Below are 56,996 nucleotides of genomic sequence, written 5' to 3'. Positions count from 1 at the left end.
TCTGGTCACGCATCAGGGCCAGCAGGGGCGAGACGATCACCGTCGGGCCGGCCCCCTGGGCGCGGCGCAGCGCGGTGGCCACGAAGTAGACGGCCGACTTGCCCCAGCCGGTCCGTTGCACGACCAGCACCCGTCCGCGGTCCTCCACCAGCGCCGTCACGGCGTCGAGCTGTCCGTCGCGGAACCGGGCGTCGTCGCGCCCGACGAGCCGCCGCAGCGCGTCGTGCGCCTGCTCGTGCAGCTGCTCCCGGGACCGCGGAGGGCCCGGGGTCTGGTCCACGTCTGCCTGGGTGGTCGTCATCCCCCGACCGTAGCCGCCCGGGCCGACAGCCCCGACCGACCGTGCACAGCCCCTCCCCCCTCCGCGGCCGTCCCGAGCCGCCGCCCGGGCACGACGCGGCCGGGCGATCCCACCCCCGTCCACGGTCCGTCCCCTACGCTGGGCCGGGTGAACTGGGACACCGTCGACGCCGCCCTCCTCGACCTGGACGGGGTGATCACCCCCACCGCCGAGGTCCACATGCGGGCGTGGGAGGTGATGTTCACCCGTTTCCTCGACGAGCTGCCCGAGGAGCAGGAGCCCTACACCGACGACGACTACTTCGCCCACGTCGACGGGCGGCCCCGCTACGAGGGCGTGGCCACCTTCCTGGCCTCCCGCGGCATCGAGCTGCCCCAGGGCGACCCGTCCGACGACCCGGACGAGCGCACCGTCTGCGGGCTGGGCAACCGCAAGAACGACCTGTTCAACGAGGTCCTCGAGGAGGAGGGCATCGAGCCCTACCCCGGCTCGGTCCGTCTCCTCGACGAGCTCGCCCGCCGGGAGGTGGCCATGGCCGTGGTCTCCTCCTCCAAGAACGCCGTCGAGGTGCTGAGGACCGCCGGCCTGGCCGACCGCTTCGAGGTCGTCGTCGACGGCGTCGTCGCCGCCGAGCAGGGCCTGGCGGGCAAGCCCGAGCCCGACACCTTCCGGTATGCCGCCGAGCGGCTCGGCGTGGACCCCGCCCGGTGCGTGGTCGTCGAGGACGCGGTCTCGGGCGTGGCCGCGGGAGCCGCGGGCGGCTTCGCCCGGGTCGTCGGGGTCGACCGCGGGGTCGGTGCCGCCACCCTGCGCGAGCACGGTGCCGACGAGGTCGTCACCGACCTGGCCGACCTGGTCTAAGCACACCCCCTCCGTCCGGTCACGGCCACCGCCCACCAGCCCCGACGCACCCACCGCATACCTCCCCCCTCCCCGTCCCACCCCCTGGAGCCCGCGTGCAGACCGACTCGACCAACTGGCACCGCCCGCCCGAGCCCGTCGACCCGATGGACCGCACCCGCTGTCCCGTGGACCCCTGGCGCCTGGTCGAGAGCACCTACGACGACTCCGACCTGGGGGTGAGCGAGACCCTGTTCGCCGTGTCCAACGGCTACCTGGGGCTGCGCGGCAACGTCGAGGAGGAGGGGCGCGACACCCACACCCACGGCACCTTCGTCAACGGCTTCCACGAGACCTGGCCGATCCAGCACGCCGAGGAGGCCTACGGGCTGGCGCGCGTGGGGCAGACGATCGTCAACGTGCCCGACCCCAAGACCATCAAGCTCTACGTCGACGACGAGCCCCTGCTGCTGGCCACCGCCGACCTGGAGACGTACGAGCGCGTGCTCGACCTGCGGGCGGGCCTCCTGCGGCGGGAGGTCGTCTGGCGCACGAGCTCGGGCAAGCGGGTGCGGATCAGCAGCACCCGGATGACGAGCGTGGAGGAGCGCCACCTGGCGGTGATGACCTTCGAGGTCGAGATGCTCGACGGGGACGCCTCCCTCGTCATCTCCAGCCAGCTGCTCAACCGGCAGGACGGGTCGGACGAGTACCACGTGCGCTCCGCGGCCATGGGCGAGGGGTTCGACCCCCGCAGGGCCGAGAGCTTCGCCGAGCGGGTCCTCGACCCCCGGCTGCACGAGGAGCGCGACGGGCGGCTGCTGCTGGGCTACCGCACCCACAACTCCCGGATGACGATCGCCACGATGGTCGAGCACCAGCTGGAGACCGAGGACCCGGTCCGTGCGGACGCCGTCGTCGAGGAGGACCTGGCCAAGCACGTCTACCGCATCGAGGCGAGCCGTGGGACGGTGGTCCGGCTGAACAAGCTCGTCGCGGTGCACACCTCCCGGGGGGTGCCGGCGCGCGAGCTGGCCGACCGCTGCGGCCGGACGCTGGACCGCGCCTCCGAGCGCGGCGTGGCCGCGCTCCAGGAGGAGCACGCGCGGACGTGGGAGCGGTTCTGGGCCGAGTCCGACGTCGAGGTCGACGGGCTGCCGGACGTGCAGCAGGCGGTGCGCTGGAACCTCTTCCAGCTCGGGCAGGCCTCCATGCGGGCCGGGGGCCACGGCATCGCCGCCAAGGGCCTGACGGCCTCGGGCTACGGGGGGCACTACTTCTGGGACACCGAGTGCTACGTCCTGCCCTTCCTCACCTACACCCACCCCCAGGCGGCCCGCAACGCGCTGCGCTTCCGGCACGGGATGCTCGACGACGCCCGCCGCAGGGCCGCCGAGATGGCGCAGTACGGCGCGCTCTTCCCCTGGCGCACGATCAACGGTCACGAGGCCTCGGCCTACTTCGCGGCCGGAACCGCGCAGTACCACATCAACGCCGACATCGCCTACGCCCTGATGAAGTACGCCCGGGCCACCGGCGACCGACAGTTCCTCGTCTCCCAGGGTGTGGACCTCCTCGTGGAGACCGCCCGCCTGTGGGCCGACCTGGGCTTCTGGCAGGTCAACGGGGACAAGTCCTTCCACCTGCACGCGGTGACCGGGCCGGACGAGTACAACACCGTGGTCAACGACAACTTCTTCACCAACGCGATGGCGCGCCACAACCTGTGCGCGGCGGTGGAGGTGGTGCGCGACCTGGAGCGCAACGACCCCGACGAGCTGCGCCGGGCGAGTGCCCGGCTGGGCCTGCAGGAGGTCGAGGTGGTCGAGTGGGCCCGCGTCGCCGAGCAGATGCACATCCCCTTCGACGAGGACTTCGGCATCCACCCGCAGGACAGCCAGTTCCTCGACCGCGAGGTCTGGGACCTGGAGGGCACCCCCGCCGACCACGCCCCTCTGCTCCTGCACTACCACCCCCTGGTCATCTACCGCTTCCAGGTGCTCAAGCAGGCCGACGTCGTGCTGGCCCTCTACCTGCTGGGCGACCGCTTCAGCCAGGAGGAGAAGCGGGCCGACTTCGACTACTACGACCCGATCACGACCGGGGACTCCTCGCTGTCGGCCGTCGTGCAGTCGATCATCGCCGCGGAGGTGGGCTACCACGAGCTGGCGCTGCGGTACTTCTACGACGCGCTCTTCGTCGACCTCGCCGACCGGCACCGCAACGCCGCCGACGGCGTCCACGTGGCCTCCACCGGCGGGGTGTGGAGCACCCTCGTCGGCGGGTTCGGCGGCATGCGCGACCACCGGGGCCGGCTCACCTTCGACCCCCGCCTCCCCCAGGAGTGGACCGGCCTGACCTTCCGTATGCGGTGGCACGGCTCGCGCCTGCGGGTGCGGCTCACCCAGGACGCGCTGACCCTCTCCGTCGAGGTCGGCGATCCGGTGGAGGTCGAGGTGCGCGGCGAGACCGTGCGGGTCGGGACCGCCCCGGTGGAGGTGCCGGTGGACGGCCAGGGACCACGGATCGAGGGTGGGCCTGCCCCGCACCAGGGTGGTGAGTCACCCAGCCGACGCGCTCCCGAGCCGGACACCGGCCAGGAGCCCGGGCCGACCACCGACCAGGGTCTGGAGCACTCCCCCGGCGTGGTGCCGCACAGCTGGTCCCACGAGCTCGACGACCCGACCGGGCCGATCCCGGTGCGTCGTCCGGACACGCGCTGACCCGGTGATCCGGGCCCGGTTCCCCTGCGCCGGAGGGTGGTCGGAGCGCCGTCCTGCGGGGGGTCCGAGCGCCCAGGCCGCGGCGTTCTGATTGGGCCGCCCGGTCCCGGTGTGGTCCGATAGAGGGTATGAGCGACCCGACATCGATGCCCTTCCAGGACGACGAGCGCCCGCAGGACAGGGAGTCGCTCTACGAGGGCGAGCGGCCGGCCGCCACCGACCAGGACCCCCTGGACCACGACCCGACGGCGCCCGCGTCGGACGAGGCCGGGCCCGGGGCGGGCCTGCTGCCCCCCGCCGAGACGCAGACCGACCTGCTGGCCGCACGGGTGGAGGGGCCCGACGACCACGAGGGGATGACGGCCCTGTGGCGCGAGACGATGGGCCTGGAGCACTGGTGGTTCATCGCCGTGGGCGAGGAGGGGCAGGAGTCGCCCGCCGCGGCCCAGATCGCCGGCCAGATGATGCTGCTGACCTTCACCAACGCCGAGCGGGCCCGGCACTTCGCGGTGCAGAACGGGATGATCGACGCCGATGAGGACCTGCGGGCGATCGCCCTGCCGCCGCCCGAGGTCGTCCAGTCCGACGACGCCTACGTCCAGGCGGGGATCGCGGGCCTGATGTTCGACCCGCACCTCACCGGCTACTTCATGCCCTCCGAGCAGCTCTCGGTCGTCTGGAACGCCATCCGCTCCAGCTCCTGACCAGCGCGGTCCTGCGCAACGGCCGGGCGGGCTCACGTCGGCAGCCCCAGCTCACGTCGGCAGCCTCAGCTCACGCCGACGGCCTCAGCGGCCGGGGATCACCAGCTCCTGGCCTGCGGCCACGCTGGTGGTGCTCAACCGGTTGGCCCGCTGGATGTCCACGATCGCCTGGCTCAGCGGGACCTCCGGCAGCTGCTCGGCCGCGATCTGGCTCAGGGTCATCCCCGGCTCGACGGTCACGGCCGAGCTCGCGCCCGCCGGGCCGATGGCGTTCAGCAGCGAGGCGAAGGCCAGGACCAGCACCAGGGCGGCCGTGGCGGTCAGCGTCAGGCGACCACGACGGGTCAGCCGCAGGGGGCTCGTGGCCGGGCGCCGCTCGTCGGCGCAGACCAGGCGCAGGTGGCCACCCGGGCGGGCGACCGTCCACGGTGCGACCGTCCCGGACAGGGGGTGCAGCTCGGCGGTGGCAGTGCTCATGGTGGTCCTCCTCGGGATCATCCTGCGACATGCGTTCGATAGGACGTCTGTCCTATTGATAGCACGCGCGTACGACTTTGTCGACACGCCGGTCGAACACATGTTTGCCCCGGGGCCGCTCGATCCGTACGCTGTGTGCATGTCAGGTACTCAAACACCGACCACTGACACACCCTCTGACCTGGCCTGACGGCCAGGCCCTGGCAGCCAGAGGGAGACGGGGACGGAAGGACGCATGGCCACGATCCACGAGATGCCCGACCGGGACGGCGGGGCGCAGCTGACCAACCGGCAGCGACGCGTCCTCGACGTGATCCGGGACTCCGTCGACGCCCGGGGCTACCCCCCGAGCCTGCGCGAGATCGGTGAGGCGGTCGGCCTGACCTCGCCCAGCTCCGTCGCCCACCAGCTGAAGATGCTCGAGCGCAAGGGTTTCCTGCGGCGCGACCCGCACCGCCCGCGCGCGATCGAGGTCGTCGTCCCCGGGAGCGAGAGCGGCTACCGCCGCACCCCTTCCGACGGTTCTGCCGACGCTCGCGGCCCGGTGGCGTCCGACGCCGGCGAGCGCCCCCTCGCCGGTACCTACGACGAGACCGGCATCGGTGACTCCCGTCCCGAGGCGTCCTACGTCCCGGTCGTGGGCCGGATCGCGGCCGGTGGTCCGATCCTGGCCGAGGAGGCCGTCGAGGACGTCTTCCCCCTGCCCCGCCAGATCGTGGGCGACGGAGAGCTGTTCCTGCTCAAGGTGGTCGGGGACTCGATGATCGACGCCGCGATCTGTGACGGGGACTGGGTGGTCGTGCGCCGTCAGCCGACGGCGGTCAACGGCGACATCGTCGCCGCGATGCTGGACAACGAGGCCACGGTCAAGACCTTCAAGCGGGGCAAGGACAAGGTCTGGCTCATGCCCCACAACCCGGCCTACGAGCCGATCGACGGCGACCACGCCGTCGTCCTGGGCAAGGTCACGGCGGTGCTGCGCCGCGTGTGACCCTCGGCGGGACACCTCCATCCACCGTGCCGCTGCCACTGCACGGGTCCCACCGCCACCCACGACGCCGCCCCCTCGACCGGGGCGGCGTCGTGCTGTCCGGGTCCTGTCGAGCTGCGCCGGGTCCCTGCCTCAGGTCGCGGGGGTCTCCCCCACCTCCGGCGCGTAGTAGTCGAACAGGTCCTGCTCGTCGTTCTCGCTGAGGTGGCCGCTGATGTCGATGTCCGGAGCGTCCTTGATCATGGCGCTGGGATAGGGGACACGGATCTGGCCGTCGACCAGCTCGGCCGTCGACAGGGGCACGAAGATCTTCCGGCCGCCGAACCACCCGGTGCGCACGGTGATCCAGGCCGCCTCCCCCGTGCCGTTGTCGACGTAGACCTGGCCGAGGGAGCCCACCTTCTCGCCGTCCTGGTCCACGACCTCGGCGTCGTACAGCGCCTCGAGCTGCTCCTGCGAGATGGTCACGTCAGCCTCCTCCGACCCGCCGTACCCGCCGGCGCGGATGCGCGACGGGTGCCCAGCACCATACCCAGCACCTGCTCCGCGGAGCCGCAGGCGGCCCCGGGACCCGCACCCTCAGGACCGCGGCGGCCTGCCCTCGTGGCGCCGCAGCCTCCCTGGCCGTCCGGGGCCGCTCGTGGGACCGCCGCGAGGCCCCTCGGGGCGGTCCTGCCCGCTGGGGTAGGCGACGTTCTCCGACGCACCGGTCACCGCCTGCTCCGGGGAGAGCTCGGCACCGTCGGCGTGGTCCTCCTCGACCGGCTCCTCGCCGACGGACCGCCCCGACCCGGTCCCCGCGAGGCCGACCGGCCGGGGTCCGTCCGGACCTGCGGTGGACGCCTCGGGCGCGACGGTGCCGTCGCCCAGCACGAGGCCGTAGTGACGGAACAACCGGTCCTGCTCCACCTCGTCCAGGTGGGCGTCGGCGTCGACCGTCGGCGCGTCCTTGATCTCCTGGCGGGTGTGCGCGACGCGGACCGTGTCGCCCTCGACCTGGGCACCGACGAGCGGGACGAGACTCTCCCGCGCACCGAACCACCCGGTGCGCACCGAGACCCACGCCGGCGCGCCGGTCTCGTCGTCCAGGTAGACCTGCCCGACGTCGCCGAGCCGGTCGCCGTCGACGGTCATCACGTCGGCGTCGTAGAGCATGGCGATCGTCTCCTGGCTGCTGTCCATCGCGCCTCCTCGTCCCGGGCCGGCAGGGATCCGGCCCTGAGGCGATATCACCAGGGTTCGGGCCCGTCCGCATCCCGAGGGAGGTCGAGTCCCTCGACGACGTCGTCCAGCAGCCGCGGCAGGACGTCCTGCAGCAGGCTGTCCACCTGCACCGTCGTCTCCGCCCAGCCACGGGTCTCGCCGCGGGTGACGACCGCCACCGGGATGCCCTCGCGGGCGGCGCGGCGCACGAACCGGTAGCCGCTCATGACGCGCAGCGAGGACCCGAGCACGAGGAGGGTGCCCGCCCCGGCGACCATCTCGTACGCCCGGTCGACGAGCTCCCGCTCCACCGAACCGCCGAAGAAGACGACGTCGGGCTTGAGGGCGTCGCCCCCGCAGACCAGGCAGCGGGGCGGCCGGAACCGCGAGACCAGCTCCTCGGACACGACGATGTCACCGTCGGGGCGGACCTCGGCGCCGTCGTGGACGAGCGCGCCGAAGCCGGGGTTGGCCTGGGCCAGCCAGGTGTGCACCTGGTCGCGCTCGTACGGCTCGTCGCAGTCGAGGCAGACCACCCGGGCCAGGCTGCCGTGCAGCTCGAGGACGGACCGGGCACCGGCCTCCTGGTGCAGGCCGTCGACGTTCTGGGTGATGACCCCGGTGACGACGCCCACCTGCTCCAGGGCGGCCACGGCCCGGTGGGCGACGTTGGGACGGGCCGCGGCGAAGCGTTCCCAACCGCTGAACGCCCGCGCCCAGTAGCGACGCCGCGCCTCCGCGGACCCGGTGAACTCCGCGTGCTGCATCGGCTGGACCCGCCGCCGCCCGTCCGGCCCCCGGTAGTCGGGGATGCCCGAGGCCGTGGACATGCCGGCGCCCGTCAGGACCACGACGTCGCCGTCGGCCACCAGGTCGCGCAGCACCGCGTAGCGCTCCTCGTCCACCGGGGTCCGCGGCGGCAGGGTGAGCGCGGTGTCGACAGGGCCGGGGATCAGCGGGGCGCGACCCTCGGAACCGGGAAGCGGCCGGCCGAGGGCGCGCACCCTGGCCCCGTTCTCCATACCTCCATCATCACCGACGCGAGAGGTATGCCGTGCACGCCGTCCCTCGCGCCCGGCGGCGTCGCCGCGGGCGCGCCCATGGCGGGCCCGCGGCGGGCCCGCGGACGCGCCGATGGCGGGCCCGCGGGCCCGCCATCGGCGGTGGAGACTGCTGACGTCCGGACGACGGTGCTCGGACGGTCGGCGTTCAGACGATCATCACCGGGGAGGTGGCCTCCTCGGCCACCGCCGCCGCGGTGGGACCCCGGGCGAGGACGATGAGCTCGGCCTTCGCGTCGTGGGTGAGGACCTCGGCGACCGGGTGCCCGTACCGGCCGGCCCGGACCACCAGGAGCGGGCGCTCGTCGCGCTCCGCCCGCAGCCGGGCGGCCGTGACGACCCTCTCGGCCTCCTGCTCCGTCCCGCTGGCCACCGCCACGACGGGTGCCTGCGGGTCCACCGTGGTGGGTTCCCACCCGGTCGGCACGAGCACCAGGGTGCCGGTGCCGTCGTGGACGAGCCTGCGGGCCGTCGATCCGAGCCGCATCCCCCGGAAACCTCCGGACCCGCGGCGCCCGACGACCGTCGTCGCCCCGGCATCCGGTCCGACGGCGTCGACCGCCCGGCCGATGGTTCCGGCGGGGCAGGGACCCTCGTCCGCGGGAGCCTCCAGGACCAGCTCGGGACGAGCCTGCGGGTCCGACCGGCGGGCGCCGTCCCGGGCCCGTTCGAGCAGTGCCCGTCCGACGGCCCGGCCGGCCCCGCTGTCGTGGACCAGGACGAGCCGGGTCCCCTCCGCGGAGGCCTCCGCGGTCGCCCAGGCGACCGCGGAGGCGGCGGAGGCCGACCCGTCCACGCCCACCAGCACCGGACCCAGGGCCCGGACCGTGGCGCTCACGACCCGACCGCCGATCTCAGCGCAGGAAGCGCGAGGGAGAGACCCGGGCCCACCACTCGCCCAGACCCAGGAAGGACCAGGACGCCGGGACCGTGGCGATCACGACCATGACCAGCACACCGCTCAGGTGGTCATCCAGCACCGGGTTGTTCACCATCGGCAACGCCGCCAGGTACATGAACAGGTACATGAACGCACCCGCCACCGCACCCACCCGGGCACCAGCACCCAGCATCAACGTCACACCGATACCCAGCAGACCCGCCATGAACAGCACGTCCCACACCACACCACCGGCCATCGCGTTGAACACCCCCGCGAACGGACCCTCCACCCCCGAGAGGTACCCCGTCGTCGGCGACCCACCGTTGACCACCGCCCGCTCCGCCGGCGTGGCAAAACCCAGCCCGAACAGCTTGTCCAGGAACGCCCACAAGAACGTGAACCCGAACGCGATCCGCAGCACACCCAACGCATACCCACCCGCCGTGGGCAGGTAGTGCTTCTCACCCACCAGACCATCCAGGTGGGGGTCGACCCTGATCTCGCTACGAGCAGTCATGACAGCCAGCTCCTTCTCTCATCGTGTTCCGCTTGGCTGACACCACCCTCCCAAGAACACGACCCCCCGTAGTAGAGGCACAGGTCCACACCCGGACAGGACCAAGGTCCCCACCCCCACCACCCACACGGACCCCACCCCACCCGCCACACGGTCCCCACTCCCACCGCCGACACGGACCCAACCCCCACCCGCCACACGGCCCCCACCCCTACCAGCCACCCACCCCGCGGAGAGGGTCGACGGGGACGCGCCGGGGACGCGGAGGACGACGCTCGGTAGGATCGGGACATGCTGGACGCTGCAGGGCTGCGGGTCATGAGGGCCATCGCGCAGGAGGGGACCTTCACCGCCGCCGCGCACGCGCTCGGATACTCCCAGCCCGCCGTCTCCCAGATGGTGCGCCGGCTGGAGGAGCGCACCGGCACCGTCCTGGTCGAGCGCAGCGGACGCGTCGTGCGGCTGACCGAGGCCGGGCAGGTGCTCGCCCGGCACGCCGCCCAGATCCTGGAGGCCCTCGAGCGGGCGGAGGCCGACGTCGCCGCCATCGCCGGCCTGCAGAGCGGGGTCGTGCGCCTCATGGCCTTCCCCTCCTCCTCGGCGACCCTCGTCCCGCGGGCGCTGGCGCTGCTGCGGCGCGAGCACCCGCACATCACCGTGAAGTTCACCGAGGCCGAGCCGCCCGAGTCGCTGGCCGCCATCCGCTCCGGGGACGTCGACCTGGCGGTCGCGTTCTCCTACGAGGGCACCGACCCCGGGCGCGGGGTGGACGACCTCGCCGGGCTGGAGGTCATCGACGTCCTCACCGACCCGGTCATGCTCGTGCTGCCCAAGGACCACCGCCTCGCCGGGCAGGAGGAGGTCGAGCTCGCCGACCTGGCGGCCGAGACGTGGATCGCCGGCTGCCCCCGCTGTCGTGGCCACCTGCTGGCCCTGTCCCACCAGGCGGGGTTCCAGCCCGACGTGACCTTCGAGACCGAGGACTACGTCGCCGTCCTGGGGCTCGTGGCCGCCGGCCTGGGGGTGGCCCTCGCGCCCCAGCTGATCCTGCACTCGGTGTCCCACCCCGACGTGGTCGTCCGACCCGTCTCACCACCCTCGCGCCGGGTCGTGCAGATCGTCACCACCCCCGACCTCAAGCGGGTCCCCTCGGTCGCCGCCCTGCTCAGCGCGCTGTGCACCAGCGCCCGCGCGCTCCAGGTGGAGCAGCCCGTCCTCTGACCGGTGGCACCGGCCCCCGCTCAGCCGTCGCGGCGGTGGACCTGGAGCCGGCCGTCCTCGCGGCTGACGGCCAGGTCGCCGTCGGTGTCGGTGCGCAGCACTACCATGCCGGCGTCGTCCAGGAGGTCGAGCGCGCTGGGAGCCGGGTGGCCGAAGGTGTTCTCCGCCCCCACCCCGAGCACCGCGACCTCGGCCCGGGTGGCCCTGACGAGCCGTTCGTCCTGCGCGGAGGAGCCGTGGTGGGCCACCTTGAGCACGTCGAAGTCCCGGCCCGCGAGCAGGTCCCGCAGCGGCCTCGCACCCTCCGGCTCGAGGTCGCCGGTCAGGAGCACGCGCAGGCCGTCGACCGAGACGTCGAGCACCAGGCTGCCGTTGTTGGCCGCCGACCCGCCCACGACCGGTCTGGGCCCGGGGCCGACGACCTCCAGCTCCACCTCGCCGACCCGGAGGCGCTGTCCGGCGGCCCCGTCCTCGTACCGGACGCCGGCGGCAGCGAGCCCGGCCAGTGTGGCCGACGCCACCCCGGGCGGTTGCCGCACCGGGCTGACATAGGCGGCGCCGACGGGAACCGTGTCCACGACGCCCGGGACCCCGCCCACGTGGTCGGCGTGGAAGTGGCTCAGGACGAGCAGCTCCACCCGGTCCACGTCGGCGTCGCGCAGGCAGCGCCGCACGAGGTCCGGGTCGGGGCCGGTGTCGACCAGGACCGCCGTGCCGGGCCCGGAGCGCAGCAGGAAGGCATCCCCCTGGCCCACGTCGCACCCCAGGAGGAGCCAGCCCGGTGGTGGCCACGTGCTCCAGCCCGGGACCGGCCACAGCGCCGCGCCCACGGCCGTCAGCAGGGCCCACCCCCACCACGGCCGGCGCCGCAGCTGGTCCCGCCACCACGGTCCGGTGACCAGGGCGAGCACCGTGAGCAGGGTCAGGAGCCACGCACCGGTGGGGCCGTCGACCCAGTCGAGGGTGCCGTAGGGCACGTCGGCCCCCGTCCGGGCGATCCGGCCGATGGTCCAGGCAGGCAGGGCGGCCCGTCCAGTCCAGGCGACGACGGTGCCGAGGGCCACCGAGACCGGTGACGCGACGGCCGCCAGGACGCCCAGGACGGTGGTCGGTGCGACCAGCGGTGCCGCGAGGAGGTTGGCCAGCACCGCGACGACCGGGATGCTGCCCTGCAGGAGCACGATGACCGGGGCACAGGCCACCTGCGCGGCCAGCGGGACCGCCACCGCGTCCCCGAGCAGGCGCATCCTGGCCGGCAGCGGCGCGGCGAGGGCGTCTCCCCACGGCCGGGACCACAGGACCAGACCGAGCGTGGCCAGGGTGGACAGCGCGAAGCCGTACGACCGGGCCAGCCAGGGGTCCACGCACAGCAGCAGGACCACGGCGGCCCCGAGCGCGGGCAGGCTGACGCGGCGCCGCCCCGAGGACAGCGCCAGCAGGCCGACGCTGCCCATCACCCCGGCCCGCAGGACCGACGGTTCCGGCCGGCAGAGGAGCACGAACGCGACGAGCGCGAGCAAGACCAGGGGGGTGCGCCAGCGGCGGGGCACGCCGGTCCGTGCCACGAGGACGGCGACCGCCCCGCAGACCAGCGCCACGTTGGATCCCGAGACGGCGCTGAGGTGGGTCATACCGGTGGCGCGCATGTCGTCGGTGAGGTCCGGCGGGGTCATCGAGGTGTCACCGATCACCAGCCCGGGGACCAGACCGCGGGCGTCTGCCGGCAGGGGCTGTACCGACCGTCGGAAGCGCTCCCGCACGTGCTCGACCGCGTCCAGCATCCTCCCCGGCCCCTCCGCCACGGTGGGGCCTCCCCGCGGTGCGAGCACGGCCACCGGCCGCTCACCGGGCTCGGCGGGTCCCAGCCGGCCAGCGGCCCGCACGGTGCTTCGCCAGGTCAGGTCCTCCCAGCCGCTGCCCGGGCGGGCCAGGACCAGCACGGGCGCGCCCACCTGGGCGGAGGAGCCCCGACCGGTCACCTCGTGGAGCCGCAGGTGGAGCACGACGAGCGGTTCGCGCTCGTCGGCCCGGTCCACGACCCGACCCGCGGCTCGGTGGTCACCGTGGCCGTCACCCGGACCACGGCGCGCTCCTCGGCCCACCCGGTCACCGGTCCGGCCCGGTCGCGGAGCAGGTGGCCAGCAGTGGCCAGGCAGACCAGCGACACCGCAGCGAGGGTCAGGGCCGTCGCCGGCGCCCACGACGGCGACGCCGCAGGTCGGGAGCCGACCCCCGACCGGTCCCGGCGCGGGGAGCCGCCGCGCGACCGGTCCCGGCGCCCCACGAGGGCCAGGGCGCCCAGCGCTCCTGTGGCTCCAACCGCCACGAGCACCCAGACCGGCCGTGGCAGCAGTCCGAAGAGCACCGCCCAGGCGACCAGGGCCGGAACCAGCAGACGTCCGTCGAGGACGCGTCCCTCCCGCGCGATCCCCGCGTCCTGGGTGGCTCCGCCGACCGACGCGGCACCGGCAGCCCCGACCGGCCCGACGGCCCCGACCGGCCCGACGGCCCCGACCGGCCCGGCAGCCCCGACCGGCCCGGCAGCCCCGTCGACCGCCGGAGGATCCGGGGAGATCACCCGCCCACGGTGACGTGCGGCTGCAGCTGCTCGAAGGTGCGCTCGCCGATGCCGCTGACCTCCAGCAGCTCCTCGGGCACGGTGAAGGCGCCGTGCTCGTCCCGCCAGGCCAGGATCCGTCCGGCGGTCACCGGACCCACCCCGGGCAGCTCCTCCAGCTCGGCCTGGGTGGCCCGGTTGAGGTCGACCACGAGGACGGGCTCGCCGACCGTGGTGGCCCCTCCACCACCCGCGCCACCACCACCACCGGCCGCGGACACCGGCCTCGGAGCCACGAGCCCGGCAGGTGGTTCCTCCCCGGGGCGCCCGACCCACACCTGCTCCCCGTCGGCCAGCTGCCGTGCCAGGTTGAGCGCCGAGGGGTCCGCCTCGGCGGTCAGGCCGCCGGCCGCCTCGACGGCGTCGACCACGCGCGCCCCCTGCGGCAGGGTGACCACGCCCGGCTCCCCCACCTGACCCGTGACGTGCACGACGACGTGCACCAGTCGCTCCTCCTCCCCTCTTTCCCCCTCGGACCCGGCGGCCGTGGGGCCGGCTCCGTGGTCGGTCCCCTCCTCGGCCGTCCCCGCACCGGCGCTCGCCGGACCGGGCGTCCCGTCCGTCCCGGTGCCGGGCTCCCCGTCGTCGGTCCCGGACGTCGCCCGAAGGTCCTCGACCTGGTTCTGCGGCACCGGGTCCGAGCGCTGGGTCGTCCACGCCCACCGCCCCGCGAGCACCAGCGCCGCCACCACGACGAGCACCAGCATCCCGCGGACGGCCGCCGGACCGACACCCAGCTCCAGCGACCGGAGCGCCGTCGGGACGGTCAGCAGCGGCACCCGGCCCGGTCGGTGTCGCCCGTTCTCCACCCCGTCGGGGGGCTCGGACGTCCCCGGCCCGCCGCCGAGGAGCTCGTCCAGCGGGTCCGCCGTCCCGCTCCCGTGCCTGGAGCTGCTCATGCCATGGACGGTAGGGACCCCACCCGCCGGGGGCGAGGCCCGCGCGCGCTCCTGTGGACGTCAGGGGCGCGACGGCCCCGGTGTGGACAGGTCAGCCCGGCGAGCGGACCTCTCCCGGAGCGACGACGACACCCAGCGTCCCGGGCCCGGTGTGCACCCCCACCACGGGGTCGAGCTCGGCGATCTCGGCGGTCAGGCCGGTGCGCTCGGCCAGCTCCCCGGCCAGCTCGGCGGCCGCCTCCGCGGCCGCGAGCTGGTGGACGGCCAGCTCGACCGTGCGTCCCTCCGCCCTGGCGCCCTCCACCGCCTCGACGGCCAGCTCGACCAGCCGGGCCAGGGCCTTCGCGCGGGTGCGCACCTTCGCGGCCGGATGGACCTCCCCGTCCCGCAGGGTCAGCAGCGGCTTGATCGCCAGGGCCGTGCCCACGAGGGCCGCGGCACGACCGATCCGGCCGCCCCGGCGCAGGTGGTCCAGGGTGTCGACGTAGAACCAGGTGCGGCTGGCGGCCGACCGCGCCCGCACCACGTCGGCGACCTCCTGCGCGTCGCCGCCGGCGGCGGCCGCGCGGGCGCCCGCGAGCACGGCATACCCCATCGCCAGTCCGATCACGCGGGAGTCGACGACCTCGACCGTCACCTCCCCGGCCAGCTCGTCCCGGGCGAGCTCGGCGGCCTCCACGGTGCCGCTGACCCCGGCGGACAGGTGGACCGAGACGATCGTCGAGCACCCGGTCTCGGCAGCCACCCGTCGGTAGACCTCGGCGAGCTCCCCCGGGGACGGACGGGACGTGGAGGCCCGCTGCTTCCCGTCGGCGAGGATGTCCACGACCTCCCCGGGGGTGATCTCCCGGGCCGGCACCGAGCGGGTGCCTCCCACGTGCACGTGGAGCGGGACGACGCTCACCCCCCCCGCCTCCTCGGCCCGGTCGGGGCCCAGGCAGGCGGTGGTGTCGGTGACGACGGCGACGCGCATCCGGCGGCTCAGACGACGACGTTGACGAGGTTGGGCGGGCGGACGACGACCTTGCGCACCGGCGCGCCACCCGTCGCGGCCTGCACCTTGGCGCTGGCCAGCGCCAGCGCCTCCAGCGCCGCCGGCTCGATGTCGGCCGCCACCTCGAGCCGGTCGCGCACCTTGCCCCTGACCTGCACCACGCAGGTCACGGTGTCCTCGACCAGCTTGGCCGGGTCGGCCTCGGGGAAGGGCTCGTAGGCCAACGAGGTCCCGTGGCCCAGCCGCGACCACAGCTCCTCGGCGACGTGCGGGGCGACCGGCGCCACCATCTGCACCAGCGGCTCGACGGCGGCACGGGGCACGGCGTCCATCTTGGTGAGGTGGTTGTTCAGCTCGATCATCTTGGCGACCGCGGTGTTGGTGCGCAGCGCCTCGTAGTCGGCCCGCACCCCCTCGATCGTCCGGTGCAGCGCCTTGTCGGTCTGCTCGTCCAGGTCGGCGTCGACGACGACCAGCTCACCGCTCTCCTCGTCGACCACGTTGCGCCACAGCCGCTGCAGGAAGCGCATCGACCCCACGACCGCCCGGGTGTCCCAGGGACGGTACTGCTCCAGGGGCCCCATGCTCATCTCGTAGACGCGGAAGGTGTCGGCGCCGTACTGCTCGCACATCTCGTCGGGGGTGACGACGTTCTTCAGCGACTTGCCCATCTTCCCGTACTCCTGGGTGACCGCCTCCCCCTGCCAGGTGAACGTGGGCGCCCCGCCCTCGGGGTCCGGGTGCTCCTCGACCTCGGCGGCGGGCACCGGGAAGCCGCGCTCGTCCCGGTAGACCCACGCCTCGACCATGCCCTGGTTGATCAGCCGGCGGAACGGCTCCTCGCTGGAGACGTAGCCCAGGTCGAAGAGCACCTTGTGCCAGAAGCGGGAGTAGAGCAGGTGCAGCACCGCGTGCTCCACGCCGCCGACGTAGAGGTCCACGCCGCCGGGGTCGCTCGCCCCGGCCGGCGCACCGGCCACCGGCGAGGGGCGCGGGCCGATCCAGTAGCGCTCGACGGCCGGGTCGACGGGGGGGCCTGGTCGTTGGCCGGGTCCAGGTAGCGCAGGTAGTACCAGCACGAGCCTGCCCAGTTGGGCATGGTGCTGGTCTCCCGGCGGTAGCGCTGCACGCCGCGGCCGTCGCCGAGGTCCAGCTCGACCTCGACCCAGTCGGTCGCCCGCGCCAGCGGCGCCTCCGGGGAGGAGTCCGCGTCCTGCGGATCGAAGGTGCGCGGGGAGTAGTCCGGCACCTCGGGCAGCTCGACCGGCAGCAGGTGGTCGGGCACGGTGTGGGCCACGCCCTCCTCGTCCCAGACGACGGGGAAGGGCTCGCCCCAGTAGCGCTGCCGGCTGAACAGCCAGTCGCGCAGCCGGTAGGTGGTGGTCGCCTCGCCCAGGCCCTTGTCCACCAGCCAGGTGAGGATGCGGTCCTTGGCCTCGGCGACGTCCAGCCCGTCCAGGCTGACCTCGTCGTTGGCGGAGTTGATCGCCGGGCCCTCCCCGACGAACGCCTGGTCCTCGGGGTGGTCGGGCGCGCGGGCCGCACGGTCCGCACGATCGGCAGGTCGTAGGCGGTGGCGAAGTCCCAGTCGCGCTGGTCCTGCCCCGGCACGGCCATGATCGCGCCGGTGCCGTAGCCCATGAGCACGTAGTCGGCGACGAAGACCGGGATCCGGGTGCCGGTCACCGGGTTGGTCGCGAACGCACCGGTGAACACCCCCGTCTTGGCCCTGGTGTCGGCCTGCCGCTCCATGTCGGAGCGGGTGGAGGACAGACGCTGGTATGCCGTCACCGCGGCCCGGGGGGAGGCCTCCCCCGCGGTCCAGGCCTCCCGGGTGCCCTCCGGCCACGCGTCGGGGACCAGGCGGTCCACCAGCGGGTGCTCCGGGGCCAGCACCATGAAGGTGGCGCCGAAGAGGGTGTCGGGACGGGTGGTGAAGACCTCGATGCCCTCGGCGTCCCCGGTGGTGGTGGCCACCGGGAAGCTCACCCGGGCGCCGGTGGAGCGGCCGATCCAGTTGCGCTGCATGAGCTTGACCTTCTCGGGCCAGTCCAGGCGGTCCAGGTCGTCGACCAGGCGGTCGGCGTAGGCGGTGATCCGCATCTTCCACTGGCTCAGGCTGCGGCGGAAGACCGGGAAGTCGCCACGCTCGGACTTGCCGTCGGCCGTGACCTCCTCGTTGGACAGCACGGTGCCCAGCCCCGGGCACCAGTTGACGGGCGCCTCGGAGAGGTAGGCCAGGCGGTGGCCGTCCATCACCCGGGCCTGCTCGACCCGGGACAGGTCGGCCCACGGCCGGCCGTCGGGGGTCGGACGCTGCCCGGTGGCGAACTGCTCGACCAGGTCGTCGATCGGTCGGGCCCGTCCGGTGCCGTCACCGGTGCGCGCGGGAGCCTCCGGGTCGTACCAGGAGTGGTAGATCTGGGTGAAGATCCACTGGGTCCAGCGGTAGTAGTCCGGGTCGATGGTGGCGAAGCTGCGGCGCTGCTCGTGGCCCATCCCCAGCCGGCGCAGCTGCCCGCGGTAGACCTCCATGTTGCGCTCCGTGGTGGTGCGCGGGTGCTGCCCGGTCTGCACCGCATACTGCTCGGCGGGCAGCCCGAAGGCGTCGAAGCCCATGGTGTGCAGCACGTTCATCCCGGTGGTGCGCAGGTAGCGCGCGTGCACGTCGGTGGCGATGAAACCCAGCGGGTGGCCCACGTGCAGCCCCGTCCCGGAGGGGTAGGGGAACATGTCCATGATGTAGCGGTGGCCCGTCTGCAGCCGCGGGTCGTCCGGCTCGGCCCACGGACCGGCCGGGTTCGCCGAGTGGAAGGTGCCGTCGGCCTCCCAACGGTCCTGCCAGGTCGCCTCGATCCGGCCGGCCAGCTCGGCGGTGTACCGGTGCTGGGGGATGCGCTCGCTCATCGTGCCTCGTCGTCCTCTGGTCGCGTCGGTGCTCACGGGTCGTCGTTGCTGGTGCACAAAAAAGCCCCTCGCTCAGGAGGGGTCAGCCGCGCTGGGTGGTGCGTCGTCAGCGCGGCTGCGTAAGAAGGAGCACGCAACGGGTCGTCATGGTGGCCTCATGGTAGCGCAGGGGGCACGCGCGCCCCATACCTCGCCGGGGTCGCCGGCCGGTGCGCACCTGCGCAGCTGCGGTGCGGGCGGGACGACGACGGGCGCCCCTCCCGGTGGGAGGAGCGCCCGTCGGCACGGGAGCGGAGGCTCAGGCGCCGATGCGGTTGAAGCGGCGAGCCATCGCCGACTTCTTGTTGGCCGCCTGGTTGGCGTGGATGACGCCCTTGGAGACGGCCTTGTCCAGCTTGGTGGAGGCCTTCTTCAGGGCCTCCTCGGCGGCGGAGGTGTCACCGCTGTCCGCGGCGTCGCGGAACCTGCGGATCCAGGTGCGCAGCTCGGACTTGTGCGCCCGGTTGCGCTCCGTGCGCTTGGCGTTCGTCTTGACGCGCTTGATCTGGGACTTGATGTTTGCCACGAAGTGTCTTCCTGCTTCAGTCGTCGGTGGATGTCGTGAGGGCGACATCGCGCGGTCCGGAACGTGAGGCGTGGGGGGCCCTGGCGGATGACCGCGCGTGATGCTGCTTGCGGTGCGCGCACGACCGAGCGCGCACGCGACCACCCAATCTAGCAGCGCCGGGGCCCGCGTCCCAACTCCGACGCCGGGCCCCAGGCCTCGCTACCATCGGGGTATGCGTACCCAGCTCGTCCTCACGGTCGTCGGCGACGACCGTTCCGGTCTCGTGCGTGCCCTGGCCGACGTGGTCGACCAGCACGGCGGCAACTGGGAGGAGAGCCGGCTCAGCGAGCTGGCCGGCACCTTCGCCGGGGTGGTGGTGGTCTCCGTGCCCGCGGACCGCACCGAGGAGCTGCGTGCCGCGCTCGAGCCGCTGACGGGTCTGCTCGAGGTCTCCGTCCGGCCGGGCGGGACCCTGCCGGCCGAGGGCGGGGACGCAGGCGGCACGCCGGTGCTGGTCGAGATCATGGGCAACGACCAGCCCGGGATCGTGCGCTCCATCTCCTCGGTCCTGGCCGACCACGGGCTCAACGTGGCCGAGCTGGAGACCCGGACCGTCGAGGCCCCCATGGCGGGCGGGCAGCTCTTCGAGGCGACGGTCGTGGCGACCGTCCCCGAAGGCGCCGACACCGACGCCCTGCGCGCGGACCTGGAGCGGCTCGCCGGTGAGATCCAGGTCGAGGTGACGTTCAGCCGGTCCGAGGACCTGGCGGAGGGCTGACCCCCTCGACGAGGGCTGGACCCGGGAGGGCTGGACCAGGGAGGGCTCGACCAGGGAGGGCTCGACCCGGTGCATCCCCGGGGTTCTACCCGCCCGGCCCCGGCTCCCACCCGCCCAGGTCGAGCCAGCCCCGCTCCACCCGGGCGGGGCGGGTCCGCGCGACGGCGCCGACCGGCACCGGCCCGTAGAGATGGGGGAAGCGCTCCCCGTCCGGGTCGGCCGGGTCGGCCGGCTCGAGCTTCACGGGAGTCGTGGCCGGCAGCCGGGTGACGTCGATCTCCAGGACGACCAGCTCCTCGGTGGCCCGGGCGTAGTGCGCGGCGACGACGCCGGGCAGCTGCTCGGGGTAGGACGCGTGGACGAACCCGACCTCGTCCAGGTCGGCACCGCGGGTCGAGCGCTCGTAGGACCCGGAGGCCAGGGCCTGCTCCCAGTGGGACCGCTCGGCCAGGTGCCAGACCGCACGCGGCTCCTCGCCGCTCACGGCTCGTCCCCGTGCCGCGCCCTGCAGACCTGCAGGACGGCTCGCTCCACGGCGTGCTCCGGTGACCTGACAGCAGCCTCGGTGCGCAGACCGCCCTTGACGTCCACGTCGGCGCGGGCCACGGCCTCCACGGCCCGGCCCAGGCGGAGGCCGTCCCAGCCCTGGGCGACGCGGCGCGCCTGGTCGACCTGCCACGGAGCGATGCCCAGGTCCCGGGCGACCTGGGTGGAGCTGCCGCGCCCGGCCGCCGCGACCCGGCCCACCTGGCGCAGCTGCATGGCCAGGACGGCGACGAGCGGGACGGGGTCCAGACCGCCGTTCATCGCGTGCCGCAGCAGGGCCATCGCGGTGGCCTGGTCGCCGGCGAGCGCCGCCTCGGCCACCTTGAACCCGGTGGTCTCGACCTTCTCCCCGTAGTAGGTGTGCACGTCCTGGACCTCGACGGCACCCTCGACGTCGCGGGCCAGCTGGGCGCAGGCGCCCGCCAGCTCGCGCAGGTCCTTGCCGACGGCCTGGACGAGGGCACCGACCGCCTCCTCGTGGATCTTGCGACGGGCGACGCGGAACTCGTGCTTGACGAAGGCGTGCTTGTCGGCCTCGGACTTCACGGCCTTGGCCTCGACGACGCGGGCACCTCCCGACCGGAGGGTGTCGAGCACCTTCTTGCCGCGGTTGCCGCTCTTGTGGCGCACGACGAGGGTGACGGCGTCGGCGGGCCGGGCCAGGTAGGCCAGCAGGTCCTCCATCAACGCGTCGTCGGCCTCGTCCATGTCGTGGACGACGATGACCGTCCAGCCGCCGAAGAGGCTGGGGCTGGCGTGCACGCCCAGCTCGCCGGGCTGGTAGGAGGCGGCGTAGAGGCGCACGACCTCGGCCTGCGGCTCCGCGACGCGCACGGCCTCCACGACCGACTCCACCCCCCGCTCGGCGAGGATCTCCTCCGGTCCCTGGACGAGGGCCAGCGTGGGGATGCTCATGGCCCCCAGCCTGCCACGGCCCACCGACGGGCGTGTCCCACGGCACACAGCCGCAGCCTTGTGGCGTGCACGAGCCGGGAGGACGATGGAGGTGGGACCCGGGGTCCCCGGGTCCCACCTCGCACAAGGAGGTGCGGAATGTCGTCGACCACCACCACCCCCACCCGGCGTCCTGCGGGAGAGGACCGGGTCCACCACGACGTGCGCAACGCGTGGCTGAGCATGCTCCTGCTGCCGGTCGCCTTCGTCCTGGCGTTCGTCGTCGGAGAGGGCCTGGCCTCCCTCCTCGGCCATCCCGTCGGGGGCACCGTGGAGCCTCCGCCGTGGGCGGTCCTCGTCTCCAGCGTGCCCGCGCTGCTGGTCTTCTTCCTCCCTGCGGTGGTGTCCGCCTGGTTCGCCCGTCGGGCGGCCCGGCACGGTGACCGTCGCGGCTGGGTGCCGGCCGGCATCCTCGCCCTGGTCGCGGTCGGCTTCGTGGCCCTCAACCTCGCCGCCTACTTCGGCTTCGAGCTCATGATGGGCTGAAGTCCGTCGGGGTATGGCGTGGGGAAGCCGGCGCGGGTCGACCGGCCGGACACCCGGCCGGGGTCGACCGGCGCGGGTCAGCCGGCGCGGCTCAGGCCCAGCTGGTTGATCCGCGCCGTCACCAGGTCGGGCGCCAGCTCCAGATGCTCGGCGAGCTCCTCGACGGTGATGCCGGCCTCCAGCCCGTCGCGCAGCTCCTCGTCCTGCGCGGTGGACCATGCGTGGCCCCCCGTGACGGCGGTCCGGGGCGACCGGGCGACGGGGACGTCCACGGCGACGGGACCCGCGGCGGAGGCCCCGCCGAGCCCGCGGGCGGTGGCGCCGCGACCGGGACGACCTCGCCGGCCGTCTCGTCCAGCCGTCGCAGCGCGCCGAGCACGAGGTCGCGGTCGGTCGTGGGCCAGAACGGCGGGAGCGACCTCTGCAGGAACGAGGCGTAGCGGGCGGTCATCATCCGCGGGTCGAGGAAGGCCACCACCCCGCGGTCCTCCCCCCGGCGCACCAGCCGGCCCGCCCCTTGCGCCAGCCGGAGGGCCGCGTGCGTGGCCGACACGCTCATGAAGCCGTTGCCGCCGGTGCGCGAGATGGCCTCGGAGCGGGCGGAGGACAGGGGGTCGTCCGGACGCGGGAACGGGATGCGGTCGATGATGACCAGCTGGCAGGCCGGGCCGGGCACGTCCACGCCCTGCCACAGCGACATCGTCCCGAACAGGCAGGTGCTGGCGTCCCCGGCGAACTCCCGCACCAGGGTCGGGGTCTGGTCGTCCCCCTGGCACAGCACCCTGATCCCGGTGTCGGACAGCCGTTCCCGCATCTGCTCGGCCGCGGCCTCGGCGGCCCGGCGGGAGCTGAACAGGCCCAGGGTCCGCCCCCCGGAGGCCCGCACCAGCGCCTCGATCTCGTCGAAGACCACAGGGGCCGCACCGTCCCGGCCGGGTGCGGGCAGGTGGGCGGCCACGTAGGCGATGGCCTGCTGCGGGTAGTCGAACGGCGAGCCGACGTCCAGCCCGGTCCACGCCGGGGACCCCGTCCCCCGCAGCCCCAGCGTGCCCGCGACGGCGTCGAAGCTGCCGCCCAGCTCGATGGTGGCCGAGGTGAGGACCACCGTGCGCTCGGCGAAGATCTTCTCCCGCACGGCCATCGCCACGCTCATCGGCGCCACCCGCAGGACCGGTCCCCGCCGCGGGTCCTTGCTCAGCCAGACCACGTCCAGCTCGCGCTCCTCCAGCACCCGCTCGGCGACGTCGTGCACCTCCTCCACGGCCGCGAGCGCCAGCTGCGTGGACCCGTCGACCTCGGCCCCCTTGTCCGGCTTGATCTCGGACAGTGCGGCCCGGGCGGAGTCCCGCACGAGCTGCAGGGTCTGGACCAGACGCTCGGGCAGGCGGGTCAGCCGTCCCTCGGGCAGGTCCTCCAGCGTGTCGGCGACCAGGTCGGTCGTGTCCGCGAGCCGGCCGGCGGCCTCCCCCCCCTTGCCCGCGCGCCGAGCCGCCACCGACACGGACGAGGTCGTCAGCTCGTCGGTCACCGTCGAGGTGATCCGGTCGGTCAGCTCGTGCGCCTCGTCGACGACCAGCAGGTCGTGGTCGGGCAGCAGGTACCGCCCCTCGAACGCGTCGATGGCCATGAACGCGTGGTTGGTGACGATGACGTCGACCTCCCGCGCAACCTCCCGCGACTGCTCCACGAAGCACTCGGCGACCACCGGGCAGCGACTGCCCAGACACTCCTGCGCGGTGACCGACACCTGCCGCCAGGCCCGCTGGCCGACGCCGGGGACCAGCTCGTCGCGGTCCCCGGACTCGGTGACCTCGGCCCATTCCCCGCAGCCGCACGACCTCGGCGCCGAGGCGCGACCGGTCGGCGTCGACCGCCCCCACGGCCAGGAGCGCGTCCTCGTCGTCCTCGGGGAACCCGCCGACGACCTTGTGCCGGCACACGTAGTTGGACCGACCCTTGACCAGGGCGTAGGTGGGACGGCGACCCAGGAGGGGCCGCAGCGCCTCGGCGACGCGGGGCAGGTCGCGGTCGACGATCTGGGCCTGCAGCGCCAGGGTGGCGGTCGCGACGACGACCGGCTTGCCGGTGGCCATCGCGTGGGCGACGGCCGGCACGAGGTAGGCCAGCGACTTGCCGGTCCCTGTCCCCGCCTGCACCAGCAGGTGCTCCTCACGCTCGACCGCCCGGGCCACGGCCTGCGCCATCTGCACCTGCCCGGGGCGCTCGCTGCCACCCACCGCGGTCACGGCGGCGTGCAGGAGCTCTGCGAGGTCGGGGTGGTCGGGCACCGGTCAAGGGTATGCCGTCCCGCCGACGGTGAACCCGTCCCGTCCACAGCGGCTGGCAGGTGCGGTCCGCAACCGCCTGGCCGGTGAGCTGCAGCCGCCTGGCCGGTGAGCTCCGGAGGTGCAGCGCGGTCCGGTCCCGGGCGCGCGGACGCCACCCCTGCGTCAGTCGTCCTCGACGACCGTCACCTCGACCGCGTGCCAGCCGCTGGCCCCGTCGGGGGCGGGCGCCGCCGGACGGTCCGTCTGCACCTCGCCGGTGCCGTCGGTGGCGCGGACGGTCAGCTGGTGCCGGCCGGGAGCGGCGTCCGGCCAGGTCCAGCTCCACAGCCGCCACGCGTCGTCGCTGGGCTGGGCGGCCAGCTCCGCCTGCTGCCAGGGGCCGTCGTCCACCCGCACCTCGACGGCGCTGATGCCTCGCTGCTGTGCCCAGGCCGCCCCCGCCACCGCCACCTCGCCGGCCCGCACCCGGGCCTCGCTGCGGGGCACGTCGATGCGCGAGGCGGTCTTGATCGGTCCGCGCTCGGCCCATCCGCGCGGGGGTCCAGTAGCCCTCGTCCGCGTCGAAGCGGGTGACCTTGAGCTCGGTGACCCACTTGGTCGCCGACACGTACCCGTAGAGGCCGGGCACCACCAGCCTGGCCGGGAAACCGTGCTCGGCCGGCAGCGGCTGCCCGTCCATGGCCACGGCGATCAGGGACTCGCGGTCGTCGGTCAGCGCCTCGATCGGCGTCCCGGCCGTCCATCCGTCGGCGCTGCGCGAGAGGACCATGTCCGCCTCCGGCCGCACCCCGGCGCGCGCGAGCAGCTCGCGCACGGGCCATCCGGTCCACACGGTGTTGCCGACGAGGGGCCCGCCGACGGTGTTGGACACGCAGGTGAGCGTGACGATCGCCTCGACGTGGTCCTCCTCGAGCAGCTCGGCCCAGTTGATCTCGACCTCCTGCTCCACCAGTCCGGTGACCCGCAGGGTCCACGTCGCCGGGTCGACCCGGGGCACCCACAGCGCGGTGTCGATCCGGTAGAAGTCGTCGACGGGGGTGAGGAGGAACGGCGTCTGTCCCTCCACCGTCGCGGACGCCGCCGCCGGGACCTCCACCCGGCGCACCGGGACCGGCAGGCCGAGGGCACGGACGGCGGCACCGGCCACCCTGCCCGTGCGGGTGAGCGCCTGTCCGGCCACGACGCCCAGGAGCCCCAGCACCCCCACGCCGCCGGCCGCGAGGAGGACTCCGCGGCGCCCGGCCACCGGACCGGGGGTGGCTCCGCCGGCAGGCCGCGGACCCTCGGCCGGGTCGTCGCCGTGCCCGGGGAGCCCGGCCCCCGTCCGCCCGTGCAGCCGCCCCAGCCCGACGAGCAGCACGGCCGTGCCGACGGCCAGACCGGCCAGGGTCGGCCACAGGTCGACGGGCATGGCGTCCGGGCGGGACAGCACGGCTCCGAGCCCCAGCGCCCCGACGAGGAGGAACAGGCCCACGGACAGGGCACGAGAGGTGCGTCCCAGCGCTCCCACCAGGGCGGTCACGACGAGCAGGGTGAGCCCGATCCCGACCCCGAGGGCAATCTTGTCGGCCGTGCCGAACGTCGCGACCGCCCAGTCCTTCAGCCAGGCTGGCGTCCGGTCGACGAACGCCCCGGCCACCGCGAGCAGCGGAGAGGGTGTCCCGGTCGCCCCCAGCAGCCGCACGGCCACCCCGGCCCCCACCTCGGCCACCCCGAGCGTGGCCGCACCGGCAGCCACCCCGACGAGGCCGGCGGGCCAGGCGGGCTCGCGACGACCCGCCCCTGCCGCCGTCGATCCGGCGGAGACGGCCCGGTCCTGCTCCTGGATGCTCATCCACCCAGCCTGACGCCTCCACCTGGGAGAACCCCGACGGCCCCGCAACGAGGTGAGGTCGCGTTCATCGGACCGGCATCGGCCTGCACGCCGATGAAGGTCAGGACATCTCGACCTCACCGACCGGCCACACATCCCGACCTCACCGACCGGCCACACATCCCGACCTCACCGACCGGCCACAACGGCGGCCTCCCACCGTCAGGCCAGCACGCGTTCCCGCCCGCAGTACACGTTCAGGCTGCTCCCCCGGTTGAACCCGACCACCGTCATCCCCAGCTCCTCCCCCAGCTGGACCGCCAGCGCGGACGGCGCCGACACGGCCGACAGCAGCGGGACACCGGCCAGGGCAGCCTTCTGCACCAGCTCGAAGGAGGCCCGCCCGGACACCTGCAGCACCGAGCCGCGCAACGGCATACCCCGCTCCCGCAGGGCCCACCCGACCACCTTGTCGACCGCGTTGTGCCGTCCCACGTCCTCGCGCACGCAGACGGGCTCCAGCCCCTCCGGGCCCGGCAGGAAGAGGCCCGCGGCGTGCACCCCGCCGGTCCGGTCGAAGACCTGCTGCTCCTCGCGCAACCGGTCCGGCAGGGCCAGCAGCTCGGCCAGGGGGTGTGCCGCGCGGTCGTCCGTCAGGTCGTGCCCGCCGGTGCGCCGCACCGCCTCGATCGAGGACGTCCCGCAGACCCCGCAGGAGCTGGAGGTGTAGACGTGCCGCTCCAGCGAGGGGTCGGGCGGCGCCACCCCCTCGGCGAGCGTGACGTCGACGACGTTGTAGTCCCGCTGCCCGTCGGCTCCGATGCCCGAGCGGTAGTCGATCTGCGCGACGTCCGCCCAGTCGTGCACCACGCCCTCGCCGTGCAGGAACCCCACGACCAGGTCGAAGTCCGAGCCCGGGGTGCGCATCGTCACGGACAGGGGCCGGCCTCCGACCCGGACCTCGAGCGGCTCCTCCCCCGCCAGGGTGTCCGCCCGCTCGCGCACCGACCCGTCCGCGGACAGCCGGGTCACGCGGCGGCGCTGGGTGACCTTGACCATCGGGCCAGGGTATGCCGCGCCCGTCCCGGTCCCGAACCACGACCGCCTTCATCGAATCTTCACGGACGGCACCGGGAGGCCTTCATCGCGGGGGCGTTGACTCGGTTGTAGGACCACGAGAGAAGGGACGACCGATGACCACGAGGACCAGGACCAGGTTCATGAGCACGCTGCTGGCGACCGGTGTCGGCACGGCCCTCGCCCTGGGGACCGGTGTCGCGATCGCGCAGAGCGACGACGGCACCGACGAGGGCGGGACCGCGACCGAGGTGCTGGACGCGCTGCAGTTCAACCTCGAGGAGGAGCGGATGGCCCGCGACCTCTACGACGAGCTGGGCGAGGCCCACGACGGGCTGGCGCCGTTCACGCAGATCGAGGTCTCCGAGCAGCGCCACCACGACGCGGTGGCCCAGCTCATCACCCTCAAGGACGGCACGCTGCCCGAGGATGAGGTCCCCGGGGAGTTCGAGAACGACGAGATCCAGACGATGTACGACGACTGGCTCGAGCGCGGTCTGGTCAGCCCCGAGGCTGCCTTCGAGGTCGGCATCGAGCTGGAGACCGCCGACATCGCGCACCTGCAGTCCACCATCGACGAGATCGACGACGAGGACGTGGACCGGGTGCTGGGCCACCTGCTCAACGCCTCCGAGCACCACCTGGCGGCCTTCGAGGCCGCAGCGGCCGGCGAGCTGCCCGACATGGCGGGCACCGGCGGCGGCCGTCAGGGCGGCCCCGGCCCAGGGATGCAGCCGGGTGACCGCGGCCAGGGCCTGCGGCAGGGCATGCAGCAGGGCCCGGGTGGAGCCGGCCCCGGCCTGCAGCAGGGCCCGGGCGGGCAGCGCGGACCGGCGATGAACGGTCCGGGCGCCCAGCAGGGCCAGGGCGGTCAGCACCACGGGAACGGCACGGGCGACTGCCCGATGACCACGACCGAGGACGCGGACGACGCCTGACCGCAGGTCGGAGCGGGCGGCACAGAGCTCGTGCCGCCCGCTCCGCACGTTCGGGCCTGTCCGTCCGGGACGTCGGCCCACCCGGCCTCACCGACGGCGGCGCCCGGGCGTGGCACGTGGCGCCTGGCGTGAGCGAACGAGTGGACGGGTTGTGCCCCAGATCGGGACGATTCGGGCGCACAACCCGTCCACTCGTTTCGTCGGTCGGTCTGTCCGGGCGGGCGGCTCAGCGGTCGGTCGGTGCGGGCAGGCAGGTCAGCAGTCCGTCTGTCCGGGCGGGCGGGCGGCCAGCCGTCGACCGTCCGGCTCCTGCGGGCCAGCGGTCGGTCGGGTCGCGACCTAACCCTCGGGCTGGGCCGCCGGCGAGCCGTCCAGGGGCAGCGTGGCCACGAACCGGGCACCCCTGCCCGGGCCGTCGCTCGCCGCGACGAGCTCACCGCCGTGGGCCCGGACGAGCGCGCGGGCGATCGTCAGTCCGATGCCCGAGCCGCCGTCCTCGCCCGCTGTCCCCTCGTCGCCGCGCTCCCCGCGGTAGAAGCGCTCGAAGACCGCCTCCTCCTCCCCGGGTCGCAGCCCCACACCCTGGTCGAGGACCTCCACGGTCGCCACGGCACCGGTCCCGGCATCGTCCCGCGGACCCGTCCCGTCACCGTCCCGCGGACCGGTGACGACGACCCGGACCTCCTCGCCGTCCGCGCTGGCCCGCAGCGCGTTCGTCAGCAGGTTGGTCACCACCTGCGCGATCCGGTCGGGGTCGTGCGGCACCTGGAGGGACGCCGGCCCGGCCACCCGGACCCGCACGCCCTGACCGGCCGCCCGGGCCTGCACGGCCTCGACCGCCGAACCCACCGTCTCCGCGAGGTCGGCGTAAACGACCCGGACCTCGAGCCTGCCCTCCTCGGCCCGGGACAGGCTGCTGAGGTCCTCGGCCAGCCGCTCCAGCCGTCGGGTCTGCTCCACGACCCTGCCCAGCCCGTCCTCGTCCGCCGGCACCACCCCGTCGAGCATCGCCTCGGCGTACCCACGGGTGACGGTCAGCGGCGTGCGCATCTCGTGGGCCACCTCGCCGATGAGCCGGGCCCGCCGGGCCTCGGTCGCCTCCAGCCGTTCCCCCAGCTGGCGCACGTCGTCCGCGAGGTCGGCCAGCTCGGTCGTCCCCGGACGGGGCACGTGCACGGCATACCGTCCGAGCGAGAGCTGTCGGGTCGCCGTCCGCAGCTGCTCCAGCGGCCGGGCCGTCCGACGGGCCGCGACGACACCGAGGACGATCGCCACCACCAGGCCGACCAGCACGCCGACCAGGACGGCCCGGTCCACGCTGTCGACGAACTCCGCCCGGAAGCCGGCCATGCCGGCCGGTCCACCGGGAGCGCCGTCGCCGCCCGCACCGTGCCGCGCACCGTTGCCCGCACCCATCCCCATCGCCCGGTCCCACCGCTGGAGGGCGACCAGACGCAGCACGACCACGGTGACCAGGCCCGAGACCAGCGCCACGAGCACGTGCGAGAGGACGAGGCGGGCCCGCAGCGAGCGCCACCAGCTCACGGACCGCTGCCTGACGGGACAGCCTGCCCGTCGACCGGTGACGCCACCGGCAGGAACTTGTACCCCACCCCCCGCACCGTCCCGACGACCCGGGGCGCCGCGGCGTCGTCGTCGAGCGCCCGGCGCAGGCTGCGCACGTGCACGTCCACGACCCGTTCGTCGCCGACGTGGTCGTAGCCCCACACACGCTGCACCAGCTGGTCGCGGGTGAACACCCGTCCCGGATGCTCGGCGAGCGCCCACAGCAGGTCGAACTGCAGGGCCGACAGCGGGCGCAGGCTGTCGTCCCGCCGCACCTCCCTGCGGGCCCGGTCGATGCGCAACCCGGGGAAGGCGAGCACCTCCGAATCGGTGACGGCGTCCTGAGCCGACGGAACGGGCGGCGCGGCGCGCCGCAGCACCGCCGACACCCTCGCGGCGACCTCCCGGGGGCGGAACGGCTTGGTGACGTAGTCGTCGGCCCCCGCCGCCAGCCCCATGAGGACGTCGCCCTCCTCCGTCCTGGCGCTGACCATCACCACCGGCAGGTCCCGATCGCGGCGCAGACGTCGGAGGACCTCGACGCCGTCGAGGTCCGGCAGCCCGACGTCCAGCAGCACCACGTCGGGCAGGGGTTCCAGGCCCGCCTGCCGCAGCGCCTCGGCGCCCGTGCCCGCCTCCCGGACCACGAACCCGTCGCGGGTCAGGTAGGCCGACAGCAGGGCGCGGATCTGCGGCTCGTCGTCGACCACCAGCGCGGTGCGGATCACGCCGCTCACCTCCGGCTCCAGGCTACTCCGGGGGTATGCCGCACCCGCCCCCGGAGCGGGCGTGGGTCGGCGGCGCGGGCGTCCGGCGGGGGTGTCCCGCACCCGCCCCCGGAGCGGGCGTCGCCGGCGGCAGGACGAGGGGTCCGGTCTCAGCGGTTGGCGATCCCGTCCGGCGCGCAGACGAAGTGGGCCACCAGCGCGGTCCAGCCGGTCTGGTGGGAGGCGCCGAGGCCGACCCCGGAGTCGCCGTCGAAGTACTCGCTGAAGGTCGGATGCGCGTCCCACAGCGGACCGGTCGGGTGGTGCACCGGGGTCGAGGGGCGACGGCCCTCCGGGCCGGGACGGAAGATCCCGACCAGCCGGCGCTCGATCCGCGCCGCCACCTGGTCGATCGCGACGTCCTCGCCGGAGCCGGTGGGGTACTCCACCGGCCGGCCCGCCCCGGCACCCCGCCCGTAGGTGCGCAGCGCGTCGGTCAGGAGCGCGTTGACGGGCATCCACACCGGGCCGCGCCAGTTGGAGTTGCCGCCGAACATCCGCGAGTCGGACTCACCGGGCACGTAGGCCAGCCCCAGGTCGGAGCCGCCGACGTGCACCTGCACCCCGTCGCGGTGGGCGGCCGACAACGACCGCAGCCCACCGGGCGAGAGGAACTCGCCCTCGTCCAGCATCCGCCGCACGACAGCCCGCCACTGGCGCCGGTCGACCATCGACAGCGTGCGCAGGGCGCACCCGTCGTGGTTGGTGTGCAGCAGGGCGTCCTGCAGCTCGGGGCGCCGCCGGGTCCACCCGTCGAAGAAGTCGGTGAGGTCCGGGAGCTCGTCGACCACCCAGTCCGGCACGATGGCGACCGCCGACAGGGGCAGCAGTCCGACCATCGAGCGCACCGGCATCCGGTTCACCTCCCCGTCGTCGGTGGTGAGGATGTCGTGGAAGAACTCGTCCTCCTCGTCCCACAGGCGGGCGTGACCGCGGCCGATGTCGTCCATGGCCTGGGCGATGGAGAGGAAGTGGACGAGGAACTTGGTGGCGATCTCGTCCCACGCCGGGTCCTCGCGGGCCAGCTCCATCGACATCCGCAGCATCTTGAGGCAGAACAGCCCCATCCAGGCGGTGGCGTCGGCCTGCTCCAGCCGCTGCCCGTCGGGGAGCGGGTCGGACCGGTCGAACAGCCCGATGTTGTCCAGCCCCAGGAAGCCGCCCTCGAACACGTGGCTGCCGTCGGCGTCCTTGCGGTTGACCCACCACGGGAAGTTCAGCAGCATCTTGAGCACGACCCGCTCGAGGAAGACCCGGTCGCGCGAACCGTCGATGCAGTAGACCTGCCACGCCGCCCACGGGTGCACCGGCGGGTTGACGTCGGAGAAGTTCCACTCGTAGGCCGGCAGCTGGCCGTTGGGGTGCATCGACCACTCGCGGCACATGAGCAGCAGCTGCCACTTGGCGAAGTAGGGGTCCACGTGCGCGTAGGCCACGCAGTGGAAGGCCAGGTCCCAGGTCGCGAACCAGGGGTACTCCCACTCGTCGGGCATCGAGACGACCTCGGCGAAGTTCACGTGCCGCCAGTCGCTGTTCCGCTCGCGCCCGGGGGGCGGCGGCGGTTGGCCGGGGTCGCCCTGCAGCCACCGGGTCACGTCGTAGAGGTAGAGCTGCTTGCACCACTGCAGCCCGGCGAACGCGCGGCGCGCCACGAGCGCGTCCTCCCCGTCCGTGCCCTCCGGCAGCACGGCGGCGTAGAACTCGTCCGCCTCCTGCCGCCGCAGGTCGACCACCTCCGCGTCGCCCGGGGCGTCGGCAGTCACACCCTCGCCCTCGGTCAGCCGCAGCCGCACGGTCACGCTCTCCCCGGGGGCGACCGCGTCGAAGGACCACCAGAACGCCATCTTCGTCCCCCGCTGCTCGGGGTTGCAGGCGTCGGCCTGCCCGTGCACCACCGCGCGGCCCACCGCGTCCTTGGGGTATGCCGTGTGCCCGGCCGGGACCGCGTCCTCACCGTGCAGGGCGGCCACGTTGGTGTCGTTCTCGCAGAACAGGGTCCGCGGCGACCCCTCGGCCCGCACCGTGACGCTTCCCAGCTCGTGGTGCTCGCCCCGCACGACAACGCCACCGTCGCCCGGCCCGGCCGCGACGTCGTCGCGCCACAGCTGCGGGCGGCGGTCGTCCAGGCCCCAGGACCAGGTGTTGCGGAACCACACCTGCGGAAGCAGGTGCAGCGGAGCGGCCTCAGGGCCGTGGTTGGTCGCGGTCACCTCGACGACGAGGTCACCGGGGGCCGCCTTGGCGTGGGTGACGACGACGTCGAAGAACCGGTCCTCGTCCAGCACCCCCGTGTCGGCCAGCTCGTGCTCGGGGTCCTGCACGCCGCGCTCGCCGTTGACCCGCAGCAGCTCCTCGTAGGGGAAGGCCGCCTGCGGGTAGCGGTAGAGCGTGCTGGCGTAGGAGTGGGTGGGCAGCCCCTCGAGGTGCCACCAGTACTCCTTGACGTCCTCCCCGTGGTTGCCCTGCGGGTTGGTCAGCCCGAACAACCGCTCCTTGAGCCGGTCGTCCTGCCCGTTCCACATCGCCACGGCGACGTTGAGGTGCCCCTCGAGGTCGCTCAGGCCGGCGATCCCGTCCTCGCCCCAGCGATAGGCCCTCAGGTGGGCGTGTTCGAACGGGAAGTGCGCCCACGCGTTCCCGTCGGCGGAGTAGTCCTCCCGGACGGTCCCCCACTGCCGTCCAGAGACGTAGGGGCCCCAGCGGCGCCAGGGCGCCCGGGAGTCGTCGGAGTCGGCCAGACGTCGGTGCTCGGCGGTGGTCACCGGGCCAGACTAGGCGTCAGACGGCGAACCCGGCGAGATGGCCGTGCAGGTTCTCGTCGACCTTGGCCTGCAGGCGGGTGCCCTCCCCGGTGTGCTCCTCGGAGAGCACCTCGCCCTCCTCGTGCAGCCGGGTGACCAGGTCGCCCCGCGAGTAGGGCAGGAGCACGTCGACGAGGATCTCCGGCCGCGGCAGGGTCTCCTCGAGCGCCGTCCGCAGCTCCTCCACGCCGCGTCCGGTGCGGGCCGACACGACGACCACCCGGGGGTGCATCCGGACGACGCGGTCGACCACCTCGGGGTCGGCCACGTCGGCCTTGTTGACCGCGACGATCTCGGGCAGCCGCAGCGCGGCCCCGTCGTCCACCTCGGCCAGCACCTCGTGGACCGCGGCGATCTGACCCTCGGGGTCGGGGTGGGAGCCGTCGACGACGTGCAGCAGCACGTCGGCCCCCGCCGCCTCCTCGAGCGTGGAGCGGAAGGCCTCGACGAGCTGGTGCGGCAGGTGCCGGACGAACCCGACAGTGTCGGACAGGGTGTAGGTGCGCCCGTCGGCCGTCTCGGCCCGCCGCACGGTGGGGTCCAGCGTGGCGAAGAGCTGGTCCTCCACGAGCACGCCCGCCCCGGTCAGGCGGTTGAGCAGGGAGGACTTGCCGGCGTTGGTGTAGCCCACGATGGCCACGCTGGGCACCTTGTGGGCACGGCGCGAGCTGCGCTTGGTGTCGCGGACCGTCTTCATCGCAGTGATGTCGCGGCGCAGCTTGGCGATCCGGGTGTTGATCCGCCGCCGGTCCAGCTCGATCTTGGTCTCACCGGGCCCGCGGGAGCCGATGCCCTCACCGCCGGCGACCCGTCCACCGGCCTGGCGGGACATCGAGTCGCCCCAGCCGCGCAGGCGTGGCAGCAGGTACTGCAGCTGCGCCAGCTCCACCTGCGCCCGTCCCTCGCGGCTCTTGGCGTGCTGGGCGAAGATGTCGAGGATGAGCGCAGTGCGGTCGATGACCTTCACCTTGACGACGTCCTCGAGGGCACGGCGCTGGGACGGGCCCAGCTCGCCGTCGCAGATGACGGTGTCGGCGCCGTGCTCGGCGACCAGGTCGCGCAGCTCCTTGGCCTTGCCCGACCCCAGGTAGGTGGCCGGATCCGGCTTGAGCCGGCGCTGGACCACGCCGTCGAGCACGGTCGAGCCGGCGGTCTCGGCCAGGGCGGCCAGCTCGCGCATGGAGTTCTCCGCGTCCTCGGCGGTGGTCCGGCCGTCGTCGGCCCAGACCCCGGCGAGGACGACGCGCTCCAGGCGCAGCTGGCGGTACTCGACCTCGGTGACGTCCTCGAGCTCGGTCGAGAGGCCGGCCACGCGCTGGAGCGCCGCTCGCTCCTCCCGGTCCAGCTGGTCACCGTCGGGGTGGTCCGCCCGGTAGCCGTGGCCGACGCGGTCGCCGTGGCCGGCCCGCTCGTCGTGGCCGGCCTGCTCGTCGTGGCCGTCGTGGTGCTCGGACGTCCCGTCGACGTCGACGGTGCCCTGTCCCCAGGCGTCCTCCTCGAACACGCTGCTGCGGGTGGGGGTGGGGTGGTCCTGCGGCTGCGCCATGGTCTCCTTCGGGTCAGGCACGGGGTATGCGGTGGAGCTGCTGCTGATCCCCACCTTCCCAGAGGACAACGTCGAGGACCACCGGATTTGTGCCCGGGGCCCGTCCCCGTCCGCACCGGAACCTCGCGCCCGTGCGCACCGCACCCGCGTCCCGCCCGCACCGGACCCCCCGCACCGGAGCCTGCGCCCGTCGCCCCGGCGTCCTGCCCGTCAACCCGTAGACTTCCCGGCCATGTCCCCGCCCCAGGACCACTACTTCACCGCCAGGCCGGCCTCCGACGGCGAGCTGCGCCGGGTGCCGGTCCGGCTGGCCGGCCGGGACGTGGAGGTGGTGACCGCGGGCGGGATCTTCTCCCCCGACGGCATCGACCGGGGCACCCGGGTGCTGCTGGCCGAGGTCCCTCCTCCTCCGCCGGAGGGGTCGTTCCTGGACCTCGGGTGCGGCTGGGGACCGCTGGCACTGACGATGGCCCTGGAGTCACCGGGGGCGCACGTGCTGGCGGTCGACGTGAACGAGCGGGCCCTGGACTGGCCCGGCGCAACGCCGTGGCCCTCGACGTCGCCGACCGCGTCGAGGTCCTGACCCCCGAGGAGGTGCCGGCCGAGCGGCGCTTCGACCTGCTGTGGTCCAACCCGCCGATCAGGGTGGGCAAGGAGGTGCTCCACGGGATGCTCACCGCCTGGCTGCCCCGCCTGGCCCCGGAGGGCACGGCATACCTCGTGGTGCAGAAGAACCTCGGCGCCGACTCGCTGCAGACCTGGCTGCAGACCACGCTCCCCGATCGGATGGGGCCGGTCCGGGTGACGCGGGAGGCCAGCAGCAAGGGTTTCCGGGTGCTCTGCGTGCGCCGCGGCTGACGGCACACGGCACCTCGCCCCCGGCCCAGGTGCCGTGGCACCCCGGGACCCTCGCCCCCCAGCCCGAGGCCCGGTCAGCCCCGTCCGCGGACCACGGCCAGGGCCTGCTCCACCAGGTCGGGCGCGTCGTGCTCGAGCCAGTGGATGCGCGGGTCCGGCCCGAACCAGCGCTCCTGCCGACGGGCCAGCCTGCGGGTGGCCAGGACGGTCTCGGCCACCGCCTCCTCCCGGTCCAGCTCCCCGTCGAGCTCGCGCAGTGCCTGGGCGTAGCCGACGGCTCGCGAGGCCGTACGCCCCTCCCGCAACCCCTGCCCGACCAGGGCCCGCACCTCCTCCAGCAGGCCCGCGCGCCACATCCCCTCCGTCCGCCGGGCGATCCGGTCGTCCAGCACCCCGCGCGCGGCCCGCAGCCCCAGCACCACCGTGGGCTCCACGTGCTCGCGGGTGGGCATGGTGGCGCTGAAGGGCCGCCCGGTGAGGTCGACGACCTCCAGGGCGCGCACGATCCGGCGCCCGTTGCGCGGCTGGATCCCCCGCGCCGCGACGTCGTCGACCGCCGCGAGCCGGGCGTGCAGCGCCTCGGGCCCCACCCGTTCGAGCTCGGCCTCCCAGCGGGCCCGCACCCGCGGGTCGGTCGGGGGGATCTCGAGCCGGTCCAGCAGCGCCCGCACGTACAGCCCGGACCCCCCGACGACCACCGGGACGCGTCCGCGGGCGCGCACCGCCCGCAGGTCGGCCCGGGCAGCTGCCTGGTATGCCGCGACGCTCGCCTCCTCGCGGACGTCGAGCACGTCGAGCTGGTGGTGGGGCACGCCCCGGCGGTCCGCGGGGGTCAGCTTGGCGGTCCCCACGTCCATGCCCCGGTACAGCTGGGAGGCGTCGGCGTTGACCACCTCGCCCCCGAGCGCCAGGGCCAGGGCCACGCCGAGGTCGGACTTGCCGGTGGCGGTCGCCCCGACCACGGCCACGACCGGGGACGGGGTGGTGGACATGCTCGCCAGTCTGGCAGCCACCGGTTGCCGGGCCCCGGCCACCGGGGCAGGCTGGCCTCCATGGACGAGCAGACGAGCACCCCGGACCAGCCCTCCGACAACGCGTCCGAGGGCACCTTCGTCGGCGGCAGCTTCGGCGGCACCCAGGGGGACGAGGACCCGGGGACGACGACCGCCGAGCAGGTCGAGGCCGAGCACGACGGCCCCGTCCACCTCGCGGACGCCACGGTCCCCGCCGAGGTCCAGGAGCAGGCGACCCTGACCTCCGAGCCCGGCTCGATCCCCGACGAGGGCGACGCCTTCCCCGCCGACGTCGAGGGCACCAGCGGCGCCCCGTCCCCCGGCGAGCGGAACGACCCCGTCTGACCGCACCCCGGTCCGCGTGACGACCCCGTCCGACCGCACCCCGGTCGGCGTGACGCCCCTGTCCGACCGCACCCCGGTCCCGTGACGACCCCGACCGACCGCGGACCCCTACGATGTCGGCCATGCCGGACACCCCGATCGAGGTCCACATCATCGCCGACTCCACCGGCGACACCGCCGCGCGGGTGGCCCGGGCCGCTGCCGCGCAGTACGTGGGCTACGACGTGCGGATCATCCGTCACCCGCGGCAGTCCTCCGCCGAGGGCCTGCACGACGCGTTCGCCCGGATGCATCCGGACCGGGCCCGGACGGTCGTCTTCTCCACCGTCGTGGACGAGGGGCTGCGGCACCTCGTGACCCAGCTGTGCACCGAGCGCTCGCTGCCGCACGCCGACCTGCTGGAGCCGGCCGTGGGGGCGTTGCGCGAGGCCACCGGCCAGGATCCCGAGCGGGTCGTCCGTCCGGTCGGGGTCGGCGAGGACTACTTCAAGCGGGTGCAGGCGATGGAGTTCTCGATCGCCAACGACGACGGCAACCTGTCCAACCACCTGCGCGAGGCCGACATCGTGCTCGTAGGGGTGAGCCGCTCGGGCAAGACGCCGCTGTCGATGTACCTGGGCTACCTGGGCTACAAGACCGCCAACATCCCCCTGGTCCCCGGGATCCCGGCACCTACGCAGCTCTTCGACGTGCAGCGGTGGAAGGTGGTCGGTCTGACCATCGACCCCGAGCGGCTCGCCCAGATCCGCACCCGCCGGGTCCGGACGATGGGGAGCCGGGCGGTCCAGCGGGACGGTTACACCGAGCTGGCCCACATCTTCGACGAGCTGGACGAGGTGACCGCCATCCAGCGCAGCCTGGGCTGCCCGGTCATCGACACGACGAGCCTGGCCCTGGAGGAGGCGGCCGGACGGGTCATCGAGGTGGTCCAGAAGCGGCGGGAGGCGGCTGCCGGAGGCTGACCGGCCCACGCTAGGGTCGACGAGTGTAGACGGGGCGAGGACGCTCCGGAACCACGCACAGAGCGGAGCACGCCAGCATGAGCGATAACGACCAGGTCAAGTACCTCTACGACATGTCCGAGGGGAACGCGGGCATGAAGACCCTGCTCGGCGGCAAGGGGGCCAACCTGGCCGAGATGAAGCGCCTGGGCATCCCGGTTCCGGACGGTTTCACGGTCAGCACCGCCGCGTGCGTGGCCACCATGGAGAACTCCGGGGACTGGCCGGAGAGCCTGTGGGACGACACCCTGGCCGCCCTGGCCCGGCTGGAGGAGCGCACCGGCCGCACCCTGGGCAGCGCCGACAAGCCGCTGCTGCTCTCGGTCCGCTCCGGGGCCGTCTTCTCCATGCCCGGCATGATGGACACCATCCTCAACCTGGGCATCAGCGACGAGACCGTCGAGGCGCTGGGCGCCGAGGCCGACAACCCCCGCTTCGCCTGGGACTCCTACCGCCGCTTCCTCCAGATGTACGGCGAGGTCGTCGAGGGTGTGCCCCCGCACCTGTTCGAGGACGAGCTGACCTCGCTCAAGGCCCGTCGCGGCGTCGCGCAGGACACGGACCTGTCCACCGACGACCTCAAGGAGCTCGTCGCCACCTTCAAGGACGTCTCCCGCCGCGAGCTCGGCCGCGAGCTGCCCGCCGACCCGCGCGAACAGCTGCGGGGCGCCATCGACGCGGTCTTCAGCTCCTGGGACACCCCCCGCGCCCGGGTCTACCGCAAGGCCAACGCCATCCCGGACGACCTGGGCACGGCCGTCAACGTCATGCAGATGGTCTTCGGCAACCGCGGCGAGACCTCGGCGACCGGCGTCTGCTTCACCCGCAACCCCTCGACCGGCGGCAAGGAGCTCTACGGCGAGTTCCTCGTCAACGCCCAGGGCGAGGACGTGGTCTCCGGCATCCGGACCCCGCGCGAGCTCTCCGAGATGGAGCAGGTGCTCCCCGAGGCCTACGCCCAGCTCGTGCAGACGATGCACGACCTGGAGAGCCACTACAAGGACATGCAGGACATCGAGTTCACGGTTGAGGAGGGCACGCTCTACCTGCTCCAGACCCGCAACGGCAAGCGCACCGCCGCGGCCGCGCTGAAGGTGGCCCGCGACATGGTCGGGGAGGGTGTGCTCACCCGCGAGGAGGCGCTGCAGCGGATCGCACCCGAGCAGCTGGACCAGCTGCTCCACCCGGCGATCGACGCTGACCACGGCAAGAAGCCGGTGACCAAGGGACTGCCCGCCTCCCCCGGCGCGGCGGTCGGTGCGGTGGTCTTCGACGCCGACACCGCCGAGCAGCGTGGACGGGCCGGCGAGGCCGTCGTCCTGGTCCGCTACGAGACCACCCCCGACGACATCCACGGCGTGATCGTGGCCCAGGGCGTGCTCACCGCCCACGGAGGCATGACCTCCCACGCCGCCGTGGTCGCGCGTGGCATGGGCAAGCCCTGCGTGGCCGGCGCCCAGGGCATCCGCATCAACACGACCGAGAAGACCCTCTCGGTCGGGGACTCGGTCTTCGCCGAGGGCGACGTCATCACCCTCGACGGATCCACCGGTGAGGTCTACGGCGAGGCGCTCGAGCTGGTGCCGCCGCAGATCAACGAGGACTTCAGCGCGATCGTCGGCTGGGCCGACGAGATCCGCCGCCTGGGGGTGCGCGCCAACGCCGACACGGGCGAGGACGCGGCCAAGGCCCGCGAGCTCGGCGCCGAGGGCATCGGCCTGTGCCGCACCGAGCACATGTTCATGGCCGCCGACCGGCTCCCCGCCGTGCGGCGGATGATCCTGGCCGACGACGCCGAGGAGCGTGCCGAGGCCCTCGAGGCCATCCTGCCGATGCAGCAGGAGGACTTCGAGGCGATCTTCACGCAGATGAAGGGCCTGCCGGTGACCGTCCGGCTGCTCGACCCTCCGCTGCACGAGTTCCTCCCCGACCTGGTCGAGCAGTCCCTGCTGGTCCAGCGTCTGGAGCTCACCGACGGTGACAAGGACCAGCTCTCCGAGGCCCGGACCCTGCTGTCCCAGGTCAAGCGCCTGCACGAGCAGAACCCGATGCTGGGCACCCGCGGGTGCCGCCTGGCGATGCTCTACCCGGAGATCCCCGAGATGCAGACCCGGGCGATCGTCCGGGCCGCGCTGGCGGTCAAGGAGCGCGAGGGCGAGACGGCCACGGTCGAGATCATGATCCCCCTCGTCGCCTACGCCAAGGAGCTGCAGGTCCAGCGCGAGATCGTCGACCGCACGGTCGCCGACGAGCTCGAGGCTGCCGGCGAGCAGCTGGAGGTGCACGTGGGCACGATGATCGAGCTGCCGCGGCGGCGATCGTGGCCGACCAGATCGCCGAGCACGCCGACTTCTTCTCCTTCGGCACCAACGACCTGACCCAGACCGGGATCGGCATCAGCCGGGACGACGCCGAGGGCGGGTTCCTGTCGGCCTACGTCTCCGACGAGGTCATCCCGTCCAACCCGTTCGAGTCGATCGACAAGGACGGAGTGGGCGGGCTGGTGCAGATCGGCGCCGAGCGCGGCCGTGCGACCAAGCCCGACCTCAAGCTCGGCGTCTGCGGTGAGCACGGTGGTGACCCCGCCTCGATCGACCTGTTCGAGGAGCTGAACCTCAACTACGTGTCCTGCTCGCCGTTCCGCGTCCCGATCGCCCGCTTCGCCGCCGCCCGGGCGGTGCTGGCCCGCAGGACGTGACCTCGACGCCACCGGCGCCGCAGGCCGCCGGGCTCGTCCGGACGCTGGACGGGCTCGGCGGCTTCTTCGCCCTCGCGGCCCCGCCCCCGCAGGGGAGCGACGCCGTCCCGTGGGCACAGGTGCTGTCGGGCCCGGCGCTGGAGCCCCGCTTCGACGCGGTGCGCACCCTCCTCGCCGACGGCGCCGGCATCCCGGTGGGCGAGCTCGACCCCAAGGTGGCGGTCTCCGCCGTCCAGGTCGGACTGGCCTCCAGGCTGTGGTCGGTCGTCCTCGCCTCGGCGGTCCTGCACTCCTGGGTGCCCGACCTGTCCTCCGCCTCCCTGCTGGCCAGCCCCGTGCACCGCGGCTCTGTCCCCCTCGGGGTCCGGGACGCGGACCACGGGTATGCCGTGACCTCTCCCGAGGAGGCGGCGCGGCGGATCGGTAAGACGGTCGTGGCCTCCTCCCTGCACGATCTGCACGAGGCGTGCGCCAAGACCGGCCGGACGCCCGAGCGGGTGCTCGTCAGCAACAGCACGTCGAGCCTCGTCGGGGCCCTGCGGGTGCTCGGTGGCCGCCGTCCGGAGGTCGCCGGACGGGTCGCCGAGCTGGGCCGGCTGCTGCTGGCCGACCCCGCCGTCCGGGCCGGCGGCGCCCTGGTGCCGGCGTCAGACCTGCCGGCCGGGGTCGGCACGGAGGTCCCGGGGCACGACCCCGCCGAGGCGGCCTTCCTGCGCACCGGGTGCTGCGTCTTCTACCACCTGCCGGAGCACGGCCTGTGCCCCGACTGCGTCCTGGCCCCCACCCACCCGGGGCGGGTCACCGAGGCCCACTGACGGGCAGGACGCTCAGCACGACGCCCCGGCATGACGGCTCGTCCGTCCCGGCGTGTCGCGCACCGTGCCGTGTCCGCTGCGGCGAGTCGCGTGCCAGGACGCGGATGGTGCACAGCGCGGTCCCCCCGGTGGCGGCCCAGCACAGCCACCGGGGGTGCCCACGGCGCCAGGTGACGGCCGTCAGCCGCGCGGACGCACCGTCCCTGCGCCCGATTCGGCGTCCCAGGAGTAGACCTCGGTCCCGTCGACCCAGGTGCGCAACACCCGTGACTGAAGGTCGAGCGGATCCCCGGACCACAGCACGACGTCGCCGTCCTTGCCCACGTCGAGGGAGCCGACCCGGTCGTCGACGCCCAGCACCCTCGCCGGGTTGAGCGTCACCGCGCGCAGCAGCGCCGCGTGGCGGCCCATCCCCTCACGCACGGCGAGCGCGACCTGGGTGATGAGGTACTCGATCGGCACGACCGGGTGGTCGGTGATGATCGACACCGGCACCCCCGCACGGTCCAGGATCCCCGGTGCGGCCAAGGAGCGCTCACGCACCTCGACCTTGGACCGGCTGACGATGAGCGGGCCGTAGAGCACCGGCACCTGCCGCTCGGCGAGCACGTCGGCGAGCAGGTAGGACTCGGTGCCGTGGTCCAGCACGAGCTCGTAGCCGAACTCGTCGGCCAGGCGCAGCGCGGTCGCGATGTCGTCGGCGCGGTGGCAGTGCTGGCGCCACGGGATCTCGCGGTCGAGCACCGCCACGAGGATCTCGCTCACCAGGTCGGTGTCGACCGGCTTGCCGTCCGCGGCGTCCCTGCGGGCCCGGTAGGAACGGGCCGCCTCGAAGGCCGTCCGCAGCACCAGCGCGACGCCCAGCCGCGTCGAAGGCGTCTTCTTCTGCTCGCCGTAGACCCGCTTGGGGTTCTCCCCCAGGGCCGACTTCACCCCGGCGGGGTTGCGCAGCACCATCTCGTCGACGTAGCGCCCGTAGGTCTTCAGCGCCACCGCCTGGCCGCCGATCGGATTGCCCGAACCGGGGTTGACGTTGACGGTCGTCACCCCGCCCATGAGCGCGTCGTCGAAGCCCTGCTCGCGGGGGTTGATCGCGTCGATGGCCCGCGCTGCGGCCATGACCGGGTCGGTCATCTCGTTGGTGTCCTGCCCGGCCCAGCCCTCGCCCTCCTCCCACACGCCGAGGTGGACGTGGGCGTCGACGAGCCCCGGCAGAAGCCAGCCGCCGGCCGCGTCGACGACCTCGGCGTCCCCGGGGACGGGCACCTGCTCCCGGGTGCCGACCGCCTCGATGCGGCCCTCGCGCAGCAGCACGACGCCGTCCTCCACGGGGTCGGCGGAGACGGGGACGACACGGGCCCCCACGATGGCGAGCGGGTGGTCCTGGGGCATGTGCACGACTCCTGATCATGGTCGGGACGGGGCCTGCCCAGCCTACGCAGCGGGCTCCTGGGTGTGAGGGACGCCTCACCCCTGCAGGGGAACGAACCTGGACCAGACCCTTGTGCGGGCGCTGATACCTCTGGGAGTATGGGAACACTGTGCTCGACCACGGCGTTGGCACGGTCAGACGCGACGTGGGCCCTCCCGGGTGCGCTCGCAGGCAAGAGATACGCAGCAGTATCGTCCCTTGACCGGCGAGGCCCGAGCCGGTCCGGGGCGAGACCTTTGCACCGACGGCGACCCAAGGAGCACGACTGATGGACTGGCGCGATCGCGCAGCCTGCCTGGACGAAGACCCGGAGCTGTTCTTCCCGATCGGCAACACCGGTCCTGCGCTGCAGCAGATCGAGGGGGCCAAGGCCGTGTGCCGGACCTGCCCGGTCATCGACACCTGCCTGAAGTGGGCCCTGGAGACCGGCCAGGACGCCGGCGTGTGGGGCGGCCTCTCCGAGGACGAGCGCCGCGCACTCAAGCGGCGCAAGGCCCGCGCCCGCCGCGCCGGCTGAGCCGGCCCCTCCGGCGTAGCCGACCCCTGCGGGTCGAACCCCCGGACCTAGCACTCCCAGGCCGCGGGCACCGGCCACTCAGGCCGCGACACCTCAAGCACCGGCCACTCAGGCCGCGACCCTTCAAGGCCCTTCAAGCACCGACCACTCAAACCGCGACCCTTCAAGCGCCGACCCCTCAGGCCGCGGGAGCACTCCTCAGCCGCACAGTGAACCGGACGACGGTCCCGTGCGGCTCCGCGCTCTCCCAGGCGATCGTGCCGCGCAGGTCCGTGATGAGGGCCTGGACGATCTGCATCCCGAGCCCCGGGCCGCCGGGCCCGACCTCATCGGGTGTCAGGCCCGCCCCGTTGTCCGAGACGGTGACCTCGACGATCTCCCCCGGTCCCGTCACCTGGGCCCGTCGCCGGGCCTCGACCACGACCCGGGGGCGGGCGACCTCGGCCGGGGCCTGCTCCGCCGGGGCGTCGCGGTGCTCCTCGAAGCCGTGCTCGACCGCGTTGTGCACCAGCTCGGCCAGCACCATCGCCAGGTGGGTCGCGTCTTCGGCGAGCAGCGATCCGAAGGTGCCCCTCAGCTCGGTGGCCACGACCGTGCGGGTCGCGGCGACCTCCACGGTGGCCCGCAGGATGCGGGTGGCGACCTCGTCGAAGTCCACCTGTTCGGAGAACCCCTGGCTCAGCGTGTCGTGCACGAGGGCCACGGTGGACAACCGACGGCCGGCCTCCGCGAGCGCCTCCCGGGCGGCGGGGTCGTCCAGCCTGCGGGACTGGATGCGCAGGAGCGCGGCGACCGTCTGGAGGTTGTTCTTCACCCGGTGGTGGATCTCGCGGATGGTGGCGTCCTTGCTGATCAGCTCGCGCTCCCGCCGGCGCAGCTCGGAGACGTCGCGCAGCAGCAGCAGCGCGCCCAGCCGGGTGCCGCCCCGGGTGAGCGGCACCGCCCGCAGGGTCAGGTTGATCCCCGAGGTCTCGATCTCGGTCCCCCACGGTGCCCGGCCCGTCAGGACCAGCGGCACCGTCTCGTCCATGTGCGTGCCCTCGACCAGCCGGTCGGTGACGATCCGGGACAGGTCGGCGCCGTTCACCTGGTCGGTGTGCCCCAGCCGGCGCAGCGCCGAGACCGCGTTGGGGCTGGCGTAGTCGATGAGACCGTCGGCAGTGAGCCGGACCACCCCGTCCCCCACCCGGGGCGTGCCCCGACCCACGCCCGTGGCGCCACCCTCCACCGGGAAGGCACCCTCGGCGATCATGCTGAACAGCTGCTGGCTGATCTGCAGGTAGTTGACCTCCAGACCACCCTGCTGGCGCATGTTCTGCAGGTCGGTATGCCGCACGAGCACGGCGATGGTGCGCCCCCGGCGCACGACCGGGACATACTGCTCCCGCACGTAGCCCATCTCGTCGGGCGTCACCGCCCGGCCGGAGGTCAGCACCTGGGTGAGCCAGCGCTGCCGCTCGGCCGTCGGGGGCTGTCCGATCACGTCGTCGTGGTAGAAGTTCGGCCCGGTGGTCGGGCGCGCGTGCGCCGCGAGGAACCACGGGGACAGGTAGGGGTCGTCGTGGTCGTCCAGCTCGACCGGGATCCACAGCGTGAGGTCCGCGAACGACAGGTCGGCCACCATCTGCCAGTCTCCGACCAGCCGGTGCAGCCAGTCGACGTCGGCGTCGGACATCGAGGCGCGGGAGAGCGTGTCGCGCAGCGTGGGCACGTGCGCACCCTACCGCCGCGCAGACCCCGGCCAGCGCCGGACCCCGGCCGGCCCGGGCGCCCCGACCCGGCACCGGGCACCCCCGGCTCCGCCCGTGGGCCGGAGCCGCGGGCGCCCGTCGGGCGTCCCTCGTCAGTCGGTCGCCGACCCCTGCCGGACCAGGCCGCGCAGCGTGCGCAGCGCGACGGACAGGGGCGCCAGGTCGGGCTGGTCCATCTCCCCGACGGTCCGCAGCACCTGGCTGGTGCGCACGAGGGCGTCGCGGTGCTCGGCCATCCACTCCTCGACCCGCTCGACGGAGTCCGACCCGGGGGTCGTCCGTTCCGCCACCGTGCGCGACAGCCCGCGCATGACTCCGTAGATGTCGTCGCGCATGGCCCCGCGGGCCAGCGAGGACCAGCGGTCGATCCGGGGCAGGTTGGAGACGTGGGTGAGCAGGTCGTCGAGGCGGAAGGCCTCGGAGACCCCGAAGTAGATCTCGGCGATCTCCCGCACGTCCCTGTCCATGTCCATCGCCAGCTCGGTGACGTCCAGCAGCGAGTAGCTGTCCAGCAACGAGGCGTAGGCGTGGGCGAGCTCCTGCGGGACTCCGCGCTTGGTGGCCCAGTCCACCCGCTCCTGCCACCGGTCGCGCTCGGTGCCCTGCAGCAGCTCGTCCATCACCGGCACGAGCGACTGGACCGGGCCGGCGAAGTGCTCGATCTCCTGCTCCATCCGGCTGCTCAGCGACCGGTTGTTGAGGAACCAGCGCACGCCACGGTCGATGAGGCGCCGGAACTCCAGGTAGAGCTCGGTCTGGGTGTCGGTGTCGACCTGGTTGTCCATCTCCTCGACCTGGGCCATGAAGGCGTTCATGTCGAAGACGGCGCGGACGACGTGGAAGGCGCGGGCGATCTGGGTCAGGGTGGCCCCGGTCTCGTCGGCGGCGCGGTAGGCGAAGCTGACCCCTCCCCGGTTGACCATCGCGTTGGCGATCTCGTTGACGACGATCTGGCGGCGCAGCGGGTGGGCCTGCAGCCGGTCCCCGGCCACCTCCTGAAGCGGGCCGGGGAAGTAACCCAGCAGGGTCCCGGTCAGCGCCGGGTCGTCGGGCAGCTCGCTGTCGTTGAGGGCGTCCTTCAGGCCCAGCTTGGCGTAGGCCACGAGCACCGAGAACTCGGGACTGGTCAGGCCCAGTCCCTCCCGCTCCCGGCGGGACCACTCCTTGCGCCCGGGCAGAAACTCCAGGGCAGGGTCCAGACCGGCGGTCTCCTGCAGGTAGCCGATCAGCCGCTGGTGGACCGGAGCCATCACCTCACGCTGGCTGCGGCCGTTGCCGATGAGCACGTTCTGCTCGTAGTTGTGCCGCAGCACCTTGGCCGCGACCTCCTCGGTCATCGACTCCAGCAGCGTGTTGCGCTCCTCCAGCGTCATCGACCCGTCGGCGACCATGGGGGTCAGCGCGATCTTGATGTTGACCTCGTGGTCGGAGCTGTCGACACCGGCGGAGTTGTCGATGGCGTCGGTGTTGATGTGCACGCCGTGCAGCGCGGCCTCGATCCGGCCCAGCTGGCTCATCCCGAGGTTGCCGCCCTCACCGACGACCCGCACCCGAAGGTCCTGGCCGTCGACCCGGATGGCGTCGTTGGCCCGGTCGCCGATGTCGGCATGGCTCTCGGTCGAGGCCTTGACGTAGGTGCCGATGCCCCCGTTCCAGAGCAGGTCGGCCGGGGCCGCGAGGATGGCACGGAGCAGCTCGTGCGGAGTCAGGCTGGACGTCCCCTCGGGCAGCCCGAGGCGCTCGCGCACCTGCTCGCTGACCGGGACCGACTTGGCCGTCCGGGGGTAGATCCCGCCACCCTCGCTCAGCAGGCTGGTGTCGTAGTCCTCCCAGCTCGACCGCGGCAGCTCGAAGAGCCGGCGGCGCTCGGCGAAGGAGCTCGCCGCGTCGGGGTCGGGGTCCAGGAAGATGTGCCGGTGGTCGAAGGCGGCGACCAGCCGGATGTGCTCGGAGAGCAGCATCCCGTTGCCGAACACGTCGCCGCCCATGTCGCCGATCCCGACGGCGGTGAAGTCCTCGGTCTGGGTGTCCAGGCCCAGCTCGCGGAAGTGCCGCTTGACCGACTCCCAGGCGCCGCGGGCGGTGATGCCCATCTCCTTGTGGTCGTACCCGGCCGAGCCGCCCGAGGCGAAGGCGTCGTCCAGCCAGAAGCCGTACTCGCGGGCGACGGAGTTGGCCAGGTCCGAGAACGTCGCGGTCCCCTTGTCCGCGGCCACGACGAGGTAGGGGTCGTCCTGGTCGTAGCGCAGCACCCGGTCGGGTGCCACGACCTCATCCCCCTCGCGGTTGTCGGTGATGTCCAGCAGGCCCGAGATGAACGTGGTGTAGGCGGCCTTGCCCTCGGCCAGCCAGGCCTCGCGGTCCGCTGAGGGGTCCGGCAGCTGCTTGGCGAAGAACGCCCCCTTGGACCCGGTCGGCACGATGACGGCGTTCTTGACCATCTGCGCCTTCACCAGCCCCAGCACCTCGGTGCGGAAGTCCTCGCGACGGTCCGACCAGCGCAGACCGCCGCGCGCGACGGCCCCGAAGCGCAGGTGGGCACCCTCCACGCGGGGGGCGTAGACCCAGATCTCGAACGCCGGCCGGGGCTCGGGAAGCAGGGGCAGCTCACGGGGCAGCAGCTTGACCGAGACGCGTGCCTTGGGCTGGCCGTCCTCGTCCCGCTGGTAGAAGTTGGTGCGGACCGCGGCCCCGACGACGGCGACGAGGGCGCGCAGGATGCGGTCCTGGTCCAGGCTGGAGACGTCGTCCAGCTCCTCCACGATCCGGGTCTGCAGCTCCTCGACCCTGGACGCCCGCTCCTCCTCCCCGAGGTCGGCGTCGGGGTCGAACCGGGCGGCGAAGAGGTCGATGAGCAGCCCGGCGACCACCGGGTTCGCCACGAGGGCCTCCTCGATGTAGTCCAGGCTGAACGCACCGACCTGGCGCAGGTAGCGCACCAGCGTGCGCAGGATCACCACCTGGCGCCAGTCGAGACCGGCGGTCAGCACGAGGGAGTTGAGCTGGTCGGACTCGGCCGCCCCGCTCCATACCGCGGTGAACGCGTCCTCGAACGCGGCGGCGACCTCGTCCTCCGACCGTCCTCCGCGCCCGGTCCACACCTCCTCCGAGGGTGCGCGCAGACCGAAGTCGTAGACGTAGCTCGTCGTGATCTTGGGTCCGTCGAGGACGTAGGGCCGCTGGATGGTGACCTCCAGCCCGAGGTCGGCAAACACCGGCAGCACGTCGGTCAGCGACATCTCCTCGGTGCGGTAGACCTTCATCCGCCGCTCCTGGGCGTCGTCCTCGCTCTCGCGGTACAGGTGCGGACGGACCGAGACCGAGGAGTCCGCCAGCTCCGCGAGCCGCGCGATGTCGAAGTAGGCGGCCCGCCCGTCGAAGTCCTCCTTGTAGGCCTCGGGAAAGGCGCCGGCGAAGTGGGCGACCAGGTCGCCGACGGTGCTCTCGTCGTCGACGTTCTCGGTGACCGCGTCGGTGAGGCTCTCGGTCCAGGTCCGGGTCGCCGCCACGAGCTGACGCTGCAGCTCCTCGGGCGCGACCTCGGGGGCCGGACGGTCCTTGGGCAGCCGGATCATGAAGTGCAGCTGGGCCAGCGGCCCGTCGCCGACACGGGTGGCGTAGTCGGACATCTCCCCGCCGTAGGTCTTCTCCAGCAGTCGCTGCACCTTGAGCCGGTTGGCCGTGTTGTAGCGGTCGCGCGGCAGGTAGACGAGCGCGCTGACGAAGCGTCCGAACTCGTCGCGGCGGACGTAGGCCTTGGCCTCGGGACGCTCCAGCAGCCGCAGCACGTCCTCGGAGGTCTCCCGCAGGTAGTCCTCGGGAGCCTGGAAGAGCTCGTCGCGCGGGTAGCCCTCGAGCACCCCGAGCAGGTCCTTGCCGGAGTGGCTGTCGGGCGCGTAGCCGCTGGCCTCCAGGATCCGCTTGACCTTGGGGGCGGCGATCGGCAGGCGGGTGGTCGACTCGGCGTAGGCGCTCTGGGTGAACAGCCCCAGGAAGCGCTGCTCACCGACGACGCGCCCCTGGTCGTCGAACCGCCGGATGCCGATGTAGTCCAGGGGCACCGACCGGTGCACGGTGGCGCGGGTGTTGGCCTTGGTGATCGTCAGCAGCCGCGGCTCACGGGCGGTCGCGGCGGCCTCCGGCCGCAGCTGGCTCATCGTCGCCTCGGCCCCTGGGCGGTCCCGCAGGATCCCCAGTCCGCTGCCCGGCACGGACCGCAGGTATGCCGCGTCCTCCTCCTCGACGAGGTCGTAGGCGCGGTAGCCCAAGTAGGTGAAGTGGTGGTCGTCGAGCCAGCTGAGGAAGTCCACGGTCGGTCGCACGGTGTCCTGGTCGACCGTGCGGGGCGGGGAGATCTCCAGCTCGGCGATGATCGCCCGGGCGCGCTGGCGCATGTGGCCCCAGTCCTCGTAGGCCTTGCGCACGTCCACCAGGACGCTGCGCAGATCTTCCTGGAGCGCTCTGCGCTCCTCCTCCTCCGGCACCCGGTCGACCTCGACGAGGATCCAGGACTCGGCCCGCTGCCCCGGCCCGGCGTCCCGCAGGTCGAGGTCCAGGACCGAGGCGTCCTCCTCCGAGACCACCATCTGGGGGGTGGAAGAGCTGGTGGACCCCGAGCCCGTGACGACTGATCTCCCCCAGGACGGAGTCGACGAGGAAGGGCATGTCGTCGTTGACGACCTCGACGAAGGTGTGCCGGCTGCTCCACCCGTCGGTCTCCGGAGAGGGGTTGAACACGCGCACGGCCGCCTCTCCGTCCGGGCGTCCCGCGCTCAGTGCGGCGACCGACCGGGCCGCGGCGGCCAGCTGGTCGGGGGACCGCGTCGCGGTCGCGTCGGGGGCGTGGTGGTAGAACCGGTCGGTCAGCGTGTCCGAGGACGACATCTGCTCAAGCACTCCTTGGTCGCTCAGCCTTCGCGCACGGCGGTGTGCGCCCACGGCCACCCTACCCCCGGCAGCGAGGGCGGCTCCCTGGGGACGACGCGCCCGCGGGAGGGCACCCGGCCCCTACAGTGGCCCCCATGCCCCGTCGGACCACCGGACGGTCGCCGCAGCCCGCCGACCCCGACCTTCTTCCCGTGGACGAGGGCCGGAGCGAGGCGGTGCTGCTCGCCGTGGACGACCTGCAGACCGCCACCGCCGACCTGGGCTGGCCGGAGGCCACCGGTCTGTGCGACGGGCTGGTGGACGCGCTGGCCCACCTGCTCGTCGACCTGGCCGACGGCGCCGCGCACCCCTCTCCCCGACCGACGGTCGTGGGGGCGATCGGAGGGTCGCCCCGCCCGGTCGACCACGCCGCCTGCCGGGCCGCGGCCGCCTCGCTCCGCCGGGTGGCTCCCACCTTCGAGGGGTCGCCGGCTCCCTGGGCCGGCGGGGCGGGCTCGGTGTGCACCGAGCTCGCCGAACTGGTGGACCAGGTCGCCGACCTGGACCGCACCGGTCGGCTCACGCTCGCCCACAAGGGCGTGGTGCTGCGCCGGCTGCACGCGCTGCAGCGTCGGTTGCAGGGTCTAGGTTGAGCGGTATGAGGATCACCGAGACCGTCGTGCACCCCGCCGATCCCCGTCGCACCTTCGAGATGCTGTGCGACCGCGGCTACCAGGACCTGCGGGCCGAGCGCTCAGGAGCCCTGGACCAGACCGTCACGGTGGAGCAGGACGGGGAGGCGACCGTGGTCACCACCCGTCGCCACCTGCCCACCGGTGACCTGCCCGACATGGTCCGCCCCTTCGTCGGGCCACAGCTGCTCGTCGTGGAGACCGTGCGCTGGGGCGCCGCCGACGCGGACGGGGAGCGGGAGGGGGCGATGTCCTTGGAGATGCCCGGCCTGCCGGTCCACTTCATCGGCGGCGTGCACCTGCGCCGTGGCGAGGCCGAGGGGACGACCGACCACGTCGTCGACGGCGACCTGGAGGCCAACGTGCCCTTCCTCGGCCGCAGGATCGAGGCCGCGGTGGCCCCCCAGATCAGCGACGTGGTGCGCCTGGAGGAGCAGGTCGCCCGGGAGTGGCTGGCGGCCGACGCGGGGTGAGGGCTCAGCCCCTGTGCGGGTAGCGGTGGCGACGCGGGGTGAGGGCTCAGCCCCTGTGCGGGCAGCGGTGGCCGACGCGGGGTGAGGGCTCAGCCCCTGTGCGGGTAGCGGTGGCCGACGCGGGGTGAGGGCTCAGCCCATGTGCGGGTAGCGGTGGTCGCTGGGCGGCGCGAACGTCTCCTTGATCACGCGGGTGCTGATCCAGCGCTGCAGGTTGGCGGCCGAGCCGGCCTTGTCGTTGGTGCCCGACCCGCGCGCCCCGCCGAAGGGCTGCTGGCCGACCACGGCGCCGGTGGGCTTGTCGTTGATGTAGAAGTTGCCCGCCGCGAAGCGCAGCCGGCGGGTCACCTCCGCGACGGCGGCCCGGTCCTGGGAGATCACTCCGCCGGTGAGGGCGTACTCGGCCACCGACTCCATCTGGGTCAGCATGCTGTCCCAGTCCTCGTCGCGGTAGACGTGTACGGACAGGATGGGTCCGAAGTACTCGGTGGTGAGCATCTCGTGCTCCGGGTCGTCCACGACGACGATGGTGGGCCGGACGAAGTACCCCACCTCGTCGTCACACGTGCCGCCGGCGACGACCTCGACACGGTCGTCGGCGTGCGCCGCCTCGAGCACCTTGCGGTGCTTGGCGAAGGCACGGTCGTCGATGACGGCGCCCATGAAGTTGGACAGGTCGCGCACGTCGCCGACGGGCAGGGACTCGGTGGTCTGCACCAGGTCGTCCCGCAGCCGCTCCCACACCGAGGCGGGGATGTAGGCGCGGGAGGCGGCCGAGCACTTCTGCCCCTGGTACTCGAACGCGCCGCGCACGAGGGCGGTCCGCAGGACCTCGACGTCGGCGCTGGGGTGGGCCACGACGAAGTCCTTGCCCCCGGTCTCCCCCACGACGCGCGGGTAGGAGCGGTAGGTGGACAGGTTGTCGCCCACCTGCTTCCAGAGGCTGTTGAACACCGCCGTCGAACCGGTGAAGTGGATCCCGGCGAGGTCGCGGTGGTTCAGCACGACGTCCGAGACCGCCGGGCCGTGACCGGTCACCATGTTGAGCACCCCGTCGGGCATCCCGGCGGCGGCGAACAGGCCCATGAGCTCGTGGGCGGCGCGCGTCTGCGTGGTCGCCGGCTTCCAGACCACGGTGTTGCCCATGAGGGCCGGCGCGGTCGGCAGGTTGCCCGCGATCGCCGTGAAGTTGAACGGGGTCACCGCGTAGACGAACCCCTCGAGCGGACGCTGGTCGATCCTGTTCCAGGTGCCGCGCGAGCTCGTGACCGGCTGCTCGGCCAGCAGCTGACGGGCAAAGTGCACGTTGAAGCGCAGGAAGTCGGCCAGCTCGCAGGCAGAGTCGATCTCGGCCTGGTGGGCGGTCTTGCTCTGCCCCAGCATGGTGGCCGCGTTGACGCGGGCCCGCCAGGGTCCGGCGAGCAGGTCGGCGGCCTTGAGCATCACCGAGGCGCGGTCGGTGAAGTCCAGCTCCCGCCACGGGGCGGCCGCGGCCAGGGCGGCGTCGACCGCGGCGGCCGCGTCCTTCTCGGTGGCGTCGTGCAGGGTCCCCAGCACCTCACCGTGGGCGTGCGGCTGCACCACGTCGATCGCCTGGCCCTCGCCGGTGACGGCCCGGCCGCCGATGACGTGCGGCAGGTCCACGGGGGTGGAGGCCATCCTGGCCAGCTCCACCTCCAGCTCGGCGCGCTCCGGGCTTCCGGGCGCGTAGGTCAGGACGGGCTCGTTGACCGGGTCGGGCACGTTGATGATGGCATCCATGGTGGGTGTCCTCGCTCTCGTCGGCGGGCGGTCGGGCGTCGTCGGCGACGCCGTGCTGCCCGGGGCTGGTCGACGCCTCAGTCGGCGTCAGGGGCGTCGTCGGGGACCGGCGCGCACGCCCGCGCCAGCTCGACGACGTGGGCGATCTCGGTCGTGTCGTACCAGGACAGCTCGAGCTCCTCGTCCTGGTCCTGCAGGGCGGCCGGATCGCCGGTGACCACGTCGTCGCCCAGATGCAGGGCCGCGACCCGGGGCAGGTCGACGTCGCCCACCTGGACCCGGGCACCGTCCGGCGCGGTGGCGTCCACCTGGTCGGCGGTGAGGTCGACCGCCGCCACGACGACGGGAGAACCGCCGTCGCGCACCGCACGAGCCGCCTCCTGGAGAGCGGCGTACTCCCACTCCTCCTGGTCGCCCGAGGTGTCCGCCTCACGGACCGGCCCGGTGACGGCATACCCCGGTCGCGGACCGGACAGGCGCCGGTCGGTGTGGAGCCGGGCGAGCTCGTCGGCGTCGAGCGGAACGTAGCAGCGCACCGTGGTCATGCGGTCTCCCTTCCGCGCACGCAGCGGCGCGCGCCCTCCCATCGTGTCAGACGGCCCTGGGCGGCGCCGAGTCCGGTCAGGCGGGCGCCAGCCGCCGGCCCAGCCAGCTGCGGGTGCGCAGGGACGCACGCTCGCGCCGGCTCTGGGGCTCGCGTCCGGCCACCGTGTCCGCCAGCTCGACCAGGGCGGTCCGGGCCGCGCTGCGCGGACGTACCTCGGCGAGCACGCGACCGTGCAGCAGGGCGGCGTCGAGCGCGTCCTGGTCCTCCGGGACCAGGTGCACGGGCCCGGTGCCCGCGAACCGGGCCAGGGTCTCCTGGATGCGGCGACCGGGGTCGGGACCGACCGGGCCGGGGCGCACGCGGGTGACCACGACCGACCGCGGCGCCACCGTACGCGTGGCGAGCTCGTCCAGTCCCCGGACCAGGCGCTGCAGCCCGACGGGGTCGCCGGTGCCCACGACCACCACCCGGTCGGCCGTCTCGAGGGCGGTCAGCGCGGCGCCGTTGCGGCGCGGTGCGAGGGTGTCGAAGGAGAGCTCCTCGTCCTGCTCCAGCGGCGGGGCGACGTCCACCACCGTCCAGCGCGCCAGCCGGCGGCACTGCTCCAGGACGTCCGCGAGGGCCACGTCGCGCAGCTCGGGCCACCGGTCGGCCCGAGGAAGGCCGGTCAGGAGCCGCAGCCCGGGACGTACCTCCGGGGCGAGGCGGGCCAGCACGTCCCGGTCGAGATTCCCCTGGTCCGCAGCTCGAGCGGCGGCGGCCACGCCCGGCACCTCGTCCAGGACGGCCAGGAGCTGGGCCTGACTGGCGCCGTAGGTGTCCGCGTCGACGAGGACGACGGGGGTCAACGGGTCACCCAGCTCGGCGGCCAGGTTGGCCGCCACCGTCGACCGGCCGCTGCTGCCGACCGGGCCCCAGACGACGACGATCTCGCCCTCCTCGTGCCCGTCCGCGTCTTCGCCCCCGGGCCTGTCCGCGTCCTCGTCCTCGCCCCCGGGCCCGTCCTCCTCCCCGTTCTCGTCCCCGAACCCTCCCTGGAGGCCTGACCCCACGGACCCGGGAGGCAGGTCCTGCTCGTCCCGACGTGCGTCGCCCTGCGGCCACCCGAGCAGGGGGGTCTCGTCCCTCTCGTCCTGCGGGTCGTGCCCCACGGTCTCCGTCCCACGGGCGGGCTGTCCGGCTGGTGGAGGCCCCGGCGCTCCGGGTGCCGCCGGACCCGACGCTGCGGCGGCGTCCGTCCCAGCACCGTCGTCGTCCGCGCGGCGTCGTGGCGCGCGGCGTCGTGGCGCGCGGCGTCGTGGCGCGCGGCGTCGTGGCGCGCGGCGTCGTGGCGCGCGGCGTCGTTCCCGGCGGACGCGGAAGTCCTGGAACGCGCCGGTGTCCCGGAGGACCGGCCCTCCTCGGGGCTGAGCAGCTGCGCCACGGCCCGGTCCAGCTCGGCGACCGCGGCGTCCGCGGGAGCGGTGACGCGAACGCCCCACCGTCGCAGGAGGCGCTCGGCGGCCTCGTCACCCGGAGGGTGGACGCCGAGCACGAGGACGTCCTGCGCGGCCAGCGTGTCGATGACCGGCCGGTCCAGGCCCCGCAGGTCGCTGGAGACGACCACGACCCGACCCACACCGGCCGAGACCACCCCCACCAGCTCGGCGACGTCGGCGCAGCGCCGGACCACCCGGACGTGCGCGGACCGGGACAAGGCCCCGGCCAGTCCCACCTCCCACCGGGGGGCGACCGCGGTCACCAGGGGCTGGGTCACCCCCTGCTCCGAGGTGGCCCGGGGAGCCGGGACGAGCGTCGTGCGCGACCCCTGGTCGACGGCGGCGATCAGCTCCCCCACCCGGTCGGCAGGGACGACCACCTGCACCGCGGTCCGGCCCACCCCGGCACCCAGGCCCGAGCTCGCGGCGGGCACGTGGTCCACGACCGCCCCCGCCAGGAGCCGCTCCGGGTCCAGGTACTCCTCCCCCACGGCGTCGGGGTCTCGTCGGCTGACCCAGACGTCGACGACGGTGCCCGTGGTCAGGGTCCTGGCCGCGGCCACGTCGACCGGCACGCTCACGGTCTTGTCGAGGGCCTGCCGGGCGGTTCCCAGCGCCGCGGCGGGCACGAGCTCCCCGGCCTGCACCTGACGCAGCAGGTGGGTGCCGGGCTGCAGCGGGGCGGAGCCGTCGACGTAGCGGCCGAGGTGATCCTCCATGCGCACCGGCACCGCGACGACGTCGTCCGCGCGCACGGCCTGACCGGGCAGCAGGTCGCGGGTGGCGGCATACACCGGGGTGGTGTCGTCGAGGGAGGCGAAGAGCCGGACCCCGCCCGCCACGGAGAGCAGGACGAGCAGGACCCCGACCACCAGACGCAGGTCGCGCCAGCCGGGACGCTCCAGGCGGCGCACCCGCCGAGGCTCGGCCGGATCGGCGACCGGCGTGGTCTTGGGCATGACGGGGTTCCCCTTCTGCGACGTGCTGCGGCGGCGTCCCACGGTACCCAGCCCGGGGACGCGGCAGCCATTGTTGTCCACAGGGCGGTCAAGGGTGGGCCAGGGAACCGTAAAATCTCGGTCAAGACCGACGAAAGGACCCTTCGTGGCCACCCCCCGCTTCCTGACCCTCACCGACGTCGCCGAGACCCTCAACGTCTCGCTGTCGCAGGTGAAGGCACTGGTGCGCTCGGGCGAGCTGGCCGGCATCAAGCTGGGCGGGCGCGGGGTGTGGCGGGTGGAGAACACCGAGCTGGAGGCCTACATCCAGCGGATGTACGACCAGACCCGCGACGCGATCCGGCAGGGGACCGTCGACCAGTGAGGACCGGTCGGGGTCACAGCCGACGGACGAGGGCGAGCGCGGCGTAGGGGACGCTGAGGACACCGCGGGCGGCCGACGGCCGCCGGGGTTCGTCGTCGGCGTGCCGGGTCAGGTCGCAGTGGTCGGCGAGCACCCGGTCCAGGGTGCCCGTCACGTGGTCGCCGTCGACGTCGTGCAACCGGACGACCGCCCGGTCGCGGCTGACCGCCCGCAGCGCGTGGCGCAGCCCGAACCGCCGGCTCCCGACCGCCTCGCCCACGTCCGCCCGGCGCGTCAGACCCTCCACGGCGGTGACCGCCGCCGTCGGCACGATCAGCTCCTGCCCCGGCTGCTGTCCTCCTCCCTGCCCCAGCAGGAGCCAGTCGGTCCCCACGTCCCGCAGGCGCGCCTCGAGCCATCCGCAGCCGCGCACCCGCAGCCGGAGCGGCTCCTCGGTCCCCGCCACGAGCCGGTCGGTGAGCCGCACCCGCCCACGCTCGGCACGCACGTGCTCGGCCGTCTCGGCCGCCAGCTCCTGACGCTCCATCAGCTCGAGCTGTGCCCCGAGGTCCTCGAACAGGTCGTCCCACCGCATGGCTGCATCGTGCCAGCCAGGGGCGGCTTCCCGGTCGTGGCGTCCCCAGAAGCGGTCGCCCTCCTCCGAGGGCAGACGCGTCGTCCACAGGTCCGGCGGCTCACCGATTGCGATCTTCGTCGTGCACCTCTATCGTTCTCAACCAGACGCAAACGTCCGCAAACAGATACATGCAGGAGGATCGATGAACGCACAGCGGCGGGCCGCCGTCCTGGGGGCGGTGGGCACGGGGGCGACGACGGCGCTGACGGGGTGGCTGGTCAGGGCATCGGTCGACCAGTGGCCGGGTCCGGGCCAGGTCCCCCTGGACGGAGCGGTGGGTTTCGTGGCCACGGCCACCGCGGCCGCGCTGTCCTCCTGGGCGGTCGTCGTCCTGGCCGCGGCCACCGTCCCGCTGCTCGGTGGCC

At 73.7% G+C, this 56,996-nt stretch carries 44 protein-coding genes and 6 pseudogenes (2 of these 50 running past the window's edge); 18 read left to right on the top strand and 32 right to left on the bottom strand.

Going from position 1 to position 56,996, the window contains the following annotated elements:
• Positions 1-301 (bottom strand): annotated as a pseudogene (locus tag ACQ95T_RS05460) (RecQ family ATP-dependent DNA helicase); it reaches 1,912 nt to the left of the window's first position.
• Between the two features lie 147 nt (positions 302-448).
• Between ACQ95T_RS05460 and ACQ95T_RS05455 the strand changes: the two are divergent.
• The 3 genes from ACQ95T_RS05455 to ACQ95T_RS05445 all read left to right on the top strand — a co-directional run bounded on the left by ACQ95T_RS05455 (position 449) and on the right by ACQ95T_RS05445 (position 4,568).
• Positions 449-1,162: an HAD family hydrolase gene (locus ACQ95T_RS05455; RefSeq protein WP_425940060.1), complete on the top strand. Its 714-nt coding sequence runs from the start codon at positions 449-451 to the stop codon at positions 1,160-1,162.
• Between the two features lie 146 nt (positions 1,163-1,308).
• Positions 1,309-3,864 carry a glycoside hydrolase family 65 protein gene (locus ACQ95T_RS05450; protein ID WP_431473911.1) on the top strand — a complete coding sequence of 852 codons (2,556 nt, stop codon included), beginning with the start codon at positions 1,309-1,311 and terminating at the stop codon, positions 3,862-3,864.
• A 128-nt stretch (positions 3,865-3,992) separates the two neighbouring features.
• The gene (locus ACQ95T_RS05445; protein ID WP_425940059.1) at positions 3,993-4,568 is read left to right on the top strand and encodes a hypothetical protein; all 576 of its coding nucleotides are present in this window, start codon (positions 3,993-3,995) and stop codon (positions 4,566-4,568) included.
• A gap of 84 nt (positions 4,569-4,652) precedes the next feature.
• On the opposite strand, the gene ACQ95T_RS05440 is transcribed toward ACQ95T_RS05445, so the two are convergent.
• Positions 4,653-5,045, bottom strand: a complete 393-nt coding sequence (locus ACQ95T_RS05440) for a LysM peptidoglycan-binding domain-containing protein (RefSeq protein WP_425940057.1) — start codon at positions 5,043-5,045, stop codon at positions 4,653-4,655.
• 235 nt (positions 5,046-5,280) lie between these two features.
• Between ACQ95T_RS05440 and lexA the strand changes: the two genes are divergently transcribed.
• Positions 5,281-6,036, top strand: a complete 756-nt coding sequence (lexA, locus tag ACQ95T_RS05435) for a transcriptional repressor LexA (protein ID WP_425940055.1) — start codon at positions 5,281-5,283, stop codon at positions 6,034-6,036.
• 132 nt (positions 6,037-6,168) lie between these two features.
• Here lexA and ACQ95T_RS05430 read toward each other — a convergent pair whose 3' ends face one another.
• From ACQ95T_RS05430 to ACQ95T_RS05410, 5 genes are all read right to left on the bottom strand, one after another.
• Positions 6,169-6,504 (bottom strand): PRC-barrel domain-containing protein, encoded by a 336-nt coding sequence (locus tag ACQ95T_RS05430; protein ID WP_425940053.1) that lies wholly within the window; start codon positions 6,502-6,504, stop codon positions 6,169-6,171.
• Between the two features lie 111 nt (positions 6,505-6,615).
• The gene (locus tag ACQ95T_RS05425) at positions 6,616-7,218 is read right to left on the bottom strand and encodes a PRC-barrel domain-containing protein (protein ID WP_425940052.1); all 603 of its coding nucleotides are present in this window, start codon (positions 7,216-7,218) and stop codon (positions 6,616-6,618) included.
• A gap of 47 nt (positions 7,219-7,265) precedes the next feature.
• The gene (locus ACQ95T_RS05420) at positions 7,266-8,261 is read right to left on the bottom strand and encodes a Sir2 family NAD-dependent protein deacetylase (protein WP_425940050.1); all 996 of its coding nucleotides are present in this window, start codon (positions 8,259-8,261) and stop codon (positions 7,266-7,268) included.
• Positions 8,262-8,448: 187 nt separating this feature from the next.
• Positions 8,449-9,138 (bottom strand): universal stress protein, encoded by a 690-nt coding sequence (locus ACQ95T_RS05415; RefSeq protein WP_425939997.1) that lies wholly within the window; start codon positions 9,136-9,138, stop codon positions 8,449-8,451.
• A 16-nt stretch (positions 9,139-9,154) separates the two neighbouring features.
• Entirely contained in the window at positions 9,155-9,700 is a 546-nt protein-coding gene (locus ACQ95T_RS05410) for a hypothetical protein (RefSeq protein ID WP_431473613.1), read from the bottom strand.
• A 291-nt stretch (positions 9,701-9,991) separates the two neighbouring features.
• Between ACQ95T_RS05410 and ACQ95T_RS05405 the strand changes: the two genes are divergently transcribed.
• Positions 9,992-10,921, top strand: coding sequence for a LysR family transcriptional regulator (locus tag ACQ95T_RS05405; protein WP_425939993.1), 930 nt, complete (start codon positions 9,992-9,994; stop codon positions 10,919-10,921).
• 20 nt (positions 10,922-10,941) lie between these two features.
• Here ACQ95T_RS05405 and ACQ95T_RS05400 read toward each other — a convergent pair whose 3' ends face one another.
• The 6 genes and pseudogenes from ACQ95T_RS05400 to rpsT form a co-directional block, all read right to left on the bottom strand.
• Positions 10,942-12,957 (bottom strand): ComEC/Rec2 family competence protein, encoded by a 2,016-nt coding sequence (locus tag ACQ95T_RS05400; RefSeq protein WP_431473612.1) that lies wholly within the window; start codon positions 12,955-12,957, stop codon positions 10,942-10,944.
• Entirely contained in the window at positions 12,897-13,499 is a 603-nt protein-coding gene (locus tag ACQ95T_RS05395) for a hypothetical protein (RefSeq protein WP_431473611.1), read from the bottom strand. Before ACQ95T_RS05395 ends, ACQ95T_RS05400 begins: the two co-directional genes overlap by 61 nt.
• Positions 13,496-14,437: a helix-hairpin-helix domain-containing protein gene (locus tag ACQ95T_RS05390; protein WP_425939990.1), complete on the bottom strand. Its 942-nt coding sequence runs from the start codon at positions 14,435-14,437 to the stop codon at positions 13,496-13,498. Before ACQ95T_RS05390 ends, ACQ95T_RS05395 begins: the two co-directional genes overlap by 4 nt.
• A 91-nt stretch (positions 14,438-14,528) precedes the next feature.
• Positions 14,529-15,410 (bottom strand): DegV family protein, encoded by an 882-nt coding sequence (locus tag ACQ95T_RS05385; RefSeq protein ID WP_431473610.1) that lies wholly within the window; start codon positions 15,408-15,410, stop codon positions 14,529-14,531.
• Between the two features lie 8 nt (positions 15,411-15,418).
• Positions 15,419-18,338, bottom strand: a pseudogene (gene leuS, locus ACQ95T_RS05380) (leucine--tRNA ligase).
• Positions 18,339-18,636: 298 nt separating this feature from the next.
• A complete protein-coding gene (gene rpsT / locus ACQ95T_RS05375; RefSeq protein WP_425939985.1) occupies positions 18,637-18,903 on the bottom strand; it encodes a 30S ribosomal protein S20 in 267 nt (88 codons plus the stop codon).
• 214 nt (positions 18,904-19,117) lie between these two features.
• Between rpsT and ACQ95T_RS05370 the strand changes: the two genes are divergently transcribed.
• A complete protein-coding gene (locus tag ACQ95T_RS05370; RefSeq protein WP_425939983.1) occupies positions 19,118-19,663 on the top strand; it encodes a glycine cleavage system protein R in 546 nt (181 codons plus the stop codon).
• Between the two features lie 85 nt (positions 19,664-19,748).
• Here the strand turns inward: ACQ95T_RS05370 and ACQ95T_RS05365 are convergent, their stop codons facing one another.
• Together ACQ95T_RS05365 and holA are read right to left on the bottom strand one after the other, a co-directional pair.
• Complete coding sequence (locus ACQ95T_RS05365; protein ID WP_425939982.1) at positions 19,749-20,147, bottom strand: DUF952 domain-containing protein; 399 nt, start codon at positions 20,145-20,147, stop codon at positions 19,749-19,751.
• A complete protein-coding gene (gene holA, locus ACQ95T_RS05360) occupies positions 20,144-21,124 on the bottom strand; it encodes a DNA polymerase III subunit delta (RefSeq protein WP_425939980.1) in 981 nt (326 codons plus the stop codon). The genes ACQ95T_RS05365 and holA overlap by 4 nt, the downstream gene beginning before the upstream one ends.
• 138 nt (positions 21,125-21,262) lie before the next feature.
• Here holA and ACQ95T_RS05355 point away from each other — a divergent pair, with 138 nt between their 5' ends.
• Positions 21,263-21,649 (top strand): hypothetical protein, encoded by a 387-nt coding sequence (locus ACQ95T_RS05355; RefSeq protein WP_425939978.1) that lies wholly within the window; start codon positions 21,263-21,265, stop codon positions 21,647-21,649.
• Between the two features lie 77 nt (positions 21,650-21,726).
• Here the strand turns inward: ACQ95T_RS05355 and ACQ95T_RS05350 are convergent.
• From ACQ95T_RS05350 to fdhD, 3 genes and pseudogenes are all read right to left on the bottom strand, one after another.
• Positions 21,727-23,937, bottom strand: a pseudogene (locus tag ACQ95T_RS05350) (ATP-dependent DNA helicase).
• A complete protein-coding gene (locus tag ACQ95T_RS05345; protein WP_431473609.1) occupies positions 23,819-25,771 on the bottom strand; it encodes a molybdopterin-dependent oxidoreductase in 1,953 nt (650 codons plus the stop codon). The pseudogene ACQ95T_RS05350 and the gene ACQ95T_RS05345 overlap by 119 nt, the downstream one beginning before the upstream one ends.
• 201 nt (positions 25,772-25,972) lie before the next feature.
• Entirely contained in the window at positions 25,973-26,809 is an 837-nt protein-coding gene (fdhD, locus tag ACQ95T_RS05340; RefSeq protein WP_425939972.1) for a formate dehydrogenase accessory sulfurtransferase FdhD, read from the bottom strand.
• 134 nt (positions 26,810-26,943) lie between these two features.
• Between fdhD and ACQ95T_RS05335 the strand changes: the two genes are divergently transcribed.
• Positions 26,944-27,765, top strand: coding sequence for a DUF2202 domain-containing protein (locus tag ACQ95T_RS05335; RefSeq protein ID WP_431473608.1), 822 nt, complete (start codon positions 26,944-26,946; stop codon positions 27,763-27,765).
• 339 nt (positions 27,766-28,104) lie between these two features.
• On the opposite strand, the gene ACQ95T_RS05330 is transcribed toward ACQ95T_RS05335, so the two are convergent.
• The 4 genes from ACQ95T_RS05330 to hflX form a co-directional block, all read right to left on the bottom strand.
• Positions 28,105-29,310, bottom strand: a complete 1,206-nt coding sequence (locus tag ACQ95T_RS05330) for a sensor histidine kinase (RefSeq protein ID WP_425939969.1) — start codon at positions 29,308-29,310, stop codon at positions 28,105-28,107.
• Positions 29,307-30,068 carry a response regulator gene (locus tag ACQ95T_RS05325; RefSeq protein WP_425939967.1) on the bottom strand — a complete coding sequence of 254 codons (762 nt, stop codon included), beginning with the start codon at positions 30,066-30,068 and terminating at the stop codon, positions 29,307-29,309. Before ACQ95T_RS05325 ends, ACQ95T_RS05330 begins: the two co-directional genes overlap by 4 nt.
• Before the next feature lie 140 nt (positions 30,069-30,208).
• A complete protein-coding gene (locus tag ACQ95T_RS05320) occupies positions 30,209-32,860 on the bottom strand; it encodes an MGH1-like glycoside hydrolase domain-containing protein (protein ID WP_425939965.1) in 2,652 nt (883 codons plus the stop codon).
• Positions 32,861-32,876: 16 nt separating this feature from the next.
• Positions 32,877-34,445 carry a GTPase HflX gene (hflX, locus tag ACQ95T_RS05315; RefSeq protein ID WP_425939963.1) on the bottom strand — a complete coding sequence of 523 codons (1,569 nt, stop codon included), beginning with the start codon at positions 34,443-34,445 and terminating at the stop codon, positions 32,877-32,879.
• Between the two features lie 232 nt (positions 34,446-34,677).
• Between hflX and ACQ95T_RS05310 the strand changes: the two are divergent.
• Positions 34,678-35,303: pseudogene (locus tag ACQ95T_RS05310) on the top strand (class I SAM-dependent methyltransferase).
• Between the two features lie 74 nt (positions 35,304-35,377).
• Here the strand turns inward: ACQ95T_RS05310 and miaA are convergent.
• The gene (miaA, locus tag ACQ95T_RS05305; protein ID WP_425939960.1) at positions 35,378-36,295 is read right to left on the bottom strand and encodes a tRNA (adenosine(37)-N6)-dimethylallyltransferase MiaA; all 918 of its coding nucleotides are present in this window, start codon (positions 36,293-36,295) and stop codon (positions 35,378-35,380) included.
• A gap of 60 nt (positions 36,296-36,355) precedes the next feature.
• Here miaA and ACQ95T_RS05300 point away from each other — a divergent pair, with 60 nt between their 5' ends.
• From ACQ95T_RS05300 to ACQ95T_RS05285, 4 genes and pseudogenes are all read left to right on the top strand, one after another.
• Complete coding sequence (locus ACQ95T_RS05300; protein WP_425939958.1) at positions 36,356-36,661, top strand: hypothetical protein; 306 nt, start codon at positions 36,356-36,358, stop codon at positions 36,659-36,661.
• A gap of 122 nt (positions 36,662-36,783) precedes the next feature.
• Complete coding sequence (locus ACQ95T_RS05295) at positions 36,784-37,623, top strand: pyruvate, water dikinase regulatory protein (RefSeq protein WP_425939957.1); 840 nt, start codon at positions 36,784-36,786, stop codon at positions 37,621-37,623.
• Positions 37,624-37,700: 77 nt separating this feature from the next.
• Positions 37,701-40,360 (top strand): annotated as a pseudogene (ppdK, locus tag ACQ95T_RS05290) (pyruvate, phosphate dikinase).
• Positions 40,357-41,175, top strand: coding sequence for a (2Fe-2S)-binding protein (locus ACQ95T_RS05285; protein ID WP_425939953.1), 819 nt, complete (start codon positions 40,357-40,359; stop codon positions 41,173-41,175). The pseudogene ppdK and the gene ACQ95T_RS05285 overlap by 4 nt, the downstream one beginning before the upstream one ends.
• Before the next feature lie 180 nt (positions 41,176-41,355).
• On the opposite strand, the gene ACQ95T_RS05280 is transcribed toward ACQ95T_RS05285, so the two are convergent.
• Positions 41,356-42,567, bottom strand: coding sequence for an amidohydrolase (locus ACQ95T_RS05280; RefSeq protein ID WP_431473607.1), 1,212 nt, complete (start codon positions 42,565-42,567; stop codon positions 41,356-41,358).
• Between the two features lie 308 nt (positions 42,568-42,875).
• Between ACQ95T_RS05280 and ACQ95T_RS05275 the strand changes: the two genes are divergently transcribed.
• Positions 42,876-43,124: a WhiB family transcriptional regulator gene (locus ACQ95T_RS05275; RefSeq protein WP_431473606.1), complete on the top strand. Its 249-nt coding sequence runs from the start codon at positions 42,876-42,878 to the stop codon at positions 43,122-43,124.
• Between the two features lie 178 nt (positions 43,125-43,302).
• Here ACQ95T_RS05275 and ACQ95T_RS05270 read toward each other — a convergent pair whose 3' ends face one another.
• From ACQ95T_RS05270 to ACQ95T_RS05260, 3 genes and pseudogenes are all read right to left on the bottom strand, one after another.
• The gene (locus ACQ95T_RS05270) at positions 43,303-44,835 is read right to left on the bottom strand and encodes a sensor histidine kinase (protein ID WP_425939950.1); all 1,533 of its coding nucleotides are present in this window, start codon (positions 44,833-44,835) and stop codon (positions 43,303-43,305) included.
• 132 nt (positions 44,836-44,967) lie between these two features.
• On the bottom strand, positions 44,968-49,461 hold the full coding sequence (locus ACQ95T_RS05265) for an NAD-glutamate dehydrogenase (RefSeq protein ID WP_431473605.1): 4,494 nt from the start codon (positions 49,459-49,461) through the stop codon (positions 44,968-44,970).
• Positions 49,462-49,522: 61 nt separating this feature from the next.
• Positions 49,523-49,759, bottom strand: a pseudogene (locus ACQ95T_RS05260) (hypothetical protein); the annotation flags it as partial.
• A gap of 137 nt (positions 49,760-49,896) precedes the next feature.
• Here ACQ95T_RS05260 and ACQ95T_RS05255 point away from each other — a divergent pair.
• Positions 49,897-50,394 (top strand): hypothetical protein, encoded by a 498-nt coding sequence (locus tag ACQ95T_RS05255; RefSeq protein WP_425939946.1) that lies wholly within the window; start codon positions 49,897-49,899, stop codon positions 50,392-50,394.
• 5 nt (positions 50,395-50,399) lie between these two features.
• Complete coding sequence (locus ACQ95T_RS05250) at positions 50,400-50,906, top strand: DUF2505 domain-containing protein (protein WP_425939944.1); 507 nt, start codon at positions 50,400-50,402, stop codon at positions 50,904-50,906.
• Between the two features lie 132 nt (positions 50,907-51,038).
• Here the strand turns inward: ACQ95T_RS05250 and pruA are convergent, their stop codons facing one another.
• From pruA to ACQ95T_RS05230, 4 genes are all read right to left on the bottom strand, one after another.
• Complete coding sequence (pruA, locus tag ACQ95T_RS05245) at positions 51,039-52,667, bottom strand: L-glutamate gamma-semialdehyde dehydrogenase (RefSeq protein ID WP_425939942.1); 1,629 nt, start codon at positions 52,665-52,667, stop codon at positions 51,039-51,041.
• A gap of 77 nt (positions 52,668-52,744) precedes the next feature.
• The gene (locus ACQ95T_RS05240; protein ID WP_425939940.1) at positions 52,745-53,212 is read right to left on the bottom strand and encodes a DUF6912 family protein; all 468 of its coding nucleotides are present in this window, start codon (positions 53,210-53,212) and stop codon (positions 52,745-52,747) included.
• Positions 53,213-53,288: 76 nt separating this feature from the next.
• On the bottom strand, positions 53,289-54,098 hold the full coding sequence (locus tag ACQ95T_RS05235; protein ID WP_431473604.1) for an AAA family ATPase: 810 nt from the start codon (positions 54,096-54,098) through the stop codon (positions 53,289-53,291).
• On the bottom strand, positions 54,059-55,651 hold the full coding sequence (locus ACQ95T_RS05230; protein ID WP_431473603.1) for a hypothetical protein: 1,593 nt from the start codon (positions 55,649-55,651) through the stop codon (positions 54,059-54,061). Before ACQ95T_RS05230 ends, ACQ95T_RS05235 begins: the two co-directional genes overlap by 40 nt.
• A 145-nt stretch (positions 55,652-55,796) precedes the next feature.
• On the opposite strand from ACQ95T_RS05230, the gene ACQ95T_RS05225 reads away from it, so the two are divergent.
• Positions 55,797-56,015, top strand: a complete 219-nt coding sequence (locus ACQ95T_RS05225) for a helix-turn-helix domain-containing protein (protein WP_425939935.1) — start codon at positions 55,797-55,799, stop codon at positions 56,013-56,015.
• Between the two features lie 13 nt (positions 56,016-56,028).
• On the opposite strand, the gene ACQ95T_RS05220 is transcribed toward ACQ95T_RS05225, so the two are convergent.
• The gene (locus ACQ95T_RS05220; protein ID WP_425939933.1) at positions 56,029-56,589 is read right to left on the bottom strand and encodes a hypothetical protein; all 561 of its coding nucleotides are present in this window, start codon (positions 56,587-56,589) and stop codon (positions 56,029-56,031) included.
• A 184-nt stretch (positions 56,590-56,773) separates the two neighbouring features.
• Here ACQ95T_RS05220 and ACQ95T_RS05215 point away from each other — a divergent pair, with 184 nt between their 5' ends.
• On the top strand, positions 56,774-56,996 hold the beginning of the coding sequence (locus ACQ95T_RS05215; RefSeq protein ID WP_425939931.1) for a LysM peptidoglycan-binding domain-containing protein. 728 nt of this gene lie beyond the right edge of the window; only the first 223 of its 951 coding nucleotides appear in the window; its start codon is at positions 56,774-56,776; its stop codon lies off the right edge, out of view.

Source organism: Ornithinimicrobium carbonis, from assembly GCF_050703245.1.
Lineage (GTDB): Bacteria > Actinomycetota > Actinomycetes > Actinomycetales > Dermatophilaceae > Ornithinicoccus.
This window is presented reverse-complemented; position numbering and strand designations above follow the sequence as displayed.

What these genes read in the sequence shown, in the direction of transcription:
- ACQ95T_RS05450 (WP_431473911.1), top strand. Translation starts at nt 1,309, where the DNA reads ATGGACCGCACCCGCTGTCCCGTGGACCCCTGGCGCCTGGTCGAGAGC.
- ACQ95T_RS05445 (WP_425940059.1), top strand. Translation starts at nt 3,993, where the DNA reads ATGAGCGACCCGACATCGATGCCCTTCCAGGACGACGAGCGCCCGCAG.
- ACQ95T_RS05440 (WP_425940057.1), bottom strand. Translation starts at nt 5,045, where the DNA reads ATGAGCACTGCCACCGCCGAGCTGCACCCCCTGTCCGGGACGGTCGCA.
- lexA (WP_425940055.1), top strand. Translation starts at nt 5,281, where the DNA reads ATGGCCACGATCCACGAGATGCCCGACCGGGACGGCGGGGCGCAGCTG.
- ACQ95T_RS05425 (WP_425940052.1), bottom strand. Translation starts at nt 7,218, where the DNA reads ATGGACAGCAGCCAGGAGACGATCGCCATGCTCTACGACGCCGACGTG.
- ACQ95T_RS05420 (WP_425940050.1), bottom strand. Translation starts at nt 8,261, where the DNA reads ATGGAGAACGGGGCCAGGGTGCGCGCCCTCGGCCGGCCGCTTCCCGGT.
- ACQ95T_RS05410 (WP_431473613.1), bottom strand. Translation starts at nt 9,700, where the DNA reads ATGACTGCTCGTAGCGAGATCAGGGTCGACCCCCACCTGGATGGTCTG.
- ACQ95T_RS05405 (WP_425939993.1), top strand. Translation starts at nt 9,992, where the DNA reads ATGCTGGACGCTGCAGGGCTGCGGGTCATGAGGGCCATCGCGCAGGAG.
- ACQ95T_RS05390 (WP_425939990.1), bottom strand. Translation starts at nt 14,437, where the DNA reads ATGAGCAGCTCCAGGCACGGGAGCGGGACGGCGGACCCGCTGGACGAG.
- ACQ95T_RS05385 (WP_431473610.1), bottom strand. Translation starts at nt 15,410, where the DNA reads ATGCGCGTCGCCGTCGTCACCGACACCACCGCCTGCCTGGGCCCCGAC.
- ACQ95T_RS05370 (WP_425939983.1), top strand. Translation starts at nt 19,118, where the DNA reads ATGCGTACCCAGCTCGTCCTCACGGTCGTCGGCGACGACCGTTCCGGT.
- holA (WP_425939980.1), bottom strand. Translation starts at nt 21,124, where the DNA reads ATGAGCATCCCCACGCTGGCCCTCGTCCAGGGACCGGAGGAGATCCTC.
- ACQ95T_RS05355 (WP_425939978.1), top strand. Translation starts at nt 21,263, where the DNA reads ATGTCGTCGACCACCACCACCCCCACCCGGCGTCCTGCGGGAGAGGAC.
- ACQ95T_RS05345 (WP_431473609.1), bottom strand. Translation starts at nt 25,771, where the DNA reads ATGAGCATCCAGGAGCAGGACCGGGCCGTCTCCGCCGGATCGACGGCG.
- fdhD (WP_425939972.1), bottom strand. Translation starts at nt 26,809, where the DNA reads ATGGTCAAGGTCACCCAGCGCCGCCGCGTGACCCGGCTGTCCGCGGAC.
- ACQ95T_RS05335 (WP_431473608.1), top strand. Translation starts at nt 26,944, where the DNA reads ATGACCACGAGGACCAGGACCAGGTTCATGAGCACGCTGCTGGCGACC.
- hflX (WP_425939963.1), bottom strand. Translation starts at nt 34,445, where the DNA reads ATGGCGCAGCCGCAGGACCACCCCACCCCCACCCGCAGCAGCGTGTTC.
- miaA (WP_425939960.1), bottom strand. Translation starts at nt 36,295, where the DNA reads ATGTCCACCACCCCGTCCCCGGTCGTGGCCGTGGTCGGGGCGACCGCC.
- ACQ95T_RS05300 (WP_425939958.1), top strand. Translation starts at nt 36,356, where the DNA reads ATGGACGAGCAGACGAGCACCCCGGACCAGCCCTCCGACAACGCGTCC.
- ACQ95T_RS05295 (WP_425939957.1), top strand. Translation starts at nt 36,784, where the DNA reads ATGCCGGACACCCCGATCGAGGTCCACATCATCGCCGACTCCACCGGC.
- ACQ95T_RS05280 (WP_431473607.1), bottom strand. Translation starts at nt 42,567, where the DNA reads ATGCCCCAGGACCACCCGCTCGCCATCGTGGGGGCCCGTGTCGTCCCC.
- ACQ95T_RS05275 (WP_431473606.1), top strand. Translation starts at nt 42,876, where the DNA reads ATGGACTGGCGCGATCGCGCAGCCTGCCTGGACGAAGACCCGGAGCTG.
- ACQ95T_RS05265 (WP_431473605.1), bottom strand. Translation starts at nt 49,461, where the DNA reads ATGGTGGTCTCGGAGGAGGACGCCTCGGTCCTGGACCTCGACCTGCGG.
- ACQ95T_RS05255 (WP_425939946.1), top strand. Translation starts at nt 49,897, where the DNA reads ATGCCCCGTCGGACCACCGGACGGTCGCCGCAGCCCGCCGACCCCGAC.
- ACQ95T_RS05250 (WP_425939944.1), top strand. Translation starts at nt 50,400, where the DNA reads ATGAGGATCACCGAGACCGTCGTGCACCCCGCCGATCCCCGTCGCACC.
- pruA (WP_425939942.1), bottom strand. Translation starts at nt 52,667, where the DNA reads ATGGATGCCATCATCAACGTGCCCGACCCGGTCAACGAGCCCGTCCTG.
- ACQ95T_RS05240 (WP_425939940.1), bottom strand. Translation starts at nt 53,212, where the DNA reads ATGACCACGGTGCGCTGCTACGTTCCGCTCGACGCCGACGAGCTCGCC.
- ACQ95T_RS05230 (WP_431473603.1), bottom strand. Translation starts at nt 55,651, where the DNA reads ATGCCCAAGACCACGCCGGTCGCCGATCCGGCCGAGCCTCGGCGGGTG.
- ACQ95T_RS05220 (WP_425939933.1), bottom strand. Translation starts at nt 56,589, where the DNA reads ATGCGGTGGGACGACCTGTTCGAGGACCTCGGGGCACAGCTCGAGCTG.